Here is a 57,671-nt window from a genome sequence, read left to right on the forward strand (position 1 = left end):
GAAATCAACGGCTCCAAGAACGTTGCGAGTTTCTCATGCAAAGATTGCATGCCGCTATCTCATATGATCTGGGATGAAATTTGCCGGCGAGGTGGGCAGGATGAAGCTTACCTGAATGCTCTCGGGTTGGTTCTAATGCGCACGGTCGCGCGCAGCTTGTTAAATGAGCGCGCTTCAATCGACAATAAGGTCGGACTCAGCAAAGCAGCGCGTCATCAGATAGAAGCCTATCTCAACCAAAACTTTCACAAGCCTCTTTCGGTTCCAGATATGGCAGCATTGTTGGGAATTTCAGCTGGGCATTTTTCGACATGCTTTCGAAAGAGTTTTGGGCAGACGCCTCACCAGTACCTGATGGAACTGAGGCTTGACGAAGCTGAGCGGTGCCTCAGAAAAACATCGATGCCAATAAATGAGATCGCACACCATTTGAATTTTTCCAGCCAGAGCCATCTTACAACGGCTTTGCGAAAACACCGACAGACCACGCCAGGCGAATTACGCAAGTAGAACTATCGGGGCGCTCTTGGCAATGATGGCCCATTCTTGTGTCGTCCTCATAGAGCAATGGGGCTGGGCGATAGCAACATCAGGCACGCAATAGCTGAACAACTTTACGCGTCGGTCGGCCTTCGTTTCAGCCATTTGCGCCAGATGTGGATTTCACTTCTGCGGCGCAAGCGACGGACGCGATGAGAATCGTGAGAAAGCACGATAAGCCCAAGTGGAAGCATCCAGAAACCGAGAATCGGGAGAAACCCCAACGAGCCGCCGACGACGAGCGTGCCGCCAAGCATGCGCCGCATCATGACTGATTGCGGCATTGGGATTCGCCGACCAAGAATCACGATGGCTTTTTTCCGGGGTGTTTCGGCGTATTCGTCACTCACAGGCGCATCTCTTAGGCTGATATGTTACAATTCACAGGAGGAAAACGTCCCAGAGAATATAGGGTTTTTGTCCCATAATGCAAAAAGATGAAAAAAAATGGATTTAGCCCTTTGCAAACGCGAAATCCTTTTGCTATACGCCACCTCGCTGACACGACGAGCACCTGTTCCCCGGTAGCTCAGCGGTAGAGCAACCGGCTGTTAACCGGTTGGTCGCTGGTTCGAATCCGGCCCGGGGAGCCACTTCATCTCATGAAGTTGCTCAGTTTTTCATTGCATTCAAAACGAAGTTTCTGGCGCAGTGCACTTTGGTGCGTGACCGAACTACTTGGACACTCTATTGATTGCGGTGTAAGGGCACGCTAACGATTTAGCGAGTTTGTCGAGACGACGTAGCTAAGCGCTTGAGAGCGCAGGCATTGTACGGTCGGCCATACCTTCGCGAATGATCAAAATCCCTCCATGTGAGCTCGCCGGTATCATCTCAATTCAAAGCGGATAGATAGCAATGAAGCTATGATGCGTCCTTTAACGGGTGATGATATTCATTCTTGCTGAAGCATTTTGAACCAAATCGTTTTTCGTGCGTTGGTTAGCTGTCTGTTAACCATGATTGGAGAATGGCAATGCCTTGGTATTTTCGTCTCGAATCCGGATTCGCCGCAGTTTTTGTTATCGCGGTCTGCGCCCACATGCTTGTTCAGTTGATCCGATAACAATTCGGCGTGTTACAAACATTAGGTAACATTGATGGTCAAGGGTGGCAGATCAATTGGATTGCCATTGGCCCGTGCGGGGAGCGTTGGTTCGCGCTTCCTCCGAGCGATTATTGAAGGTTGGGGAGATATCAAGAAGGCTAACTTGATGTGATTCAAGTCTGGTGAAAATGTCTGACCGTGCCCCCCCAAAAAAATTTTATCCAGTTTTGAGTTCGCTCCAGCGGTTTTGGGTTGCTGTATTTGGGGCGGTAGCGGCGGGTTGCGGTGCGGAGCCATTTCGGCTGCGCAGTACCGCATCGCGTCGCGGGTCGATAGTCTGAGCGAACTTGGCAGGTGTCAGCCAGCCGAGAACAGAATGTGGTCGGTGGCCGTTGTAATCACTGCGCCAAATTGAAAGCGCTGAGCGAGCTTGGGGCAATGACGAGAAGAAGGTTTCATTCAGGAGTTAGTCTCGCAGCCGTCCATTGCAGGATCGCGTTGCTGGTGAATTCGCTGCCATTGTCACTGACGATCAGTCGGGGTTTGCCGCGTTCCTCAATGATCCGGTCAAGCTCGCAGGCAACGCGCAAACCGGAAAGCGATGTCTCGCCGACGAGTGCCAGGTACTCCCTCGTGCAATCATCGACGACAGTCAGGATCCGGAACCTGCGTCCATCGGTGAGTTGATCCGAAACGAAGTCTAGCGACCAACGATCATTGGCTGCCATCGGGATCAGCATCGGTGCACGTGTGCCTATCGCTCACTTCCGACCGCCACGCTTGCTTACTGTCAACTTCTCCTCCCGATAGAATCGGAAGAGCCTCATTCGCTCGCGAAGGTCATAGTCGTCAATACAGCTGCTTTCGTAACGAACCGTCATCCGGCAAACGCTGATGGCTTTACACGTCTGCCGTTCGCTCATCCGATGGTGGTTCATCAGATACGCGACAGCATTCCGTTGGGCTGCGGGCGTCACAAAAGGTCCTTCAAAGCTGCATTATAGAGCATCGCCTCCGCCAAGAGACACCTCAGCTTCGTGTTTTCGTCCCCAGCGTCTTCAGTCGCTTGGCCTCAGATACGTCCATCCCGCCGAACTTGGCCTTCCATTTATAGATGCTGGCATCGCTGACGCTGTGATTACGACAAAGCTCCGAGACCAGTGTGCCCGCCTCATGCTCCTTCAGAATACCAATAATTTGTTCGTCGGTGAAACGGTTGCGCTTCATTCCTTGGCTCTCTCAATGGGCCAGAGCTTACTTCAATATGGATTATGTCAACGGACAAGGTCAGTTAATCCTTGCCCCGAAAGTTCTAACCGGACGCTAGCTGGGTCGCTTATTACAGGTTGGTCCGGTTTTTAATGCCGGCGGAAGCGGTGGGTTGAAGTCGCTTTGAGCCTTATTGTGCCGGCGTATCATTTTCTTGCGGTTGAGAAGCTTCGGCAGGCGCGGGAGCAGGCTGTTGAGGTGCTGGTGCAGGTTCTTCTGCAAGGACCTCATTTGTCTTGGTTTTTATGTCTTCTGCTGTCTGTTGGCTGATCAGTCCTTGCGACGCGGCAAAGCCGACAACAACTGCGATGACTGCACCCACAAGGGCAGCTTTAAGCTTCGGTGACATAGCTGGCTCTCCTGCCAAGTATAGTTTACGTCCCGCCCGATGCATCAAATCAGTCATACAATACATGCGTCATTTTTTTCAATGGTTTCTCACTTTTTCTCGCGGTGTTTGGTGTTCTTACACATCGGTAAATAGCTGATCTCGTTCTAAACTAAAGTGACGGGTGACAAATTTTGACCGTATGATAAAAATATACAAAAATAGTGGGAGGGGATAATGCTTGATAAGAAAGGCATAGAAGCGCCTCGTATACGAGCGATTGAATGGATCGAGCAGCTTTCGATACCGAGGTTCTTGGTGCTTGTTGCGCTATGTAGTGCTGGTACGGGCGTTATTCTTAGTCAGCTGATATGAATAGTGGCCGCAAAGTCTTGTTCTTGCGCCGTTGGAGTTCAGAAGTGTTTGAAATATTTCTCATCTGGCAATAGCGGGATTGCGCTTGCCAATTTTTTCGAAATTACAAAGCGTCTAAATTACGTACTTATTGCGCGTTACACGAACACAAATACCACCAAACATGTCTGCAATTTCTTTAGACTCCGCCTGCCGAGTCTTTTGTTTTGTTCACGACAACAAACAGAGCCAAGTATGTTGCGTTCGATGCCACACGGGTTCGCTCAATTTTTGCGTCACCATTTGTAATTTATAGGAATTAACTTCCAACATGATGCAACAAGGGTCGCCATGTCGAAATTGACGCTAATCTCAATAGTCTATTGATTTTATATATGGAAATATTGGAGGCCTCGCCCGGAATCGAACCGGGGTGCAAGGATTTGCAGTCCTCTGCGTAACCACTCCGCCACGAGGCCTTCCGTAAGGCAGTTGCCAAATCAGTTGGTAGCGCCTTGGCCCGTTCCAATATTGATACAGATCGGTCTCGTCAAGCCGTTAGAGCCAAATGTAGAAGATTTCTACAAAGGTTTCTTCGCGCTTTGTAATTTCAATGCTGGTCGTCTCGATCTGGCGGCATTTGCGGGCGCGCCAGATTGCCCTTGGAGAAGGTATAGCCGGTTTCGACAACACTCAATCCAAATTTGTTTCGCAACTTGTCGATGGCATTTTCGGCGACGGCGCGTTTGGTCGCCTGAGTGTCTACAAGATCGGGCGGATCGGCGCGATCACTTGAAGAAAGCTCGCTAACCCCAATCCCTAGCAATCTAAATCGTGTTCCATCCAGTTCTTTTTCAAGAAGCTGCAATCCGTGGCGGAAGATTCTGTCCGCGAGCTGGGTGGGATCAGAAAGCTGCCGATTGCGCGTACGCGATTTGAAGTCGTGTGTTTTCAGCTTCAAAACGACAGTACGCCCGGCTATTTCACTTGCTTTCAGTCGCCGCGAGACCTTTTCGGCGAGCGCCCGAAGAACAGGAACGAGATCGTTGGCATCCGACAAGTCATTGTTGAAGGTTGTTTCTGCCGAAACGCTTTTCATATCATGGTCCGGCTCGACCTTGCGGCTGTCCTGTCCTCGTGACAAACGGTAAAGACGCTGCCCCATAGTGCCATACGCCTTCATAAGTGCTCCTTCCTCCATCGTCTGGAGTTGGCCGATCGACCTGATTCCGTCACTTTCCAGTTTGGCTGCGAAAGCCTTGCCTACTCCCCAGATCGTGCTGACGGATCGGTCTCGCAGAAACGTCAGGGCTTCTGCTTCACCGATAACGGAAAAACCGCGCGGCTTTTCGATATCTGACGCAACCTTGGCCAGAAACTTGCAATAGGATAGTCCGATCGAGGCGGAAATGCCTATCTCATCCTCTACGCGCTTGGCGAAGTGGGCGAGAACAATAGCAGGTGGCGCTTTATGCAGGCGTTCCGTGCCGCTCAGATCCAGAAAAGCTTCATCAATGGAAAGAGGTTCGACGAGGGGCGTCAGGTCACGCATCATTTGCCGCACTTCACGACCAACGCGAACATACTTTTCCATGTTTGGCTTAACGACGACGGCGTCGGGACAGGCTTCCAGTGCCTTGAACATGGGCATGGCAGATCGCACGCCATGAATGCGGGCGAGATAGCAGGCCGTCGATACCACGCCGCGTTTTCCGCCGCCGATAATGAGCGGTTTGTCCCGCAGTTCCGGATTGTCCCGCTTTTCAACTGATGCGTAAAAAGCGTCGCAATCAATGTGTGCCAAAGAGAGCTTATAAAGCTCCTTATGACGGAGAAGGCGTGGACTCCCACATGCATGGCATCGTCTGCCCGTGTTCGATTTTTGCAGTACAAGGCAGTCGCGGCATACACCTTTTTCCGAACTGCTGGGTGCAATGGTGTCAGCCATGAGGACGAACCGTCTGATGAACATAAAAGGAACATCCTTTTATAGCATCGAAAAGCTGAAGTGCCATGGGGATATATCATCCCGGTTGGTCTTACACTTGACATTGCCGGGAATATCACCAAGTTTAGCACTATGAACAACCGTTTTGCATCCATACTTCATCGGGTTTATCCGATCACGGGATAGCTACCCTCGAGTTCTGCCTAGCGCAGGGGAACTCCGGGGGACGGTACGCCGCTTGTCCAAAAGCGGATTTCAAATAAGCGCTTTCATTAAAATTAATCTGAACGGCTTCGTGCAGAAACAGCACGGAGACTTATTACCTTTCAACAGCAGTGAGCACTCGCCATGAGCGGAAAGAATCGCAAGAAGCCCAATATCGTTGTTAGCGAAATCGACTATGAGCGTCTGATGGGGCTGGCCACAAACGTTTCGGAACGTCTCGAGGAGATCGCCGAGGAGTTGATGGTTGAACTTGACCGTGCGAAAGTCGTTCCTGCGAAGCGTTTGCCGCAGAATGTTATTCACATGGGCTCTACTGTGGAGTTTCGCTCCAATGACGGGCAGGAGCGTCGGGTGACTCTGGTATATCCGGGCGAAGCGGATATCGCGCAGGGCAAAATTTCGATTCTCACGCCTATCGGTACTGCGCTGATCGGCCTTGCACCCGGCCAGTCGATTTCCTGGACTGCACGCGATGGCAAGCAGCACGAGTTGAACGTATTGTCGGTTTCGAACGAAGCCGAGGTTTCTGCGGCAAATCCCGCTGCTGAATAATTACCAAGAAGCCCGGCAATGCCGGGCTTTTAATTTGCGGATCGAAGTCTTTGCTAAAGGTGCTGGTTCAGCCCGCCGGGCAGATATGACAAGGCTTTCTCAATTGTTGCCGGATCACGGCCAGCCTCGTCGCAGTAGCGCAGCAGCGTCGGCTCATGTGTCAGAAAAAATTGTAATACACCCGCCAGAAAGCCAGGTTCACGTGCTGCCTGCCGGATCGACGCAGCTTCAATGCCTGTCAGGGCGAGGAAGCGAGGCAGCAGGTCCTTGTCCTGGGCCAACCACGCCAACGCTTCAATGGCGATCGCTTCCGCATCCGCCTGGCTCATCAGCGTTTTCATGTGGTTTCTCCGCTTTTTCTGTTGCTTTGCCGAATGTGTAACGGTCGCTCAGTCGAGGAACAATGGAATTATTTGCCTTTCATCAATGAAATGAGGTTAAACTACCCGCAGTCTAAGAAGTGGGGACTCTCTGGCGGATAAGAAAATCGAGCAAATGCCGGGTTGCTGCAGGGAATAAGACCAAGGAATTTTCGATGCCGAAAAGCGTGATGATTGTCGAAGACAACGAACTCAATATGAAGTTGTTTCGCGATCTTATCGAAGCCAGCGGATATGAGACCATCCGGACGAGAAACGGGCTTGAGGCGCTCGATCTTGCGCGCGAACATCGACCTGATCTGATTCTCATGGACATACAGCTTCCCGAGGTGTCGGGACTGGAAGTCACAAAATGGCTGAAAGACGATGACGAGTTGCGGCACATTCCGGTTATTGCCGTGACGGCTTTTGCAATGAAGGGCGACGAGGAGCGTATTCGGCAGGGCGGCTGTGAAGCCTATATATCCAAGCCGATATCGGTGCCGCGCTTCATAGAGACAATCAAATCCTATTTGGGCGACGCTTAGCGGAAATCAGGGCGAGGGGCATCATGACTGCACGAATTCTCGTCGTTGACGATGTGGATTCCAATGTAAAGCTCCTCGAGGCAAGGCTCCTCTCCGAATATTATGAGGTTATTACGGCTTATAGCGGTCCTGAAGCCATTGAGCTTTGTCTGGGCGGCCAGATTGACGTCGTTCTTCTAGATATATTGATGCCGGAGATGGACGGTTTTGAAGTATGTCGTCGATTGAAAGATGATCCACGTACGTCCAATATTCCTGTTGTGATGGTGACGTCGCTCGATGGTGTCGATGACAAGATTCGCGGCCTTGAAGCTGGCGCCGACGACTTTCTGTCAAAGCCCGTCAGCGATCTTCAGTTATTGTCGCGTGTGAAGAGTCTGGCGCGGCTGAAACTGGTCTCTGATGAGCTTTTCCAGCGAACGGGCACAGTTGCGGACGCGGAAGTGGAAACGCTGCTGGCAAGCAAAATGGGCGGGAATTATGCCGATAAGGATGAGGTCGCCCGCATTCTCATAGTTGATGAGGACGAACTGGCGGCTGCACGCCTTCGTCTCATTCTTGGAGAGACCTATCGTGTCGATGTGGCCAGCGATGCCAACACGGCTTTGATCCGGGCGATAGATACGGATTACGACAGTATCGTCGTTTCAGCCAACTTCACTTATTACGATCCGCTGCGCCTTTGTTCGCAGTTGCGAACCATCGAACGCACAAGGCTGGTGCCGATCATTCTCGTTGTTCGGGAAGATGAGGGCGCGCTCGTGGTGCGTGCGCTGGAGCTTGGCGTAAATGACTATCTGATGCGTCCGCTTGAGAAGCTGGAGCTGTTTGCGCGCTTGCGAACCCAGATCAAACGGAAGTGCTATAACGATTTACTACGGCAGAGCCTGAACCGTACGATCACCATGGCGGTGACGGATAGTCTCACAGGGCTGCACAACCGCCGCTATCTCGATACACATATGCCTGTCCTGCTGACCCGCGCCATGGGGCGCGAGCGGCCATTGTCAGTCATCATGCTCGACTTCGATCACTTCAAACGGATCAACGACCAATACGGGCATGATGCTGGTGACGATGTTCTTCGCGAATTTGCGACGCGCCTGCGCAAGAATATCCGTGGGATGGATCTCATGTGTCGCTATGGCGGGGAGGAGTTTGTCGTCGTTCTGCCGGATAGCGATGTGGAGGCTGCGAAGGCTGTTGCCGAGCGAATCCGGATTGCTGTGTCAGACACGCCCTTTGCGGTTGCCAACGGCAAACACAAGGTCAACTTGACCATCAGTATGGGTGTTGCAGGGCTGAGGCTGATAGGGGATAGCACTGACGCTCTTTTCTCGAGGGCAGATGCTGCGCTCTATCAGGCAAAGAAAGGTGGTCGCAATCGCATTGTCTCTTCGGCTGCCTGAAGAACCCACGAAGCTGGAAACAAAAAAGCCGTCTCGAAAGAGACGGCTTTTTATTTCAATCATCTTGTCGATGACGACCGAAAACGAATTACTTGATCTTCGTTTCCTTGAACTCGACGTGCTTGCGCGCAATCGGGTCGTACTTGGTCTTTGTCATCTTTTCCGTCATCGTGCGGCTGTTCTTCTTCGTTACGTAGAAGAAGCCGGTGTCAGCGGTCGACAAAAGCTTGATCTTGATCGTCGTAGCCTTGGCCATATCGAATTACCTGCTCTGTATCTTTGCCGGAGCATGATCTTGCCGAAAATCGGTTCCCAATTCTCGGGATCATGCTCAATGGATGGAAACCTCCAGCGATTCCGGTAATCTCATCCGGCAGCGGAAATTTGGCGCGACACTACGTATTGGCGGCGAAAAGTCAAGCCCGCTTCTTCCTCAAAAGCAGCCTTCCTGCTGCAAAGAGTGCATATGCGGCAAAAAACACACCGAGAGTCATGGGGAATCCTTTTGGTCCCAGCATGTCCATACCGACACCAACGGCTTGCGGTCCTGCAAGCATGCCGATGGCATAACAGAACACGAAAGCGGCATTGGCGGATGCCAGCTCACGCCCCGTCAGCTCGGAGCCGAGATGCGCGAGGCCGATCGTATAGAGGCCAGCCACTACACCGCCCCACAGGAACAGAATGGCTGCCATGAGATACCAGTGCTGCATGAGATAGGGCAGGGCGATCATACCGATCAGGCCCGTCGTGGCGCAGAAGAGGAGAAGTTTGCGGCGATCCGAAATGCGATCGCTGACAAGGCCTAATGGAATCTGCATCAACACATTGCCGAGGCCGATCATCGTAAGCAGAAGTGCTGCGTCTGCTTCCGGATAACCGATACGTGCTCCGAAGACTGGAAAGAGGGCAAAGCCGCCGGTTTCCACAGCGCCGAAAACAAAGACAGCCATGGTTGCAGTCGGAACGGCAAAGATGAAGGGTAGGAACGGTACGTGTTCGCCTTCTTCGAAATCGGGACTGTCGCGCCATGCGAATGCAACCGGTATGAGGGCGATCAGGATGATGACGAAGCCGACATAGAAAGGCAGTCCGCCCGTGCTCCCGATCTTCGAGAACAGCCACGGTCCGAGCGCGAAGCCCAGCGAAAGTGATGTCGAATAGATTCCAAGCACGAGCCCGCGCTTTTCAGGCGGCGCAGAGGCATTGATCCAGTACTCGGACAAAACGAAAAGCACGGTCAGCGCGAAATGCAGGACGATGCGCAGCGCAAACCACGCCCAGAGCGGTTGAAAGAAGTGGAAGCCGAGAAAGGCTCCGCTTCCGATGATGAGCATAAGGAAAATCGCCTTGACCACACCCAGTCGTGCGGCGATGGGGGCGGCAAGGGGAGCCGCAACGATGGATGCCAGTCCTGCCACGGCAGTGTTAGCGCCTATCAGACTGGCGGAATGACCGCGGCTTTCCAGAAGAACGCTCAACAGCGGAATGCCCAGCCCAATTGCTGCACCGACTGCACTGATCGTGGCAATGGCTGCTGCAAGCGAACGCCAGTGCATCTGGCCCTCTGCCGGCCCGCCGCCAGGTTCTTGCGGGACAAGATCGGCGGGTTGGATTTCTTTATTCATCGGGTTCAGATCACTTCGCGAATGAAGCGGCCATGCCGCTTCCAATATTGTACCACCGGCAAGGTGGCTGGCAGTTCAAATTCGGTATCCGTTAGAAGTACGCGCGCTTCTTTCAAGATCGCCTGAGTAATATGAGCGACGTCGAGTGAATCGATTTGATCAATGGAAACCCAATCGAGGTCTTCCAGTTCGCCACTGGGAACGAGTGGCTGCTGATCGAGTTTCGATATATGATCGCGAAATGCGATAAAAAAACGGGTGTCGAAACGGCGAACATAGTCCGGGGGCGTTACCGCACGAGCAAAATAACGCAGGCTGTTCAAAGCCGGCATCATGCCTTTATTGAGGAAGGCCGACCAGTCGCGATGTGTGGGCAAAGCAACCGGTGCTGAGGTCGCTTGCCCGATGCGAAGGCCAGTCTCTTCAAAGGTTTCGCGAATGGCACATAGGCCGAGTGCACGGGCGCGGCGCAGCGATGCACGAGCCCCCATGCCTGCGAGCAGCTTGGCAACATCATTACTATTCAGTTCAGCCGCGGCAGCGATAGCGCCGTCTACAGGATCGGCACGACCACCCGGAAAAACAAACTTTCCGGGCATAAAGGCGAGGCTGGCGTGGCGTCTGCCCATGAGAATTCGCGGCTTGCTGCCCGACCGGTCGACAAGCAAAAGGGATGCGGCGTCACGCGGTCGCAAAGCTTTCACGGCTTTAGTCGAAGTGGACGGGGGCTGAACCATGGCAGTCATGGTGACTTTCAGGTCACGTCGCCATATTCACCTTCGCCCTTACCTCCGAAACCATGCATGTAGAGCGCCCATTGCAGGCCGATAGTCGCGCCCTTCATAGGTTGAAGCAGCAGCAGCGACATGATCACAGTCAACGGTCCCCAGATCGCCATATGAGCCCAGAGTGGCAGATTGGTGGTTGCTTCCACACCCATGAAAGCGCCTACAACCACGTGTCCCACGATCAGAATGGTGAGGTATGCAGGAAGGTCGTCGGCACGTTGTTCCGTGTAGTCTTCGCCACACACGGAACACTGCGCCACTGGCTTCACAAACGACCGGAAAAGCTTTCCTTCACCACAATGCGGGCAACGTCCGCGAAAGCCGCGCCACATAGCTTCACCCAAAGGGCGTTTCGGGTGAGCGGCCTTGGGGCTTTCGCCACCGAAAACCTGAACATTTTGCGCGGAATTGGCCTCTAGCGTGCTCATCAGCGACCTCTTCTCTTCTGACGCGGAATACCCGCGGGTTTACCCCTTCGCCCACGCATCGTCCGGCTTGCCTTATGATGCGAGCGGGTCGCCATCGGCAGGGGATGCGGTTCCGAAACCATCTCAAAGCGAAGCGCGCCCGCAACGGGGAGCGCCTCTACAAGCCGAACCGTCACTGTATCACCAAGCCGGAAGCCTTTACCGCTCCGTTCACCGGCAATCGCATGGTTCGCTTCGTCATATAAATAGTATTCATGACCTAAAGTTGAAATGGGTACCAGCCCATCCGCGCCATATGTCGCAAGGTTCACGAAAAGGCCTGCCCGTGTAACGCCCGTAACGCGCCCTTCATATTCGTCGCCGAGATGTGCGGCGAGAAAATGCGCGATGAGGCGGTCTACGGTTTCACGCTCGGCCAGCATGGCGCGACGCTCGGTCGAGGAAATCAGTGCGGAGATTTCTTCGAGCTGTGTTTCTTCTTCTGTCGTTAGTCCGTCACTTCCCAGTTTCAGGGCCTTGATCAAAGCGCGGTGAACGATGAGGTCGGCATAGCGGCGGATCGGCGAGGTGAAATGCGCATAACGGCGCAGATGCAGGCCGAAATGCCCGATATTATCGGGGTTATATTCCGCTTGGCTTTGCGTGCGCAGCACGACTTGATTGACCAGTTCTTGATGATCCGAGCCTTCAACGGCCTCAAGAATCCGGTTGAACTGTGCTGGCTGCAGCTCCGCGCCCTTGGCAAGACTCAGATCAAGCGTACGTAGGAATTCACGCAGGGTTTCCTGTTTGGCAAGAGCCGGAGCATCGTGAATGCGGAAAATCAACGGCTGGCGGTGCGCTTCCAATGTTTCTGCGGCAGCGACGTTCGCCTGAATCATGAACTCTTCGATGAGCTTGTGTGCATCGAGCCGTTCAGGAACGATAACCTTGTCTACCTTTCCATCGGGCGTGAGCAGAATTTTCTTTTCTGGCAGGTCAAGTTCCAGCGGCTCGCGGGCCTCGCGCCCACGCTTCAGCACAGCATAGGCGTCCCACAGCGGTTTTAGTATGCCGTCGAGAATGGGCGTGGTCTTGTCATCCGGCGCGCCGTCAATGGCAGCCTGGGCTTGCGAGTAGGCAAGCTTAGCTGCCGATTTCATCATGATGCGATGGAATTTGTGTGACTTCTTGCGCCCGTCAGAAGCAAAAATCATACGGACGGCAAGAGCGGGGCGATCTTCAAGCTCACGAAGCGAACAAAGGTTGTTTGAAATCCGTTCGGGAAGCATCGGCACGACCCTGTCCGGGAAATAGACCGAGTTACCGCGCTTCTGTGCTTCACGATCAAGCGCGGAATCTGGACGGACATAGGCGGCGACGTCAGCAATCGCTACGATAACAATCTGGCCACCCGGATTTTCAGGGTCTTTATCCGGCTCGGCGTAAACGGCGTCGTCATGATCTTTGGCGTCAGCCGGATCAATGGTGAGAAGCGGAATGTCGCGCCAGTCTTCCCGACCGTCCATCGTCGCAGGCTGGGCGGCTTCTGCTTCGCTCAGCGCTTCAGCCGGGAAAACATGCGGAATTTCATGCTCATGGATGGCAATCATCGACAGGGCTTTTTCGCTGTCGATAGACCCAACCACCTGTCGAACTTTGCCGCGCGGCAATCCCTGACGACGCGAGGAAATCAGGTCCACTTCAACAAGATCGCCAGCTTCAGCGTTTTCCAGCTGTGCCGGATCGAGCTGCACCTCAGGCTGTTTTCGGTTTACAGGGTCCAGCCGCCATTCACCGTTGCCGAGCTTGCGAACAATACCCAGCACCGCGTTCGTGCGGTGCTCGAGACGCTTCATGACGCGGGCGGTATAATCTGGTCCGTCGCGATCTTCACTGCGGAATATTTTTGCCAGAACGCGGTCGCCGACGCCGACTGCCGGGCCGCCTTCTGAGGCTTTGTTGAGCCGGGTGCGGCGGATCAGGACAATAGGTGGTTTGCCGTAACCGGTCTCGTCCCATTCCGACGGACGTGCGAGCAAACCGCCATCTTCATCGCGCCCGGTAATATCCAGCACGGTGACAGCAGGCAGTGCACCGGGGCGAGACAGTTTGCGGGCGCGTTTTTCAACCAACCCCTCATCAGAAAGTTCGCGTAGAAGATCTTTCAGATAAACCCGCGCATCTCCCTTGATGTTGAATGCTTTTGCCAGTTCGCGCTTGCCTGCCCGGTCAGGATTCTCTTCAATATATTTGAGAACCTCTTCGCGGGTTGGCAGAAACGCATTGGGATCGCTCTTCCCATCGGCAGATTTTGCTTTGGCTGCACGCCGTTCGGTCCGTGCGGATCGACCGGTATCGGATTTGGAAAAACGGCGTGCCAATTGCTACTCCTCTACCGTTTCGGCCTTGGATTTGGCTTTCGGCTTGGCTGTCGACTTGGCTTTTGCTGGTGCCTTCTTGGCCGCGGGCTTTTTTGCAGCAGCTTTCTTTTCAGTGCTGGCTGAAGCCTTGCGGGCAGGGGCTTTCTTACTCTTGGAAGACCCGGCTTTTTCCGTAATCAGAGCCAACGCTTCTTCCAGCGTGACACTTGCCGGGTCTTTGCCCTTCGGCAGAGTGGCGTTGACTTTGCCCCAGTTGACATAAGGCCCATAGCGACCGTCGCGAACAGTGATTGAACCGCCTTCGGGATGGTCGCCGAGTGTCGCCAATGCAGCCGGTGTGGAACGGCCGCGACCGCCGCCCTTCGACTGTTTGTCGGCCAGAACCGACACAGCGCGATTGAGGCCGACGGAGAAGACCTCTTCGGCATTCTCCAGATTGGCGAACGTGCCGTCATGGCTGACGTAAGGTCCGTAGCGACCGATGCCAGCGGAGATCATCTTGCCGGTTTCCGGGTGCTGACCGATGTCGCGCGGCAGGGACAGAAGCGCAACGGCTTTCTCATGGTCGAGCGTATCTACGGTCCAGCCTTTCGGAAGGCTGGCGCGCTTTGCTTCCTTGCCCTCGCCACGTTGGACATAGGGGCCGAAACGACCGGACCGTGCAGTAATTTCCTCACCGGTGAACGGGTCCTTGCCAAGTGACTTCGGTTCGTCTGCAGCAGCAGATTCGCCGTTGGCGTCGCCGCCGAGCTGGCGAGTATACTTGCATTCCGGATAGTTGGAACAGCCGACGAATGCACCGTATTTTCCAAGCTTCAACGACAGCATTCCTGTGCCGCAGGTCGGGCACGAACGCGGATCGCTACCGTCTTCTCGTGCCGGAAACACCAGTGGTGCCAGTTCTTCGTTCAGTGCGTCGAGAACATTGGTGACGCGCAATTCCTTGATGTCATCGACATTACCCGAGAAGTCGCGCCAGAAATCGCGCAAAACGTCTTTCCAGGAAAGCTTGCCGTCCGAAATAAGATCGAGCTTTTCCTCAAGGTCTGCCGTGAAATCATATTCCACATAGCGCTCGAAGAAACTCTCGAGGAAGGCGGTGACCAGACGACCCTTGGGTTCCGGAATGAGCTTGCGCTTGTCGATGGTGATGTATTCGCGATCGCGCAGCGTGGCCAGAGTCGCGGCATAGGTCGAAGGACGACCGATACCGAGTTCTTCCATCTTCTTGATGAGCGAAGCTTCCGAATAGCGCGGCGGCGGTTCGGTCGAATGCTGGGTCGCATCGATCTTCTCGCGCGCCAGAGCTTCACCGGAACGAATTTCCGGCAGCTTTGCGCTATCCTCGTCGTCGTCCTCTTCTTCGCGATGATCCATATAGGCTGCGAGGAAGCCATCGAACTTAGTGACAGACCCATTGGCGCGCAGCATGGCCGAACGCGAGCTGTTGACCGCCTCAATGTCGACGGTTGTACGCTCAATGTCGGCAGCTTGCATCTGGCTGGCGATGGCGCGCTTCCAGATGAGCTCATAGAGCCGCGCCTGATCGTCATCGAGATAGCGACGCACATCCTTCGGGTGACGCGAGAAATCCGTTGGCCGGATGGCTTCGTGCGCTTCCTGTGCGTTCTTTGCCTTGCTGGAATAATAGCGCGGCTTTTCCGGTACATATTTTGCGCCGAAGCTTTTGCCGATGGCGTCGCGGGCCGCATTGATGGCTTCCGGAGCTATCTGCACGCCATCGGTACGCATATAGGTGATCAGGCCGGCAGTCTCGCCGCCAATATCGACACCTTCGTAAAGTCGCTGTGCCACTTGCATGGTGCGCGAGGCAGAAAATCCGAGCTGGCCGGATGCGGCCTGCTGCAAGGTTGACGTGGTGAATGGCGGTCCCGGATTGCGCTTGGTTGGCTTTGCCTCGACAGAAAGAGCCTTGAAGCTTGCGCCTTCCAGCATGGTGCGAATGGCCGTTGCCTGTTCACCATTCTTGATGTCGAGTTTGCCGAGCTTCTTGCCGTCAACAGCAGTGAGACGGGCGGTGAAACTGTCATTGCGCGGCGTTTTCAACAGCGCCGCGATATTCCAGTATTCCTCACGGATGAAGCGTTCGATCTCGGATTCACGATCTGCAACGAGACGCAGCGCCACTGACTGAACGCGGCCAGCCGAGCGCGCGCCCGGCAGTTTGCGCCACAGAACGGGCGAAAGCGTGAAGCCGACAAGATAATCCAGTGCACGGCGTGCAAGATATGCATCGACCAGAGGTTCATCGATGTCGCGCGGATTGGCGATGGCATCCAGAACAGCCTTCTTGGTGATGGCATTGAAAGCCACACGTTTGACTGTCTTGCCCTTGAGCGCCTTTTTCTGGTTGAGCACTTCAAGCACATGCCAGGAAATGGCTTCACCTTCGCGATCCGGATCGGTTGCGAGAATGATGCCATCGCTGTCTTTCAGCGCTTTGACAATATCGGCAAGGCGTTTGGAGGAATTGCTATCCACCTCCCACGACATTGCAAAGTCTTCGTCGGGACGAACCGAGCCATCCTTGGCTGGCAAGTCCCGCACATGACCGAACGAGGCCAGAACCTTATAGTTCGAGCCCAGATATTTATTGATGGTTTTAGCCTTGGCAGGCGATTCGACAACGACGACGTTCATTTAAAGCAGCCCAGATTCGCGCCCCATGGAGATAAAATACCTCCTCTCCGCGTGAAATTCGTTGCCTTCACATGAACAGCGGGCAGCGTTTGGTCAAGAGCAGGACAACAAAAATCACGAAATACAACTTAAGATTGCTGTTAAGTTGAATGAAACCAATAGTAGCATAGGGTATGAAGAAATCGAGTTTATCTCTCGAGGAGATAGGTATGGATGATACGGCGAGTTTTCCAGAGATGGAAGACGGTGAGGATATGGAAACCGCGACTCGCTCCGAGACGGTAGCATATATAGAGCAGATGCTTGAACAGCTCAGTTTGATGGCGAAAAGTACGAATTATGTGTTGCTGGCCTATATGATCGAAATAGCTCTCATTGAGGCTCGGGAAGCGCTTCACAATGAGGCCGAGTCGTAACAGTCGTCACTCCATCGGAACCAATGCCACCTGATTGCCGGCATATCGATGGAGCCGCCCTGCCAAGTCCAGTTCCAGCAGAATGAGCTGAACAGCTCCAGTATCCATACCCGTGTGACGAACGAGGGTGTCAATGTCGGTCGGTACAGGACCGAGCGCATCGATAACGATGTCTCTTTGCTCTTCCGTTGCGAACGGTTGGAGCGATTCCGGTTCTTCCAGCGCTGGGGATAAAAGATCTGGCTGTGCTGGTATATTCGCCTGATAGGCGTTTGGACCGGCCAGCGGCCGGAGTGCTTCAATGACATCGTTTGCTTCGGTAACCAGTGTCGCACCTTGTTTCAGAAGCAGGTTTGTGCCGCGCGCACGAGGATCAAGCGGAGAGCCAGGAACAGCGAACACGGTGCGTCCCATGTCCCCGGCCATACGCGCGCTGATAAGCGAGCCGGAACGCTCTGCTGCTTCGACGACGATCAAACCCAGCGACAAGCCTGCAATAATCCGATTGCGGCGTGGAAAATCACGCGAGCGTGGCTCTGCGCCCATTGGCATTTCGCTTATGAGCGCGCCACCTTGTTCTGGTATGGCGTGATAGAGTGGAAGGTTTTCCGGCGGATAGGGGCGGTCAAGTCCACCTGCAAGTACTGCTACGGTACCGGTTTTCATGCTTGCGCGGTGCGCAGCGGCATCAATGCCGCGGGCAAGTCCGGAAATCACAGCAAATCCTGCCTCGCCAAGATCATGTGCCAGACGCTCGGTAAAACGTGCGCCAATCACCGAAGCATTACGTGAACCGACAATAGCGATGGGTGGCTTGCTGAAAATGGCTGCATTCCCCTTGATCGTAACCAAAGGGGGCGGAGCCTCACAATTCTTGAGTTGCTGTGGATAATCCGGTTCGCCCATGCCGACAAGACGGGCACCGGCGCGTTCAATAGCTTCAAGCTCGCGCTCAGCGTCGTCCATGGACGCAACGCGGATCGGACGGGCACTGCCGCCTCTGATATTGAGATCAGGTAGCATTTCTATCGCGCTTGATGCTGAGCCACAAAACAGAATCAGATCGCGAAAGGTGACAGGGCCGATATTGTCGGTTCGGATGAGGCGTAGCCAGTTAAGCCGCTGGCGATCAGAGAGGCGAATTCCAGTTTTCGAATTCGCGCTTTCCTTCATCCCTTGGCTCCGATCTTGCTCTCGGTGCCGTTTAAGAGGCGCGTAATGTTGGCCTTATGTTTGAAGATAACGATGACCGTCATGATCGCAAAGAGCACTGCGATTGCTGGATACCCCCGCGAATAGAGCGCAATGGGAACAACGATGCTGGCGATAAGTGCCGCAAGGGAGGAATAGCGCGTCAAAAGTGCCGTCACGATCCAGACGGCAGCGAAGACCAATGCTCCGGGCCATGCAAGCCCGATGAGGACGCCCAGATAGGTGGCGACGCCTTTGCCACCCTTGAAGCCGATCCATACTGGAAAGAGATGCCCGATAAAGGCACCGAAGCCTGCACCAATAGCGGCGTCCGGGCCGTAGCGTGAAGCGACGAGAACGGCGACCGTACCTTTCAGCATGTCAAAAATCAGCGTCGCAGCGGCAAGCTTCTTGTTACCGGTGCGCAGCACGTTCGTCGCGCCGATATTGCCCGAGCCGATGGACCGGACGTCGCCCAATCCTGCAAGCCGGGTCAGGATCAAACCAAATGGAATGGAGCCAAGAAAATAGCCGAAGACGAGCGCCCCTATGAGCGTCAAGCTAAGGAATCCCGGTTCGGCCATGAATGTCCCCTTGTTTCTTGATTCCGCCTACCCGGAATTTTCGAATGATTGTTCCGGGTTATGCGGCGTTTTTCAAGCCGAGTAAACGGTCTTGCCAGCCACTAAGGTGTGGACGACGCGACCTTGAAAGCGAGCACTTTCAAAGCAACTGTTCTTGGATAGCGAGTGCAGATCTTCTTCACGTACGATCCAAGGCTCATCCAGATCGACAATGGCGAGATCTGCCTTGGCGTCTGGCTTTAGCGTACCAGCATCAAGGCCGAAAATACGCGCTGGAGCTGTTGATAGCACTTCAACCAGCCGCAGCAGCGGAATGCTGTCATTGTGATAGAGACGAAGTGCGGCCCCCAGCAATGTTTCAAGGCCGATGGCACCGGCTTCGGCATCAGCAAAGGGCAGGCGTTTGGTATCGACATCTTGCGGATCATGAGCCGAAACGACAATATCGATGGTGCCGTTCTTCACGGCTTCGACCATAGCAAGGCGATCCTGTTCTCCGCGCAAAGGTGGCGAAAGTCGGAAAAACGTGCGGAATTCACCAATGTCGTTTTCATTAAGCGACAAATGGTTGATCGATACGCCTGCCGTTACCTTCGCGCCGAGATCCTTGGCGCGGCGAACGGCTTCCGCCGACATTTCGCAGGAAAGCTGTGCCGCATGATAGTTGCTGTTGGTCAGGGCTGCTAGACGGAGATCGCGTTCCAGGGGAATCACCTCCGCTTCACGCGGACTCCCGGAAAGACCGAGCCAGCTTGCAAACAGACCCTCGTTCATCACGCCATTCGCACCAAGGAACGGATCGCGTGTTTCGCAGGCAATCACGGCATTGAAATCGCGAGCGTAGGTCAGAGCGCGCCGCATGAGCTGGGTATTGGCGATTGTCTGCCTGCCTTCCGTGAAGGCGACGGCACCGGCATCGCGCAGCAGGCCGATTTCGGTCATTTCTTCGCCGCGCAGACCTTTGGTGATCGCCGCAGCCGGGTGCACATTGACGACAGCCGTGTCACGCGCCGTGCGTTTGACAAATTCCACCAGAGCTACGTCATCGATCACCGGATCGGTGTCGGGCATCATGATGATTGAGGTTACACCGCCAGCAGCTGCCGCGCGGCTTGCCGACGCAATGGTTTCGCGATGTTCGGCACCGGGCTCACCGACGAAGACGCGCGCATCCACGAGGCCAGGCAATACTGCTTTGCCGTTCAGGTCGATGATTTCCGCACCTTCCGGTGCGCCCTGATTGCGGGCATCCGCTCCGGCGGCAACAATCTTGCCATCGCGGATCAGAACGCTGCCGGTTTCATCGAGACCCCGCGACGGATCGATGATGCGCGCGTTTTCAAACAGGATCGCGCTCATGCTGCTTCTCCGTTGCTGGGATTACGGCGCGGATCGAGCAGGGCTTCCATCACGGCCATACGCACGGCGACGCCCATTTCTACCTGTTGCTGGATCACGCTCTGCGGTCCGTCGGCAACGTCGGATGCGATCTCGACGCCGCGATTCATCGGACCGGGATGCATGACGAGCGCGTCTGGCTTGGCGACTTTGAGCTTCTCTTTATCGAGGCCGTAGAAGCGGAAATATTCGCGTACCGAAGGCACGAAGGAGCCGGCCATGCGCTCACGCTGAAGGCGCAGCATCATGACCACATCGGCATCTTTCAAGCCTTCTTCCATCGAATTGAAGACTTCGACGCTCATATCGGCCATGCCGGAAGGCAGAAGGGTGGATGGCGCGACGACGCGTACCCGTGCGCCAAGCGCGTTGAGGAGGAGAATGTTGGAGCGTGCGACGCGGGAATGCAGCACATCGCCGCAAATGGCGACGATCAGGTTTTCGATTCCGCCCTTGGCGCGACGAATGGTCAGCGCATCGAGAAGTGCCTGGGTGGGGTGTTCGTGCGCGCCGTCACCGGCGTTGACCACCGAACAGCCGACTTTCTGCGCGAGCAGGGCAGCCGCGCCCGCCGAAGCGTGACGGATAACCAATATATCTGGCTGCATGGCGTTCAGCGTCATCGCTGTATCGATGAGCGTTTCGCCTTTCTTGACCGACGAGTTGCCGACAGACATATTCATGACGTCGGCACCGAGCCGTTTTCCGGCTAGCTCGAACGACGATTGCGTTCGTGTCGATGCTTCGAAGAAGAGATTGATTTGCGTGCGACCGCGAAGCACGGACTTTTTCTTCTCTGGCTGTCTGGAGACAGCGATTTCCTGATCGGCGAGATCAAGAAGGCAGAGAATGTCCAGGGGCGAAAGCCCCTTGATGCCCAGCAGGTGGCGGTGAGGGAAAAGCGGAGGGACCGTTTGATTTGTCATGGCAAGTCACCCGTATAGGACCATGAGGCAGGTCCCGCAACCGTCCTTATAATGGCTTCAGGCGATTCACCAAGAAAAACCTGTGCTGTTCTGACGACAAATTGTGTTCGGGATGGCAAAATTTTAGCAAATGCAATGCAAGAAACCTAAATTAAATTGAATCGCACAATACGGAACGAGCTTTTGAAAACGCACGACGTTACCAACCAGACGCCACCCATGACTGGCAACAATGCCTATCTGGGCGATCCGCTCTTGATGCAGATTGCGGCAGGATTCCCGAAGGAACTGCATGCCGATCTGGAACAGACGGGACGTTTTGTGTCGTCGGCTGAAGCGCAGGACCTTGCGCGTCTCGCCAATACCGAACTGCCAAAATTGCGCACGCATGACAGGCAGGGCAACCGTATCGACCTTGTCGAATATCATCCTGCCTATCATGCGCTGATGCGCCGTTCCATCGCGGCAGGACTGCATTGCTCGATCTGGGAAGGCAATCCGCTCGAAAGCGGCCGCCGTCATCAGGCGCGTGCATCGCGCTTTTTCCTGACCGCACAGCTCGAGGCGGGACACCTCTGCCCGCTTACCATGACCAGCGCGTCGCTCGCAGCACTTATGGCATCGCCGGAAATCTATAAGGAATGGTCGGCGGTCATCCTGTCGCGCAAATACGATTTTTCGCAGAAACCCGCTTTTGCCAAGCAGGGCATTACGCTTGGCATGGGCATGACTGAAAAGCAGGGCGGGACCGATGTGCGCGCCAATACGACCCGCGCGACACGCAATGAAGATGGCACCTATGCCATAACCGGCCACAAGTGGTTCATGTCCGCACCAATGTCGGATGCTTTGCTGACGCTCGCGCAGGCAGAAGAAGGCCTTTCCTGTTTTCTGCTCCCGCGCCTCACTTCAGAGGGAAGCGGGAACGGGTTCTTTTTCCAGCGCCTGAAAGACAAGCTCGGCAATAAGTCCAACGCTTCGTCGGAGGTTGAATTCGATGGTGCCATCGGTCATCTGATCGGTAATCCCGGTGAAGGCGTCAAAACGATCATGGATATGGTCACGCTGACACGGCTCGATTGCGCTGTCGCGTCGGCCGGACTGATGCGTTCAGGCCTTGCCGAAGCCGTGCACCATAGCCGTTATCGTCAGGTATTCGGCAAGGCTCTTGTCGAGCAGCCATTGATGCAGCGCGTTCTTGCCGACATGGCGCTCGATGTTGCCGGTGCGACTGCACTTTCCATACGGCTGGCACGCGCTTTCGATATGGCTGCCAGTGATCGTGCCGAGGCGGCTTTTGCCCGTTGCATGACGCCGGTGGTGAAATACTGGGTTTGCAAGATCGCACCTGCATTACTCTATGAAGCAATGGAGTGCCTCGGCGGCAACGGTTACATCGAAGAAGGCAATCTCGCACGCGCCTATCGCGAAGCGCCGGTCAATGCGATCTGGGAGGGTTCCGGCAATGTCATGGCACTGGACGTGGCACGTGTGCTGTCGCGCGCACCGGGGCTTTTCGATGAAGTGCTGGAGTGGATCGGCGGGCAGCTTGGTCCGCGTGGGCAAGGGACACTTGATGTGCTGCGTGCTGCATTGCAGCTGACCGAAACCGATCCGGGTGTCGCACGCCTTCTAACCGAGCAACTGGCCTATGCTGCTGCAGCAGCAGAATTGCGTCAGATTGGGGCCGACGATGTGGCTGATGCGTTCATCGAGACCCGTCTTGGCGGCCAGTGGCGTTCGACCTATGGCATGCTGGATGCGCGCCACAATGCGGAACGGATTCTGGATCAGCTTTATCCGGCGTCGTAATCGTCGGATGCCGACCGCCTGATACTGTGCAGGCGGTCGAGTGCGCCTTGAAGAATGAAGGATGCCGCAGCCGAATCGATCCGTTCGGCCCGCTTGCCGCGTGAGACGTCCATACCGATCAGTGCCCGTTCGGCAGCGACGGTCGATAAGCGTTCATCCCAGAAAACGAAGGGCAGGTCGGTCAACGGCTGCATGGTGCGCACAAATGCCCGTGTGGCCTGAACGCGGGGACCGGATGTTCCGTCCATATTCATAGGCAAACCGATGACGATAACGCCGACCTTGTCGGCGTCGAGTGCCTTCAAAAGCACCTGTGCGTCGATGGAAAACTTCACCCGTTTGATAACGGGGCGCGGATGCGCGAAGGAAAGACCGAGATCAGACACCGCAAGGCCGATGGTCTTGGTTCCCAGATCCAGTCCGGCAATGGTCTGCCCGGACTGAAGCAGCGCCGGAATTTCCTCGATTTCAACGACAGCCATTGGTCCTCATAGGATTTTGAAGTGGTTTCATATTGCCTTCAACTTTATCGGCGTCATATCTGTTCGCAAACCGGAAATCGAGCCGGAAACAGAGATTGAGGAGAGACTTTATGAAACTAACATGGCTTGGCCACGCCGCTTTCCGCATTGAAACGGCAAAGGCTGTTATTCTCATCGATCCGTTTCTGAACGGAAATCCCGGTGCAAAGGGGATCGACTTCAAGGAGGCGACCAAGGGCGTAACCCATATAGCGCTGACCCATGGTCATGGCGACCATGTGGGCGATACGGTTGCCATCGCCAGGGAGCATGGCGCGATTGTGATTGCCAATGCCGATCTTGCATCCTGGCTTGGCAGCCAGGGCGTGGAAAAGCTCGATCCTGGCAATACGGGTGGCACGGTGGCGCATGACGGGTTCACCGTTACTTTCGTCAATGCACTCCACTCTTCGGCAATGCTGACGCAAAACGGTGTTTCGCAGGCGCTGGGGAATCCTAATGGTCTGGTATTCCATTTCGAAGATGCACCGACGCTCTATCATATGGGCGACACGGACATCTTCTCGGATATGGGGCTTATCAATGAGCTCCATCAGCCAGAAATCGGCATCGTTCCCATTGGTGACCGTTTCACGATGGGTGGCGCGGTCGCGGCTCTCGCCTGCCAGCGCTATTTCAACTTCAAAACCGTGCTGCCATGCCATTACGCCTCATTTCCGATCATCGACCAGACGGCGGATAAGTTCTTGGCCGGAATGGCAGATCATCGGGAAACGAAGGTTATTGCTGATCCAGCTGGCACCGTTCATTCGTTCTGACTTTGGATTTGAAGCGCAAGAAATGTTGCGCTTCAACAATCGCGCCGTTATAGCCGGTAGGAAAACTTTTCAGGGTGGCGGTTCGCCGCCCAATCTAGCATTTGCGGAGAACAGGATGTCCGTCGATATTTCTACCGTCAAGCGCGTCGCGCATCTGGCGCGCATTGCCGTCAATGACGACGATGCCGAACGCATGACTGGCGAACTCAATGCTATTCTGGGCTTTGTCGAGCAACTGAACGAAGTCAATGTCGATGGTATCGAGCCTATGACTTCTGTTACGCCGATGGACATGCGCATGCGCCAAGACAAGGTAACGGATGGCGGTATTGCTGCTGCGGTGGTGGCCAACGCACCGGTTACGGAAGACAATTTCTTCGTCGTACCAAAGGTCGTGGAGTAGGTTATGGCCATACGGGTTTCAGTCGAGACCCCCTTGCAGGATGATGTGCGCGCACTGGTCGAGGGCCTGAATGCGCATCTTCTGCCGCTGTCACCGCTGGAATTCCAGTTCAAGATGACAGTTGAGCAGATGGCGGGGCCAGATACGACGGTTTTTGTGGCGCGCGATGAAGACGGCAAGGCAGTCGGCTGCGGTGCCTTGAAGATGCACGAAGATGGCGTCGGTGAGGTGAAGCGTATGTTCACACTTCCGGAAGTGCGCGGAAAGCGTGTTGGTTCAGTTCTGGTGGATGCGATTGTCGATCAGGCGAGGGCCAAGGGCATTTCCCGTCTTGTACTCGAAACGGGCACGGGCCCCGGTTTTGCAGGTGCATGGCGGCTTTATGAGAATTCAGGTTTTACGCGCTGCGGTGTGGTTCTGGACTATCCGGATTCCGAATACAGCGCCTTTTTTGAAAAGCGTCTCGTTGAGGCGCACTGACAGGATTTGACGATGAGCGAACTGACCGCACTGACCATTGCCGAGGCGCGCGACAAGCTGAAGGCCAAAGCCATCACCGCGACCGAACTCACCGACGCCTATCTTTCCGCTATCGATTCCGCGAATGAAACCATCAACGCCTATGTGAAAGTAACTCACGATCAGGCGCGTTCGATGGCCAAAGCTTCGGATGAGCGTATTGCCAAGGGTGAAGCGGGCGCACTGGAAGGCATTCCGCTCGGCGTGAAGGACCTGTTTGCCACCAAGGGCGTGCATACGCAGGCCTGCTCTCACATTCTCGACGGTTTCAAGCCGGAATATGAGTCAGCCGTAACAGCCAATCTGTGGGCTGATGGTGCGGTTATGCTCGGCAAGCTCAACATGGATGAGTTTGCAATGGGTTCGTCCAACGAAACCTCCTATTACGGTTCGGTCAAAAATCCATGGCGCGCCAACGGCTCCAACGCCGATCTGGTGCCGGGCGGTTCGTCGGGCGGTTCGGCTGCCGCTGTCGCCGCACAGCTTTGCGCTGGCGCTACCGCAACCGATACAGGCGGCTCGATCCGCCAGCCCGCAGCCTTCACCGGCACAGTTGGCATCAAGCCGACCTATGGCCGCGTTTCACGCTGGGGCACGGTTGCCTTCGCTTCGTCGCTCGATCAGGCTGGTCCGATCGCTCGCGACGTGCGTGATGCCGCTATTCTGTTGAAATCCATGGCTTCGCTTGATCTCAAGGATACGACATCGGTCGATCTGCCTATTCCGGATTATGAGGCTGCTATCGGCAAGTCACTCAAGGGCATGAAGATTGGTATTCCGAAGGAATATCGCGTTGACGGCATGCCGGACGAGATTGAGGAACTTTGGCAGAAGGGTATCCAGTATCTGAAGGATGCCGGTGCTGAGATCATCGATATTTCGCTGCCACACACGAAATATGCGCTGCCCGCTTATTACATCGTGGCACCGGCGGAAGCCTCTTCGAACCTCGCCCGTTATGACGGCGTGCGTTACGGTTTGCGTGTACCCGGCAAGGACATTGCCGATATGTACGAACAGACCCGCGCGGCTGGCTTCGGCAAGGAAGTAAAGCGCCGCATCATGATCGGCACCTATGTTCTGTCGGCTGGCTATTACGACGCCTATTATCTGCGTGCGCAGAAGGTGCGTACGTTGATCAAGAAGGATTTTGAAAATGTATTCGCCAAGGGCGTACATGCGATCCTGACGCCAGCGACGCCATCGGCTGCCTTTGGTCTTGCCGATGAGGATCTCGCCAATGATCCGGTCAAGATGTATCTCAATGACATCTTCACGGTAACAGTCAACATGGCCGGTCTGCCGGGCATTGCCGTGCCGGCCGGTATCAATGACAAAGGCTTGCCGCTTGGCCTTCAGCTGATCGGGCGTCCGTTCGAGGAAGAGACTTTGTTCCAGGCAGCGCATGCCATTGAGCAGGCTGCCGGACGGTTTACTCCGGCAAAGTGGTGGTAAAAACCGAACTTCTTATTCGCCGGGGTTTCCCCGGCGAATTTGTTTCTATGGCTGCATTAGCGGTCAGGGCCTGGCGGATAGCCGCGCGCGATATTGAACTGACCACTGAGCGGCAGGAAGTGCTGGAAGCCAGGTTCCAGCGCGATCTCCAAGAAATTGCGGACGGTGTTCTGGCTGCCGAAAAGGCAGGAATACTAGCAGGCTGGGGTGCCAGGGTGCCCCAAAGCAATTACATTTCCGATTTATGGGTCGATCCACCGCATCACGGGCAGGGGATTGGCAGACAGATTCTTGATGCCCTGATGGCGCAAATTCTGCTTGATGGTTTTGATGAAGCACTGATCGGCACCCATGCGGATAATCTTCCCGCGATCAATCTTTACAAAAAGGCTGGTTTCCGGATCGACCGGCAAGGAGATGAGTGGTCGGAAAGTTTCGAAAGAACCGTCGAGAAAGTCAGGATGCGCGCTGATCTTTGAAGGCCAGCTTACCGCAACCGTTGCCGAATGGTCTATCGCGCCTATCCTTCCTTGGAGTGGATAACATCAAGAGGAGGGCAAGCGATGTGGATCATGTTGACGGAAGTGAACGGCGAAAAGCTCGCCGTGAATTTTAATCACGTTCTCTCTTATAACGCTTATGGAACCGGCACACGTATTGTTACGCTGAGTACGGATCAGACGTTCTTCGTCAAAGAGTCGATTGAGGAGATTGAAGCCAAGCTAGGCATTGATGTGAAAGCCTGAAGCTTCTTTTTCTCAACGGCTTAAATAGTTTTATTGAAAAAGAAAATGAACGGCACCGTGCTCGCGCATTGCCGTTCATCCTGTTTGCATTCTCGGGCACGTTTCGTGGTCCACTGAAATGCTGTATTTTTTACGCGCATCTCGTTCCGAAAACCAGTTCCCACTTTTCGGGATGCGCTCTAGATATCCAACTCTTCCACAAAAGCCGCACGGTCCTGAATGAAACGGAAACGGGCCTCTGGCTTGGTGCCCATCAGTTCATCGACGGTGTTGCGGGTTTCATCGACATAATCTTCGTCCACCTGAACACGCAGAAGCGTGCGCTTCTTTGGGTCCATGGTGGTTTCCTTGAGCTGTTCGGCGCGCATTTCGCCAAGGCCTTTGAAGCGACCGATTTCCACTTTACCACGCCCGGTAAACATGGTGCGTAGAAGCTCATCCTTATGTGCTTCATCACGCGCATAAGCTACCTTTCCACCCTGGCTTAGGCGGAAAAGCGGAGGCACAGCCAGATAGAGATGACCATTGCGGATCAGGTCCGGCATTTCCTGATAAAAGAAGGTGATGAGCAGCGATGCGATATGTGCACCATCGACGTCAGCGTCGGTCATGACGATGACGCGATCATAGCGCAAGTCGTCTTCCCGATAATTCTTGCGCGTACCACTGCCGAGTGCCTGCACAAGATCACTTATCTGCTGGTTTGCCGTCAGTTTTTCGCGCCCGGCGCTGGCAACATTCAAAATCTTGCCGCGCAATGGCAGGATAGCCTGATTGGCGCGATTGCGCGCCTGCTTGGCTGAACCACCTGCCGAGTCACCCTCGACGATGAACAGTTCTGCACCGGCTGCGGCATTCTGCGTGCAATCGGCAAGTTTGCCGGGCAGGCGCAGCTTGCGCGTTGCGCTTTTGCGAACTGTTTCTTTTTCCTGACGGCGACGCAAGCGCTCGTCGGCGCGGTCGATCACCCATTCCAGCAGGCGAGATGCTTCCTGCGGAGAGGCCGTGAGCCAATGATCGAATGGATCACGGATCGCATTCTCCACGATGCGCTGTGCCTCGACCGTGGCAAGCTTGTCCTTGGTCTGACCGACAAATTCCGGCTCGCGAATGAAAACCGACAGCATCCCTGCAGCCGATACCATCACGTCATCGGTGGTTATGATCGAAGCGCGCTTGTTGTTGGTCAGTTCCGCATAGGCTTTCAGCCCTCGCGTCAAGGCAATACGCAAACCTGCTTCATGGGTGCCACCATCGCCGGTCGGGATAGTGTTACAATAGGAGTGAACGAAACCGTCCCCACCAAACCACGAAACGGCCCATTCAACGGCGCCGTGGCCACCCTGCTTTTCGGTCTTTCCTGCGAAAACCTCACGCGTGACCTGATGTTCCTTGCCAAGCGATGCCTCAAGATAGTCCTTCAGGCCACCAGGGAAGTGGAATACGGCCTTTTCAGGTGTTTCCTTCTTTGGGTCGAGCAGGGAAGGATCGCAGTTCCAGCGGATTTCAACCCCGCCAAACAGATAAGCTTTCGACCGCGCCATGCGATAAAGACGATGCGGATCGAACTGCGCTGTCTTGCCGAAAATATCAGGGTCTGGATGGAAACGGACGCGGGTGCCGCGACGATTATGCACTTCGCCGAGTTCTTCCAGCCCGCCTTGCGGAATACCCCGCGAGAAACGCTGGCGATAAAGACGGCGATTGCGCGCGACTTCCACTTCCAGCATATCGGAAAGGGCATTCACCACAGAAACACCGACGCCGTGCAGACCGCCTGACGTCTCATAGGCCTTGCCGTCGAACTTGCCGCCCGCGTGCAGTTTGGTCATGATGACTTCGAGCGTGGACTTCCCGGGAACCTGGGGATGTTCATCCACAGGAATGCCGCGTCCGTTGTCCGATACCGTTACAAACCCGTCGGCATCGAAGCTCACTTCGATGAAATTGGCATGTCCCGCGACAGCTTCATCCATTGAGTTGTCGATGACTTCGGCAAAGAGATGATGGAGCGCCTTTTCGTCCGTGCCGCCAATATACATGCCGGGACGCAGGCGCACCGGCTCCAGCCCTTCCAGAACGCGGATGGATGATGCGTTATAGTCGTCGCCTGCCGATGAAGCAGGCGGCGCCTTGGCCGTTACCGGCTTTGGAACAGAGAGCGAGGGCGCTGCCACTAGCTGCGTAACAGGCTGTGGTGCCACAGGTTTTTCCCCCTGGCGCCCCTGTTCTTGTTCCCGTTCTCGGGCCCGGGCATTGTTGACCACTCTCGAGAAGAGATCGTTGCTATCGTCCATCTGTTCCGAAAAGCTCTCTATCTGAATTTCAGGAGGTCTTTGCCGAGCCTGCTCGCCATCGACCGGAAAATACTGTTCGCGAATCACCTAAATGATGCCATGCGCGTTCGCGAAAGGCGACTAAAGTTCGCCTTACGTTCCGTTTTTACACGGCTTTTTCAAAGGGTCTTGTTCAGAACGGAACTGATTTGCACCAGAAAGAAGGCGAAAGTCAAACAAGCAGGACATTTCCGATCAAATTGGATGGAAACGCTGCAGTAGTTGGCATAGAGCGATAGCGGGGAATATTCAGAATACCGAGAGTTTGAAATGCAAAACAGCGCGACAAGCGGCATGGAAGCGCACGTTAAGGGCATGGCGATCATGGTGCTCTCGGTGCTTTTGCTGCCGCTGATGGATGCCATCGGCAAATGGCTCGCCATGGTGGATAATATGCCTCCTGCCACTGTCACCTTCATGCGTTTTTTCATTCAATGCTGGCTGATGTTCTTTATCCTGCTCATCGTTGGTGGTTTCGCTGCGCTGCGAACACAGTATCTGGCCGGTAATCTCATCCGCGGAGCCTTGATGGGGTTTGGTGGGCTCTGCTTCTTCACGGCGGTCAAATATATGCCGCTGGCTGATGCTATGGCCGTCTTCTTCGCCGAGCCGCTTATTCTGACGCTCTTTTCGGCAATTTTCCTGAAAGAAAAAGTGGGCTGGAGAAGGTTCAGCGCGGTCGGCATCGGTCTCATCGGCACGATGATCGTGATCCAGCCGAGTTTCGAGATATTTGGTGCTGTCTCGCTTCTGCCGTTGGCGACAGCCGTAACCTTTGCCATCTACCTGATCCTGAACCGAAAATATGGTGCGAAGGAAAGCCCGCTGGTCATGCAGTTCTATGCGGGTGTGGGCGGGTGGGTACTCGCTGGCGTTGCCATGATTTTCGGAACTGCGGCGGGGCTTGGTGATCTGAGTTTCGGTCTGCCGCAAGGCATTCAGCCTTGGCTGCTTTTGCTGCTTTTGGGGACGATCGGAACCGTCAGCCATTTGATGGTTGTGCAGGCGTTCAAGCTGGCACCGGCATCCATGCTGGCACCGTTCCAATATCTGGAAATCGTCAATGCGGTTCTGGTCGGCCTGATCGTGTTCGGCGATTTCCCGACACCGTCGAAATGGTGCGGCATCGCGATCATCGTCGGATCGGGCTTCTATGTGTTCATGCGCGAGCGCCGTGTGAAAGTCGACGCCGTGGCCTGAGGCAGAGCTAGAGCGGTTCTAGTTAAAACGGAATCGTGGGACCGCTCTATCTTTTTATTTTACGCATTACCCAACGCAAAACCGCTTCGCACTTTTGCTGGAAATGCTCTATTTCAGCTGACGGGCTCCGAAGACCGTCTCGAACGCTCTTCCCAAAGCGACGTCCATGTCGCCCATTGTTACCGGCAATCCGAGGTCTACAAGGCTGGTAACGCCATGTTCCGAGATTCCGCAAGGAACGATGCCGGAATAATGGCTGAGATCGGGTTCGACATTGATGGCTATGCCGTGAAAGCTCACCCAGCGACGGAGGCGGATGCCGATAGCAGCAATCTTGTCTTCACACATGCCGCCATTGGCAAGGCGCGGCTTTTCAGGCCGTGTAACCCATACGCCGACACGATCCTCACGACGCTCGCCTTTGACGTTGAACTCGGCAAGGCTCTCGATGATCCACTGCTCAAGAGCTGTCACGAAGGCGCGCACGTCCTCGCGGCGGCGTTTCAGGTCGAGCATCACATAGGCAACGCGCTGGCCAGGTCCGTGATAGGTATATTCTCCGCCGCGTCCCGTGTTGAAGACAGGGAGACTGTTCGGGGTCAGGAGATCGTCTGCATTGGCGCTCGTCCCCGCCGTGTAAAGCGAGGGATGCTCGACCAGCCACACGAGTTCATTGGCAGTGCCGTCCCGGATGGCCTGGACACGTGCTTCCATGAAAGCGAGTGCTTCTTCATAATCCGTCAGCGCTTCGGCAACGACCCAATCGACCGGAACCGCATCAGCGGCGACAGGCCGGAAATGTGCCTCCAGCGCATCGCGTTCACGCGGCTTTTGTGAAGCTGTCTCGAAAATGGGGAAGGCGGAATTATTCGTCATGATGGCACCATATGGCGGTTTTGCAGCGCGACCGCCAGATGGCAAAATGCCTCCCCGATCAATGAATCGCGAGCGGTACTTCCTTTTCACAGCGGTTGCGTCCTGCCTGCTTGGCCCGATAAAGCGCGCGGTCAGCGGCATTGACGAGATGGCTATAATCGGGATGACCGTTGAATGCTGCAACCCCGATGGACAGCGTTACAGACTGGCGTGCGCCATCGGGAAGGTTCAACGGTTGTTGTGCTATCTGTCTGCGAAGCTCTTCGGCGATTGTAAAAGCTTTGTTCTCGTCGGCTTCTACGAGAGCGACAAGAAACTCTTCGCCACCATAGCGGAACACGAAGTCGCTCGGGCGGCAAAGCGACAGGATCGCTTCGGCCACCTGCTGAAGGACTGCATCGCCACTGCTGTGTCCGTATGTGTCGTTAATGTTCTTGAAGTGATCGATATCGATCATCAAAACGCTCAGATCCATGGCCTTTTGCGAGGCCATGCGCACTTCACGGGTCAGGATCGAAGGCATGAAACGCCGGTTTAGAGCACGTGTCAGTGGGTCACGACCTGTTTCCATCGCGGCGGCCGCCTGAAATAATTCGGATAGCAGGAATTTCACTTCACCGATCTTGGTTTGAAACTGTGCCAACGAAGCCGCAAGGCCGGCGGGGTTGTCCTTGCGTGCGCTGTTGATGGCAGGCAGGAGAACATTGTCGATATGTTCTACATTCCGGCGGATGTTTTCCAACGTGCCGGAGTTGGAGAACATCAGATCAGCCTTGTGTTGCAACCACAATCCGAAATCCGAGCTTGCGAGCGAGTGAAGCGGACTATCGGCATTACCGTAGAGGTTGAAGAGAAGCGACTGGCTCCATTCCATAAGCGCTGCACGTTGCGATTCGCGTTCAAGCGGAAAATCGTGACTTAGCGTGAAAGCCCGGTAGGCTTCGTCGGTCTGGGCACTTTCGCGCGCGTCCTTGACGAAGGCTTGGCTCATGATTTCGATAGCGATGTCGATGGCATTGCTGACATGCACGATCAGGCGCGCCAGAACCTCTCTTGAGGCAACTTCCAGTTTCAGTTGACGGACGATTTCGTTTTTCAGCAGGCGCGCGCCTTGCATGACGACGTGGATCGGCACATCGATGCGGGCGTGAACCTCGCCAACCTTGCGCTGTTCACGAATGAATGCCTCAACATCGTCGGCTGTTCTCTGGAACATTTTCAACAGCCAGTCGCTCAGTGAATTGTGCAAACGTTCCTGCACCATTTTCTGGGACAGGAATGTCGCTGCATCACGATTGTTCATAAGGCGATTATAAAAAACACCGACAAACTGCTCGCGGTGACGGCCAATCAGATCACGGAGAAAGAGAGCATGTTCTTCGGGCAGGCCGCTGACCAGCTCGACCCATTCGGTCTGGGTTGCGCCCAGTCCAGTTTTCGATCCCCATGTCATGTCGATTTCAGAGGTCGAATAGTCCATGTTCCTGCTCCTTGCGATGACCGCAAAGCTCCGCCCGCTACCGGTGCTGGACCGGTGCCGGATCGGCCTCGCGGATTGGAGATTCTGCGGCTTTCCCTTTGCTTGGAAAGGGCTGCGTGCGAATTCAACAGGCACCTAATATCCCGACTTTCTTAAAAAGTCTCTCCGCAAAATGGCGGGTTAGTAATTGGGTTTAATTGGCAGCGCTTTTTGTAGAGTGCGGTCGAGATTGATAGAGCGTCGTAAGATTAAGTGACTTTACCAAATGGTTGTTTGGCCTACCTATCTGCGGGCAAGATTCCAATTCTGGCCATCTCTGGAAAGGACTCCGGAATGAGATTTACGTTAATTTCTGCGGCTCTCGCGCTCTTTGCGGTTACCGCTGTCGCTGAAGCAGGCACACCGGTTGCTCCGGCTCCGATTCCGGCTGTAGCCGCCAATAGCACTGGTTCGGCCATTCAGGTCGACTATCGCTGCCGTCGCGGCATGGTTCGCACGCCGAGCGGTCGCTGTGTTACGGATCGCCGCTGGCGGGATGATCGTCGCGGATGGGATCGTCACTCACCACGTTATTATCGCGAACGGGATCGTGATCGCCGCTGGCGCCATGATCGTGATCGTCATCGCGACAGAATCTATATCGAGCCACGTCGTCGCGGCCCGCACAACTAACAAAGAAAAAGAGCAGCGATTTCGCTGCTCTTTTTATACCGGCTCGGCTTGTGTGTCGGAAAGACTGTCAAGTTGCGGAAATACATCCGCTGTCATAGGGGCCAGGACGTCAATCACCAGTCCATCTGGCGCGAAGTTGATGTCGCATTTGGCCCTGAGTTCGCCCGTGAGAACGGAATAGAGCAGCCGCTGGCCGAAGCCACGACGGGTAGGGCGTTCGACTGCAGGTCCTCCGTCTTCAACCCAGCGCATATGAAATTTTCGCTCGCCCTGCCTTTCGAGCACATCCCAGCTGAATTGGACCGTGCCGTTTTCATTGGAGAGCGCGCCGTATTTCACGGCATTGGTCGCGAGTTCGTACAAACCAAGCGAAAGCGAAACCGTTACTCGGTCGCTTACCACGAGTTCTGGACCACTGGTTCGGATTCGATGACCGAACGTGCTGTTGAAAGGGGCGAGGGCAGTTTCGCAGATCTGGCTGATCGTTGTGCCCGTCCAGTCCTCCCGAAGCAGCATGTCATGAGCCTGACTAAGCGCTCGCAGCCGCTCGCTGAATAGTTCGTTCGCGGTTTGCGGATCGGTGGCATTGCGCAAGGTCTGGTTGGCGATCGATTGCACCATTGCCATTGAGTTCTTGAAACGGTGCGAAATTTCGCGGGTCACAAGTGCCTTGTCAGCCTCGGTTTTTTTGCGTTCGGTGACGTCGATGACGATGCCCAGAAGCGCAGGTGATTTGCCGAGGAGAGCTTTGGCTCGTGTTTCCACCCAGCGCACCTGTCCCAGCCTGTTGGTAATGCGATATTCGACCCGGAAAGATTTGCCTGTGGCAAAAGATTCCTGCGAACGCTGGATAAGCGTTATCCGGTCTTCAAGCATCACCATGTCGATGATCTTGTCGTAGTTGACTGGTTCGTCCGGCGTCAGTCCGAAAATGCGACGATATTCGGCCGAGCAGCTAATCTCCCCGGTCGTGTAATCCCGCGTCCAGAAACCGACATTCGCCACTTCAACGATATACTGGAGTTGATCGCTGCTACGCTGCTTTTCAATTGAGAGCGTTTCGCGTTCTTTTTCGAGCTCAACCAGTTTGCCGAGTTCCAGCGTCACATCAAGCTGCGACGAAACGAAGTGATGAAGTTCGCCATTCTCGGTTTTGACCGGGGAGATATGAAGTCGATTCCAGAACGGCTCGCCAGATTTCTTATAATTGAGAATATCGATCTCAACGGACTGTTCGGCTTCCAATGCCGAATGGATGATCTCGACATGTTTCGGGTCTGTGCCAGGGCCTTGAAGAAAGCGGCAGTTCTTCCCGATGATTTCGTCGGCCTCGTAACCAGTGAGGTTCTGGAAGGCCTCGTTTGCAAAGATGATCGGATTGTCCGGCAGACGCGGATTTGTGATGAGCATTGGCATGGGCGTCAGTTCAACCGCTGCCGTGAAGGGATTCGCTTCCTGGGAGAAAGATGCTCCCAAAACTTTCACGGACGGCTGTACTCTTGTTGCCAATGCAAACCCCACTCGCTGAAAACGCTTACAAGCTGTCCTAATTCACGCAAGTTATCTCATTGTCGCTTAATTTGCGAACAAAAATAATGGAGTAGCTCGAACGAAAATATTGGCTCTTTCGTTAAATCATTGATGGAATGGCCATACATTGCGACGTGAAAATAAGGCATGCACATAATTTACCGACAATATTCAGCGTGCATTCATAAACGGAAAGCAATGATGGCATCATTGAAATGGAGAAGCACAGGATGAACACCTTCAAAAAGATGATGGTTGGCCTCGTCGGTGCAAGCTTTCTGATCGGCGCAATGGTGCCGGTCTCGGCTGCACCTGTGATGCCAACTGCGCCTGCGGCAAGTAATGAGAATGTTCAGCAGGTCCGCGATGACCGCTGGCGCCGCGGGCCAGGACATGGAAACTGGGGTGGACACCGACCTGGGTATCGTCCGGGCTGGCATGGTCGTCCTCATCGTCCGGGACCTGGCTATTGGAATGGACACCGCGGTTATCGGCACTACCGTCATGGCTATCGTCGCAGCAATGATGGGTGGTGGTATCCGCTCGCAGCTTTCGGCGCTGGCGCAATCATCGGTGGTGCAATTGCAGCTCCGCCGCCCCCACCGGTCTATCGCGCGCCTGCTTATGGTTACCGCAACTCGCATGTCCAGTGGTGTTATAATCGTTATCGGTCCTATCGGGCTTCCGACAACACTTTCCAGCCGTATAACGGTCCCCGTCAGCAGTGTTATTCGCCATACTGACAGTGGAAATTTGTTAAACTCAATGAAGCCGCCCTTCATGGGCGGCTTTGTTTTTGTGGACTAAGTCTATCAACTGTATCCATGAGTAATTGTCATCCATATCAGTGCATTCTAAAAGGCGGCGGGATAAGATTCCGGGGTGCATTTGTTGAATCGCTTTCGGTCTCCCCATTTCATAACGAAGCGCTAAAGGAGACGGGATGCGCCAGATTTTACCCAAGGCTTTGGCCGGTATAGTTATACTCGGCATACTGAGCGTAGTACTTGGTTCCTGGTACACGATTGACGAAGGTGAGCGCGGCGTTGTTTTGCGCTATGGGGCGGTTTCCGGCGTTGCACAACCGGGGCTGGGCTTCAAAATTCCGGTGATCGATTCGATTGTGCGAATATCGGTGCAATCCAAGGCTGCGATCTATAACAGCATGGAAGCCTATAGCCGCGATCAGCAACCAGCTACGATGAACCTGTCGGTCAATTATCGCATTCCGCCAGACCGTGTGGAGGAAGTCTACGCGACCTACGGCGGTGAAGACGGCCTCTTGTCCCGCCTTGTCGAGCGACGCGTTTTTGAGGAAAGCAAGACTGTTTTCGGCAAATTCAATGCTGTGGAAGCCATTCAGGAGCGTAGCCGTCTCAATCAGGAAATTGCGGAGGCAATTCAGAGCAGTGTACGCGGTCCGGTTATTATCGACACGGTGCAGATCGAGAATATCGATTTTTCGGACTCCTATGAGCAGTCCATCGAACAGCGTATGTTGGCCGAAGTTGAAGTGCAGCGTCTCCGCCAGAATGCAGAGCGCGAAAAGGTACAGGCTGAAATCACAGTGACGCAGGCAAAGGCGCAGGCAGACGCACGCCGTGCCGAAGCCCAGGCTCAGGCCGATGCGGTTCGTCTGCAGGCGGAAGCCGACGCAGAAGCGATAAGGATAAAGGGTGAGGCAGAAGCAACTGCCATCAAGGCGCGTGGCGATGCGCTTCGTGACAATCCGGGTCTTGTCGCACTGACGCAAGCAGAACGATGGGACGGTCAGCTGCCAAGCACGATGCTACCGAATGGAGCAATACCCATGCTGAACCTGAGCAATTCCCAGACGCAGCAGAAATCACCTGACTATTGATATAGTTGCAGAAAGACCAGCTGGGTCGTGACTGTCACGTTTGACGCACATCCCGAAAAGCGTTTCACCCTTTTCGGGATGTGTTCTACCCGCCGCGCTGGTCATAACCTTCGACGTTTTCTCCATCCATTTTCTGGCGCAGGTGCTGCTTTAGCTTCATGATCTTGTCTGCGTCCCATCCGGTCACGTCGGTGACTTCCAGCCACGCATTGACATAGTGTTCCGGAGCATAGACATGCCCGTGTCCTATCGGTGTGGCGGTCCCAAAAGCCATATCTAGTGCCAATTGCAGCATGGTCACGACAGGATACCACCGCAGTTCCGGTGAAACATCCGGTCCGCGCGGTGCTTGCATCCAGTCAGGTTGACGATAGAACGATAGACTGTCGAAGAATGTCACCGGATCGCTGGCATATTGCAGATACACCACCCGCAATGGCCCCCAGCGGGTTCCATTTCCCGGCGCTTCACCATTCTGATTCATGAAACGTGCAAAGGAGCCGTCTCGGAACACTGGTAGCCATTCTGGAGTTCCAGGGTTTCTTCGTCTGGTCATGGCTTTCCAGTCCCTGCTCGGGAAAGGTGGCCCGCTCCACAAGGCACCGTTGATTGGATCGTCAAGCATTTCGAAAAGTTCGGCTGAGACTTCCGAATTCATCGCCCCAAGGCTCAAGCCATAGAGATACAGACGTGGGCGCTGATCGTGCGGAAGTTCTTTCCAGTAATTATAGACGGTTATGAACAGAGCTCGGGACGCTTCTGCTCCGTATTCGGGTTGGAACAACAACGACAAGGGACTGGAAAGATAGGAATATTGCATGGCAACGCTGGCCACATCGCCATTGTGCAGAAACTCCAGTCCGTCCATGGCTGCTGGATCTACCCACCCTGTACCGGTTGGAGTGATGACGACCAGCACAGAACGTTCAAAACCGTTCTGACGCTTCAGTTCCTCAAGTGCCAGTTCGGCTCTTTGTTCAGGCGTATCGGCTACTTGCAGACCTGCATAGACCCGTATCGGGTCTATAGCCTTTTCGCCAGTCAAGGCAGCAATATCGGCAGCTCCGGGACCCGAGGAAACGAACTCACGTCCAGCTCGCCCAAGCTCGTTCCAATGCAAAAGCGAAGCGGCGCTGCCAGTCTCGTTCGGTGATGTCGGTTGTGGGCGATCCGGTTCGATCAGAGCGTCAAACTCGCGAAACGAACGATCCAGAACCTTGAAAGTGGACTGGATGAGCAGGCCGTTGGCGATGGTCCAGATGAGCACAACAGTGATCGTAATGCCCAGGACATTGGCTAACCGGCGAGGCATAACGAGTTGTACTTTGGCGGAGACGAATTTCCCAAGTAGAATGAGAAGGCGAACCAGAATTAGCAGAACCAGAAATGTCAGCACAGCTAACGCGGAGACACTCATTGGATAGGCGCTGGGCACCGGCTCCATATCCATGACTGCACGAACTGAGTTCTGCCAGCCCGCGGCAAAATAGAGTGCTACGACGGCCACGGCGAGACAGACCAAGCCAACTACAAGATTGGCGCGACTGCGCAGCCGATTCCGGGGTTCAGGCAATTCCAGATAATGCCATAGCCAGCGCCACAATACGCCGATGCCATAACCGGCTCCGAAGGCGACACCTCCGAGAATTCCCTGCATGACGTAGGTTCGCGGGATAAGGCTGGGGGTGAGGGCTGCGGCGAAAAACAGTGTTCCGAGCGCGATACCCACGCCGGACAAGGAACGTCGGAAATGAGAAAATGCCTTGGTGGCCAGAGACATGAAGCACCACGCAGATTAAGTCATTGGAATGAAACTAACTGTAGCAAGAGCGGGCGGCAAGGCCCGGCACGGAGAAGCAGGAGCTGAATAGTCCTGGTTAGGCACCTAGCGATTCAGAATCGCCCTTCTGCTCAGGGTGTTAAGTATCCAAATGAGCATGAAAAGCGCCTGTTTACCGGCATATGGAAGAGGCGGTCTGGCATGGAGTATCCCAGACCTGTGATTTTTTTGAATTTATGTTGAAGAAACCTGATTTTATGGTGTTGACCAATCCGTAAGCCGCCCTTATGTTCCGCCGCACTTCCGGGGGCGATTTGCTCCTACAGGGAGCGCGTAGCTCAGCCGGTAGAGCAACTGACTTTTAATCAGTAGGTCCAGGGTTCGAATCCCTGCGCGCTCACCACTTTCTCTTCAAATTGGTTCATTTCACCTTTGTCGCAGTGACTTTGCATTGCAAGAGTGCCATGAGCGATCATGACCTTGCGTAGAAGAATTGTTGGCGATCGGTCGGATACCGCCCTTTGGATTGTATCGCTGACGCTTGTTATTCTTCTGCAAGGGCTGGTAACGGCATACGCGCAGGCTTCCATGGCGGCGTGGAGCGCTGGTCCCTCGTCTGTGATCTGTTCAGTCCACACGACGCAGGCAGATGCAAACGCTCCCCTGAAAGATCTCGCCAGACATTGCTGCTCGACCCTATGTCAGGCCGCGTGTGCCATTGGGACAGGATTGCCAGAACAGCCGGTCACCGTGTCTTTCGATTCGATTGTTGCGAAAGACGCGGTCGCTTTTCCTCTCGCGGTTCGCGCACCTCCTGGTCAGTTTGTTACGGCTGCTCAAGCCAGAGGGCCTCCCGCTTTGCACGATCTTTGAAAACGACGCCGCCGCCCCGCGACGGCAATTTCATATCGTTTGGAGATATCGATGCAAAATCATGATTTTATCGCGGCAGCCAAGGCTGGCTGCCCACGCACTGTGCTGTGCTTCTACTGCTTTTCAAGGAGGGTTCCGTGACGGATACGCTTCTTGAAGAAAAAGCTGGGGTACAAGCACGGCCGAATACCACTAGTTATGCGAACTCCGGCTTCCAGGCCTTCATCACACGGCTTCATTTCTATGTCGGCTTGTTTGTTGGTCCTTTTATCTTGATCGCAGCTGTGACGGGCACGCTTTATGTGCTGACGCCTCAGCTTGAAAACTACATCTACCGCGACCAGTTGCGTACCGCATCACTTGGAACCTTGCAGCCATTGGCGGACCAGGTGAAGGCGGCCGAAACCTTTATAGGCGAGGGCCCAAAACTTTTTGCCGTGAGGCCTTCAATTGCTCCCGGCTGGAATACACGGGTCATGTTCACCCAGCCTGGATTGGGAGAATCTGAAAGCCGGGCAATCTTCATCGATCCCGTCACGCTGGCCGTAAAGGGCGACCTTGTTGCCTATGGCACAAGTGGGACCTTGCCGTTTCGCGCGGCGATCGACTACCTACACCGCAATCTGATGCTCGGGGATTTTGGGCGTTACTACAGTGAACTCGCTGCATCCTGGCTGTGGATCGCGGCTCTAGGCGGCACTCTGCTTTGGTGGTGGAATCGGAATATCCGGCGAAAACAAAAACAAACGAAAAATCTCCACCTGAGGACCCGTCGCTTTCACAGTCAGGTCGGTATCTGGATAGCTGTCGGTCTTTTGTTCCTTTCGGCAACCGGCATGACCTGGTCGCAATTGGCGGGGGAAAGGATTGATCAGTTCAGAGCGGCGGTTGGCTGGATTACGCCGTCAGTCTCGACAGTTCTGAATAAGGCGACAGAATCTAGCGAAGAGAGTGCGCATCAGGACCATGGCGGCATGCCGATGCCGTCCGGAACAGGGGATGCGCAGGATCTTGTCGGACAGCTGGATAGTGTTTATCTGGCTGCACAACAGGCAGGACTCGATTCCCCGATGCTTGAAATCCGACTGCCCCGTTCATCGGATCAAGGCTGGCTGGTGCGTGAATATGACCGTTCCTGGCCGACACAAGTGGATACGATTGCTCTCGATCCCCAAAATATGGAGGTTATCAGCCGTGCTGACTTCGAGAGTTTTCCGCTTATCGCAAAATTGATCCGCTGGGGTATCGATCTCCATATGGGTGTCCTGTTCGGGGTCACTAATCAGATCGTGATGGCTGCGCTCGGCCTCTCGCTGATTGTGATGATTGTCTATGGCTATCGCATCTGGTGGCAGCGTCGCCCGCCTGCCGGATCAATGCCCAGAACGTTGATCGCAAGCTGGAGACGTCTCACTGCTGCGCAACAGATTGGGATCGCAATCGCTGCTGTATTTGTAGGTTGGACGCTGCCATTGGTCGGTATCAGTCTGATTGCATTCTTGCTGGTTGATTCCGTGCGCTGGTGGTTTGGCGGTCAAAAACCAGTCGTGCGCTAAATCAACAGGCTGGCGCCCGTCTTCCGGGCGCCAGCTCTGGCTTAATTATCAACTGGCCGGTCGTGGCGGCAATCCGGCACGGACGCGCATCTTTTCCAGAAGACTGGCGGCAATTGGCTCATAATTTTCATCGAAATGATGACCTCCGGCCAGTTTCATGACTTCCATCCCTTTGAGCTCGGCAGCTGTGCAGGCGGTATCATCTTCTTCTTCGCCATAGACGCAAACAACCCGATCAAGCGGGATTGTCGAGATAGCAGGAACGACATCCTTGTCGCCATCCATTCCGAGCCAGCCTTCAATCGAAACCTGGAAGGTCGTCGTCGTCTCGACACCGAGAAGCCCGATCATTTTCGTCCGGTCCTGTATGGAAGGGTCGAGATATTTCCAAGCAAAGGGGAATGTATCGGCACCGAATGAGTAGCCCAGAACTGCAACCGGCAATTTGTTCGTCGGGTCGGCCTTCTTGATCATGGCCGTCGTGTCATTGGCTATTTCTTCCGGCGTTCGTTCCGACCAGAAATAGCGAAGCGAATCCACACCGATCACGTGAACGCCATGAGCCTGCAGCCATTCACCAATGGATTTGTCGAGATCTCGCCAGCCACCATCACCCGAATAGAAAACGGCAACCATATCGGCTTTGCCGCCTTTGGCGGGAAGATCGACGATAGGCAGGGCTTCGTTTTTGGCATCCTGATCCGCCATGGCGACGACATTGTCGACAGCCATTTTCAGGCGAGCAGGAAATTCCGGAGCGGATTGAAGCACGGCGACATTTTCGTGGCGGGCTGTAACCGGATTGTTGACCGGCGATCCGCTGGGACCGACCACAAGGGCAGGGGCGGGAATTGCCGCGTTGAAGCCATAGGTGAAGCCGCCATCGGGTGCCTTGGTCGCTTCGGCTTTCTCGGTGCAGGAAGGCAGACGGGTCTTGGCCGGGACCGGATCAAGCGATACCGCACCTGCAATCGTCGCATCCGGAGAATCCGAGGCTGCGGCATATGCGATGGTAGCGCCTTGTCCAACGCCTGTCAGAACGGGATGAAAATAGACGCCCAAATCAAGTCCACGCAGAGCCTCCTTGGCGATGGCTTCGAAATCCGAGTCCAGATAGTTGCAATCGCCATCTTCCTTATCGAGGGCGGCGCGCCACGGGCCGAGCTCGACCGGCAGAACGATCATGTTCCGGGCAAGCATGGCGTCCATGAAGCTCTTCTCCCGGTCGCTCATACCTCCTTCGTCACTCAGTAAAATCGCAAGGCCGACGGGATCATTCTTCGGCATGTAGACCGGAATATTGGACAGTCTTTCAGCACTGGCGTGGATGACCGGTTCATCGGAATCGGTGATTTTCGTCCAGAGCCGGGCGATCTTGCCTGTATGCATTGCGCCATACGCGCCCACCGCAGCCACCAACGCCAGTCCAAGAAAAATGAAGAGAACGCGTCTTTTCGTCATTTGCGGATGAACTCCAAAGGACTGCCATTGATGAGGGTTGTGGCATCGAGAAGCGCGCGCGGCGTTTCCAGGCCGCCCGGGCAAACCATGTAATGCGGGGTCCAGACCGGATCGAACTTTTCCTTGAAAGCTTTCAGTCCGTCAAAATGATAGAGATCGGCTCCACGCTTGTAGATGAAGGAGCCGAAACGGTTCCAGCGGGACGCCAGCCTGCTACCGCTCAGGCCGGAAAGCGGGGCAGCACCAAGATTGAACCACTTGTAACCTTCTTCCTTGCTGGCCATCAGCAGTTTTGCAAACAGTGCGTCCATCAGAAGCTTGTGTACATTGGGCATGTAGCGCATGAGGTCGACGGTGATTTCATACTTGTCCGCACCACGCCACATATTGGCGAAAGCCACGATTTCTCCGTCACTTTTCAGCACTGCGACGTCGAAGCGTTTCATGTATTCGTCATCGAAGTACCCCAGCGAGAAGCCTTTCTCGCTGCCCGACTTGAAATCGAGCCACGCATCGGAAATCTCGCGCAGGCGTGGAATGAGTGGCGGTACGTCGGCCGCCGGAATGATTTCAAACGTCAGGCCGTCCTTGTCGATCTTGCGGTCGGCATAGCGGAATGGCTGGCGACGCGGACCATCGAGCGAGAAATTGGTGAGGTCAACGCGGGCGACTTCGCCGAGCTTCAGGGCAATCAATCCCATATCCAGAAACAGGGGCAGGCTTTGCGGGCCGACACCGTAGAATACGGTTCGCAGGGCAAGCTCGTCGGCCAGTGCGTGAAATGACCATGCAAGCTCCTTAGCCGTCTGTTCCTGGCCTATCGGTTCTCCGAGCGCAATCAGGCTGCCCCCTGATTGCGCATACATGATGAAGGCGCTCTTGTCTGGCGCGAGGAGGAATTGCTTGTCACCAAGCATTGCCAAAGCGGCATCCGTATGTGGCCATTGGGCAACGAGATCCGGCACGGCATCGGGTATGGAATAATCCACCTTGCGTTTGCGGTGACCAGCCCGGTTGATAATCGAGTAAAGGCCCACTGCAGCGACCACTGCGAAGACAAGGACAGTCGCACGCAAGAACCGGGGCGCATTGCCGTTCCATGCGAAATCCCACCAGAGGTCATTGGAATATTCCACGTGACGATAGACGAAGAAGCCGAGCCATGTGGAGACAAGCACCGTCGTGCCGACGGTCGCGATCCAGTTCCAGCTTAAATCGAACGGTCCGGAAATCGGGCGGCGATAGAACGAATCCCGGAAGCCCCAAAGTGTGAATGCAGAAATGCACAGGATGGTCGCCTCTTCCCAGTCAAGGCCTTTGGCGAGGGAAAAGACAGCGCCGCTGAGGAGGAGGATTAGTGCTGCGACCCACGCACGTGCAAGCCGTTTCGACAGACCGCGCGCAACGATCAGTAGCGCGACTCCGACGAGGCTGGCGGCAAGATGCGACATTTCCATGAAAGATTCAGGAACTATGTCGGAGAGCAATTTTACGCGGTAGCGAAGGTCTGGTGTCGCACCGGACACCAAAAGAATGATGCCGCCGAGAAAGATGATGCTGGCAGAAAGGCTCGGGATGAGTGGCTCGACCAGACGTTTGGCGAAGCGCGCCTGCTTGCCGAGCATATGGCGCCGCCGCATGATCTCCCATATGAGAATGCCTGCGGTCGCTACAACGAGCGGCATAACCGTATAGATAAGACGGTAGGCGAGAAGCCCCGCAATTGCATCCGGCTTCCCGCCTAGGCCGAGTCCAGCAATGATTGTCGCTTCAAATGCGCCTAGACCGCCCGGAGCATGACTGGCAATGCCCAGCACGATGGCGATGACATAGACCAGCGCGAAAACCGCAAAGCTTGGCACGGCGTCTGCAGGCATGAGCACATAGAGCGTAGCGGCAGCTGCGCCCACATCCACAAGCCCGGCAAAGATCTGGGTCAGAGCGCCTTTTGAGTTCGGCAGGCGCAGACTGAACGAACCCACCGTAAAACTACGCTGTCCATGCGACAGCCAGTAGATCAGCCAGCCGATGCCACCCAGAATGGCGATACCGGCGACGATATCGATTCGGGAATCGATGGCGGAAAGCCAGGGAACATCCTGCGGGTCGATAAGAAGCGCTGCACCGACCATGATGATCAGTGCGAACCAGATCGCGAACCATGATGTCCCGACAATCTTGCCGATATCGGCAAGGCTAACACCCTCCGCAGCATAGATGCGATAACGCAATGCGCCGCCGGTCAGCAGGGAAAACCCAAGCGCGTTGGAGATTGCGTAGCCGGCAGCACCTGCTACGGCAGCGATGCGGCGCGGTATCTGGTTGGGCGCAATCGTATCGACAGCCACCACATCGTAGAGTGCGACGGCTGCATAGCTCAGAACTGTGAAGAACACAGCTAAACCAAGTGTCGTCCACGAAATGTCGTGGAAGGCAGCGAGTGTTTCCGTGCGAGATGTATTCTGGAGCAGATTCTCCAGCACATAGATCGCCAGCAGCGCAATGGCGATGCCCGCTATTGGAAACAGAAAATGTTGGTATCGCTTGAGCCAGCCAGAATGTCTTGTCGACGTTGCAGGTGGTGTTGAAGGCACTTCATCATCAATAAGGCTCATAGGAACGTCGTCCGGTTGGAGCAATATATTATAAATCGCGCAATGATCTCGATTTAGGGCGAACTTGTGTTCGAGCGAGATGCCGCATTGAAAATATTCTAAGTAGAGCAGAATCTAGTCTATATAAGCCTGTGGTTTGGCCAGACCGCAAGCGATTTGATGAACTGAAAGAGGTATTGGTGCTCGATATTTCATATATGACCGCAGCCGGAGCCGGTGCACTGTCGTTCCTGTCGCCCTGTGTTCTCCCGCTCGTGCCGCCCTATCTGTGTTATATGGCGGGCGTGAGCGTAGAAGATTTTCGCGCAGATAAGGCGACGGCCGTTGCCGCCGCGCCTTCAGCGCGCCGCTCGTTGGCATTTGCGGCAATCTGTTTTGTTCTCGGTTTCACAACTGTTTTTGTGGCGCTCGGCGCTGGAGCTTCGTCCATCGGCGCCTTCCTGCGCGCATGGCAGCAGGAGATCGCAATCGTTGCGGGCGTCGTCATCATATTGATGGGACTGAACTTTCTTGGCATCTTGCGTTTCTCGTTCCTGTCCCGCGAAGCTCGTTTTCAGGCACGCAACGCTCCGGCATCGCCACTTGGAGCCTATGTCATGGGACTGGCATTCGCCTTCGGCTGGACGCCGTGCATCGGGCCTGTTCTTGGGCCGATTCTGACGCTTGCAGGCGGCAGCAGCACGGTTGGTGAGGGCGCGTTATTGCTGGCGACCTATTCGCTTGGCCTTGGCATTCCGTTCTTGATTGCCGCCCTTTTTTCCGGCGCATTCATGCGGTTTCTTTCACGTTTCCGCGTGCATCTCGGCAAGGTGGAGAAAGCAATGGGCGCGCTTCTGGTCGCTGCAGGTGTCCTGTTCCTGACCGGAGGCATGCAATCCTTCTCGTTCTGGCTGCTTGAGAATTTCCCCGCGCTGGGGCGGTTGGGTTAAAGGTTTGGCAGCAGCCCGTAAGTTTTCATAGACGCTTTGATGTTAAGAGCGAAAATCATCTCAATTTTCTGGACGATACCATGACAGACCGTACCTGCCTTTCCATCGTACTTGCTGCTGGCGAAGGCACACGCATGAAATCCAACTTGCCCAAAGTACTGCATCAGGTGGCAGGCTTGCCGCTGGTCTCTCACGTGGTCACGGCGGTTCAGGGGACCGGCAAAAGCGATGTTGCGCTGGTGGTGGGGCGTGGCGCCGACGATGTGCGGGCGGCAGTAGAAAAGAATGCAGGCCCGGTGTCGGCCTTCGAACAGAAGGAACGTCTCGGCACGGCGCATGCCGTCCTGGCAGCGCGCGAAGCGATCGAACGCGGCTATGACGATTTGCTCATCGTTTTTGGCGACACGCCACTGATCGAGGCGCAATCTCTGCAGAAAGCTCGCGAACGACTGGCCGAGGGTGCAGACGTTGTCGTTATCGGTTTTCGCCCAGACAATCCACATGGCTACGGTCGCCTCATCGAGAAAGGCGACAAACTTGTCGCCATCATTGAGGAAAAGGAAGCAACCGAAGAGCAGAAGCAGATCGGATTCTGCAATGGCGGGCTGATGGCGGTTCGCGGTCAACACGCCCTGGCGCTTCTGGATGCGGTGGGCAATGACAACGCCAAGGGCGAATATTACCTGACCGATATCGTCGCCATCGCCCATGGCAAGGGCATGAACGTGACGGCCATCGAAGTGCCGGTCGATAATGTCATCGGCATCAACAATCGTGTTGAACTGGCAGAAGCCGAAGCCATCTGGCAGGATCGCAAGCGCCGCGAGATGATGCTTGCAGGTGTAACGCTTATTGCACCTGAAACTGTTTTCTTTTCGCATGATACGCTGATCGAAGCCGACGTCATTGTTGAACCGAACGTGTTTTTTGGTCCTCGCGTGCATGTCGCGACGGGAGCTCTGATCCATTCCTTCTCGCATATGGAAGGTGCTGACGTTGGGCCGAAGGCCGAAATCGGGCCGTTTGCGCGGCTGCGCCCGGGTGCAAATCTCGGTGAGAAAACCAAGGTCGGCAATTTTTGCGAAGTGAAAAATGCCACCGTGCACAAAGGCGCGAAGATCAATCACCTAACCTATATCGGCGATGCGACTGTGGGAGCCTCCAGCAATATCGGCGCTGGCACGATCACCTGCAATTACGACGGCTACAACAAATACAAGACGGTGATCGGCGAAAACGCGTTTATCGGGTCGAACAGCTCACTGGTCGCGCCGGTGGAAATCGGCGACAATGCTTATATTGCCTCAGGCAGCACGATTACCGACAATGTCCCTGCCGATGCGCTGGCTTTCGGTCGTGCCCGGCAGGAAACAAAAGAGGGGCGGGCGAAGATCCTGCGAGAGAAGTACGCTGCCATCAAAGCGGCTAAAACTGCGACCAAATAAGTCGTCCAATTGTTTAACCGAACGGCAATCCTCTGGGTTGCCGTTCTGCGTTAGAATCTTTAAACCGCAAAGCAACACGCTTGAACGTCGGATTTGGAGCAGCCTATGTGTGGAATTATCGGCATCATCGGAAATAACGAAGTCGCTCCGCTTCTTGTGGATGCACTGAAGCGGCTTGAATATCGCGGCTATGATTCTGCCGGTATTGCCACACTACAGAACGGCAAGCTCGACCGTCGCCGTGCCGAAGGCAAGCTGGTGAATTTGGAAAAGCGCCTGGCCGGAGAGCCGCTTCCCGGCGTTATTGGTATCGGCCATACCCGTTGGGCTACGCACGGCAAGCCAGTGGAGCGCAACGCGCATCCGCACATTACTGAGCGCCTCGCGGTCGTCCATAACGGGATCATCGAGAACTTCGCCGAGCTTCGCACCATGCTTGAGGCCGAAGGCTACAAGTTCCAGACGGAAACCGATACCGAAGCTGTTGCCCATCTGGTCACCCGTGAACTGGCAAAAGGCAAGTCTCCGGTTGAAGCTGTGCGCGACAGCCTGCCGATGCTGCATGGTGCCTTCGCACTCGCTTTCCTGTTTGAGGGTGACGAAGAACTCTTGATCGGAGCGCGCCAGGGGCCGCCACTCGCCGTTGGTTACGGTGAGGGCGAAATGTTCCTCGGTTCCGACGCTATCGCACTTTCGCCTTTCACGGATACCATCGCCTATCTCGAAGATGGCGACTGGGCCGTGCTGACGCGCAAGGGTGTGACCGTTTACGACGAAAACAACAACGAAGTTGAGCGTCCGATTCAGAAGACTCAGACGGCGAATATGCTCGTCTCCAAGGGTAATCATCGTCACTTCATGCAGAAAGAGATGTTCGAGCAGCCGGAAGTCATTTCCCATACGCTCGCCAATTATCTCGACTTCACGACGGGCAAGGTTCGTCAGGAAGCCATTGATATCGATTTCAGCAAGATCGATCGCCTGACGATTTCGGCCTGCGGTACGGCCTACTATGCGGCTTCTGTTGGCAAATACTGGTTCGAGCAGATCGCGCGACTGCCGGTCGACAGCGATATCGCTTCCGAATTCCGCTATCGCGAAATGCCTCTCTCGAAGGATTCGCTGGCGATGTTCGTGTCGCAGTCGGGCGAAACAGCTGATACGCTGGCGTCGCTACGCTACTGCAAGTCGCAAGGATTGAAGATCGCAGCTGTCGTGAATGTCACCGGCTCGACCATTGCGCGTGAATCTGATGCCGTTTTCCCGACGCTTGCGGGCCCAGAAATTGGCGTTGCTTCTACCAAGGCCTTTACCTGCCAGCTTTCGGCCATGGCATCGCTGGTAATTGCGGCTGCAAAATCGCGTGGCGCAATCGATGACAAGCGGGAACAGGAACTGGTACGCCAGCTTTCCGAGGCGCCGCGTTTCATCAACCAGGTTCTGAAGCTTGAAGACCAGATCGCTGCGGTCTGCCATGAACTGGCCAAGGTCAATCATGTGCTTTATCTCGGTCGTGGCACGTCTTTCCCGCTGGCCATGGAAGGCGCGCTGAAGCTCAAGGAAATTTCTTATATCCACGCTGAAGGCTATGCCGCCGGCGAGTTGAAGCACGGCCCGATTGCGCTGATCGATGAAACCATGCCGGTTATCGTCATCGCGCCGTCTGATCGGCTCTATGAGAAGACCGTTTCCAACATGCAGGAAGTTGCAGCACGTGGCGGTCGCATCATTCTCATCACCGACAAGAAGGGTGCCGAGGCAGCAAGCATCGACACGATGGCAACCATCATTCTGCCGGATGTGCCGGAATTCATCACGCCGCTCGTCTATGCGCTGCCGATCCAGATGCTGGCTTATCATACAGCCGTTCTGATGGGGACGGATGTCGATCAGCCACGCAATCTAGCAAAGTCGGTGACTGTCGAGTAAATTCAGCTTGTTATAGCAAAATCTTGATAAGTTCATAGAAATGGTGGTGGATTGCCGCCATTTCTATCCTGCCCGCAGAAGCCTGATCGCTTCGTCGCGTCCGAAAAGATATAGCAACACGCGCAGTGCTTGTCCGCGTTCGGATTCCAGATCTGGATCGCTTGTCAGAATATAGCGCGCATCCTTGCGGGCTATTTCCAGAAGATCACCATGCGCTTCGATGGAGGCCAAGCGGAAGCCTGGGGTGCCGGATTGCCGCGTGCCGAGCAATTCGCCTTCGCCACGCAGTTTCAAATCTTCTTCCGCGATACGAAAACCGTCTTCGGTCTCGCGCATGACCTTCAGTCGGGCTTGTGCGATTTCGCCCAGCGGGCCTTTGTAAAGCAGCAAGCACGTTGACGGTTTGTCGCCGCGCCCCACGCGACCGCGCAACTGGTGCAGTTGCGACAGGCCGAAACGTTCGGCATGTTCGATAACAATGATCGTCGCATCGGGGACATCTACGCCGACTTCGATCACAGTGGTCGCGACCAGTACCCGCGTTTCGCTCTGCTTGAATGCCCGCATGGCTTCGTCTTTTTCAGCCCCGTTCATGCGGCCATGGATGAGACCGATGCGTTCCCCAAAGACGGGTTTGAGGCTTTCGAAACGTTCCTCCGCCGAAGTCAGTTCAACGACTTCGGATTCCTCAACGAGCGGGCAAATCCAGTAGATTTTCTGTCCTTCTCCCACGGCCTTTCGGATGCGCTCGACAAGTTCCCCCATACGTTCCATCGGCACGATGGCGGTCGTGATGGGCTGGCGTCCGGCAGGCTTCTCGGTCAGTTTCGACACGTCCATATCGCCAAAGGCGGTGAGGACGAGGGTGCGCGGAATAGGTGTAGCCGTCATGACCAGCATATCCGGTGCAGAACCCTTTGCGGTCAGCATCAGGCGTTGGTGCACGCCAAAACGATGCTGTTCATCGATGATGACCAGAACGAGGTCGTGATACTCGACCTTTTCCTGAAACAGCGCGTGTGTACCGATGACGATATCGATTTCACCAGTTTTCAATCCTTCGAGAACTGCATTCCTGTCACGGCCCTTTTCGCGACCGGTCAGAAGGGCGGCTTTCAGTCCCGCTTTCTCCGCAAGCGGCGCGATGGTTGCAAAATGCTGACGGGCGAGAACTTCCGTCGGCGCCATGAGTGCTGACTGTCCACCAGATTCTGCGGCGTGGGCCATGGAAAGCAATCCAACGACCGTCTTGCCGGAGCCGACATCGCCCTGCAAAAGCCGCAACATGCGCTCCGGCGACTTAAGATCTGTGATGATTTCGCGAGCAGCCTGATCCTGCCCCTTGGTCAAGCGATAGGGCAGGTGGCGCATGATTTCGGCGACGATGCGCCCTGTACCTTCCAGAGGACGACCGGAAAGCCGCCGTGTTTTCGCGCGAACAAGGGCGAGTGCCAATTGTCCGGCCAGAAACTCGTCATATGCAAGCCTGCGCCGCGAAATGCTTTCAAGCGCGATATCCGACGGGTCTTCAGGCAGGTGAAGCGTGTTCAGCGATTGCTGGAAACTGGTGAAGCGCTCCCGCGCCAGCAACGGGCCGTCGATCCATTCCGGCAGCGGAGGCACGCGGGTCAGTGCTTCCTTGACGGCGCGCGCCAATGTCTTTGGCGACAGACCCGCGGTCAGCGGATAGACCGGTTCGACCATCGGCAGATTGGCTGCATCTTCCAGGCTCGCAATATAGTCCGGGTGGACCATGGAGGCGCGACCGTTGAACCATTCCACCTTGCCCGAGACGATGACAGTCTCACCTTCAGGCAGCATTTTTTGCAGCCAAGGCAATTGCGCATGGAAGAAGGTCAGCGCGATTTCGCCGGTGTCGTCATGAGCGAAGACGCGATGCGGAACATTGCCACGCCCGGGTGGTGCAGGCTGATGCTGGTCTACGATGACTTCCAGCGTCACGATTGCACCTTCCTGAGCAAGCGCGATACCAGGCCGATTGCGTCGGTCGATCACGCTGTGCGGTGCCAGAAACAGGAGCTGACCGACCTTGGGCTCCGCGCCCGGTATGTCGGTGCCAAGCAGTTTGCCAAGCAGGGCGGCAACCTTCGGGCCAATGCCGGAAAGCGAACGAACGGAAGCAAAAAATGGATCGAGCATGGATGGGCGCATGGGCTTGAGCATTAACTGCTTCGTCCTGCGGTGCAAGGGCGGTGCGCAATCTTTCTGTGCTCTTTTTGTTCTTGTTGGATAAACGGGTTCCCGTTTGCGGCGCAGATGCTATATACCAGCAGCAATTTGAATGATTGGAGCTTACCGAGGATGACTGGCAGCACATTGGCGACGGAAAATCTGGATGTACGGCGCCGCAAGCTTCTGTTTCGGGCGTGGCATCGCGGTATGCGCGAGATGGATTTGATCCTCGGGCAATATGCGGATGAATATATTATCGGCTTCACCGATCCGCAGCTCGAGGAGTTCGAGCATATTCTTGAAGTGCTTGACCGCGATCTTCTGAAATGGGTGACGGGTGAAAGCCCGATCCCGATCGATTACGACACGCCTCTGTTCCGCGATATTGTCGCGTTTCGCGACCGCATAGAATTCTGAGTTCAAGGTTCCCATGCCCGTTTTCAGCAAACTAGGTCTCAAGTCCTCCAGCGCGCTCGGGGCAAATCGTCATATCGTGATCGACGGCGTTGCCGACGGTTACGAGGCGTTCTGTCTTATTCGTCTGGCGGAAGAGATCGGCGAACGCGGGCCGATTATGTATATCGTGCGCGACGGGCAGCGCATTGCCGATCTGGAGCAGGTCTTGAGTTTCGTGGCGCCGGATATGCCGGTTCTGCATCTGCCTGCATGGGATTGTTTGCCTTATGACCGCGTATCGCCCGGTGCAGACGCATCGGCACGTCGGCTCGCCGCACTCAGTGCGCTGTCCCAGCTTAAAAAGGCACCGCATCCTGCCATCATTCTCACCACAGCCAATGCCGTTCTGCAAAAGCTGCCGCCGGAAGCGGCGATAGCCGAACAGGTGATTTCGGCGCGTCCCGGCAACCAGCTGGATATGAACGATCTGGCATCCCGGCTGGAGCGCAACGGTTTCGAACGTGTTTCCACCGTGCGCGACATCGGCGAATTTGCAGTTCGTGGTGGTATTCTCGATCTTTATGCACCCGGCGCGGAAGAGCCGTTGCGGCTTGATTTCTTTGGCGACACACTGGAATCGATCCGCGCTTTCGATCCGGCTTCGCAGCGTACCACGGGCACACGCAAGGAGTTCGTGCTCCAGCCGATGAGCGAAATCACGCTTTCGCCGGACATGATAAGCCGTTTCCGCAAGAATTACGTCGCGATGTTCGGTGCGCCGCAGCGCGATGACGCGCTTTATCAGGCGATCAGTGAAGGTCGTCGCTTTGCGGGCATGGAACATTGGCTGCCGCTTTTCTACGACAAGCTTGATACCGTCTTCGACCATGCGGGCAATATGCCGGTGGTTTTCGATCATCTGGTGCATGAAGCGCTGACCGAGCGCCACACAATGGTTGTCGATCACTACGAAGCGCGGCTGAGACAGGCGGAGGGCAAGGAGCCGGGCAGTGATGCCGTGCCTTACAAGCCGGTCAAGCCGGAAGCGCTTTATTTAACCCCGTCAGAGGTCGAGAAGCACGCTGAGGCCGGAGGTATGCGCATCGACCTGACGCCATTCGGTGCGCCGGAGGTTACGGGGCGGACGATTATTCATGCCGATGTGCACAAGGGCCGCAGCTTTGCCGAGGAGCGCGCGGCCACCGACGTGAACCTGTTCGAAGCGGTGGTGAAGCATATTGCCGAACTGCGTGCAGCGGGCAAGAAAGTGCTGGTTGCTGCCTGGACTGAAGGTTCTCTCGACCGTCTTTTGCAGGTCCTGGATGAACATGGGCTGGAAAAGATCGAGTCGGTTGACCGGCTTTCTACCGTCAAGGCGCTGTCACGCGACAAGGTGACGGCGGCGGTGCTGGCCGTCGAGAGCGGATTCGACGCGGGCGATCTCGTCATCGTGGCTGAGCAGGATATTCTGGGCGACCGTCTTATCCGCCGTTCCAAGCGCCGCAAGCGCGATCAGGATTTCATCTCGGAAGTTGCCTCGCTAAACGCTGGCGATATCGTCGTCCATGTCGATCACGGTATCGGTCGCTTCATTGGCCTCAAGACCATTACCGCCGCTGGCGCTCCGCATGACTGTCTTGAAATCCATTATGCGGGTGATGACCGGCTGTTTCTGCCGGTCGAAAATATCGAGCTTCTGTCGCGCTACGGTTCGGAAAGCTCCGATGCGGTTCTCGACAAGCTTGGCGGTGGCGCATGGCAGATGCGTAAGGCCAAGCTCAAGAAACGCCTGCTTGAGATTGCCGGGCATCTGATCCAGATCGCCGCCGAACGGCAGATGCGCGGTGCGCCGGTGATGACGCCGCCAGATGGTCTCTATGCCGAATTTTCTGCTCGCTTCCCCTATGATGAAACCGACGACCAGCTGACGGCAATCGAGTCCGTGGCGGACGATCTGGCTGCTGGCAAGCCGATGGATCGCCTGATCTGTGGTGATGTCGGCTTCGGCAAGACGGAAGTAGCCCTGCGTGCTGCCTTCATTGCGGCGATGAGTGGCGTTCAAGTGGCGATAGTCGTGCCGACAACGCTCCTGTCGCGCCAGCATTTCAAGACCTTCTCGAAGCGCTTCCATGGCCTGCCGATCAATCTTGCCCATGCCTCGCGTCTTGTCGGCACGAAGGAGCTTGCTGCTGCCAAGAAAGGGCTGGAAGAAGGAACTGTCGATATTGTCGTCGGCACGCATGCGCTGCTCGGCAACTCGATCAAGTTCAAGAATCTCGGCCTGCTCATCATCGATGAAGAGCAGCATTTCGGCGTCAAGCACAAGGAGCGGCTGAAGGAACTGAAGTCGGACGTGCATGTGCTGACATTGTCCGCCACGCCGATCCCGCGCACTTTGCAGCTTGCGCTAACCGGTGTGCGCGAACTGTCGCTCATCACCACGCCACCCGTCGATCGTATGGCGGTGCGCACCTTCGTCTCACCGTTCGATCCGCTCGTCATTCGCGAGACGCTTTTGCGCGAACGCTATCGTGGCGGCCAGAGTTTCTACGTCTGCCCGCGCATTTCCGATCTTGGCGAGATAGAGGAGTTCCTGAAAACGCACGTGCCCGAACTGAAAGTGGCCGTGGCCCATGGTCAGATGGCGCCGGGCGTGCTCGATGACATCATGAACGCCTTCTATGACGGCCAGTATGATGTGCTTCTATCCACGACCATTGTGGAATCCGGTCTCGATATTCCGACGGCCAACACGATGATCGTGCACCGCGCCGATATGTTCGGTCTGGCACAGCTCTACCAGCTGCGCGGTCGTGTTGGTCGCTCGAAGCAGCGCGCTTTCGCGCTGTTCACACTTCCGGCAGGTAAGATGCTGACGCAGATGGCGGAACGTCGCCTTAAGGTTCTACAGTCGCTCGACACGCTGGGCGCAGGCTTCCAGCTTGCCAGCCACGATATGGATATTCGCGGGGCAGGCAATCTGCTCGGCGAGGAACAGTCGGGCCATATCAAGGAAGTTGGCTTCGAGCTTTACCAGCAAATGCTGGAAGAGGCGGTGGCGACGCTCAAGGGTACGGGCGAAGTTGAAGACAGCCAGTGGTCGCCGCAGATCGCGATCGGCACGGCTGTGATGATCCCCGAAGCCTATGTGCCTGACTTGCAACTGCGTCTTGGCCTTTATCGCCGTCTGGCCGATCTGGAAGAGCCGCAGGATATAGATGCTTTCGGTGCGGAACTCATTGACCGTTTTGGTCCGATGCCGGATGAAGTGCAGCATCTGCTCAAGATCGTTTACATCAAGGCGCTCTGCCGCCGCGCGAATGTCGAGAAACTCGATGCCGGTCCGAAGGGCGTGGTCATCCAGTTCCGTCATGCGACGTTCGCAAATCCGGTCGGGCTGGTGAAAATGATTGGTGAACAGGGCTCCATGGCCAAGATCAGGCCGGATCAGAGCATCGTCTTCATCCGCGACTGGCCGACACCGGAAAAGCGCCTCAACGGTTCTGCCGTCATCATGACCCAACTGGCGAAGATCGCGGCGGGTTAACCCGCCGCTTCGCGTCTTTTAGCGATCTTCAGAAATCCCCGGCTCAAAGCCTTCAGCCGTCTGGCGAATAGCGTCGGCAAGGACATCTGCCGTCTGAGCGCCCATGACGGCATATTTCTGATCGATGATGAAGCATGGTACGCCGCGCACGCCGATGCGGCTGGCGGTATCGATCTCCTCACGAATCGTTGCCTTGTCTGCCTCACTTTGCAGGAGCCGGGCGACCACTTCGGCATCCATGCCGACGCTTGCCGCAGCATCAACCAGCACTTCGTGGTCGCCGATATCCTGTCCCTGCTCGAAATAGAGCGAGAACAACATGCCGACCATCCGGTCCTGCGTATCGGGTGCAGCCTGTGCTGCCCAATGGATGACGCGATGTGCGTCCAGAGTATTTGGCGCTCGGGCGATGGCATCGAAATCGAAGACAATGCCGTTTTCCTCACCAAGCTGGGTCAGCTGCTTGTGGATGTCATCAATCTTTCCGCCGGTGCCGAATTTCTCGCGCATGTAGGTCTGGCGATCCTTTCCCTGCGGAGGCAGGGTAGGGTCGAGCTGAAAGGGACGCCAGCGCACTTCGGCCTCCACATCCGGCACCATGGCAAGTGCCGCCTCAAGGCGCTTGCGCCCCAGAAAGCACCAAGGGCAGACGACGTCGGACACGACATCGATAGTTATCTTTCTGGTGGCCATGGCAATGTCTCCATACGAGAACCAGAGGCGTGGCCTCCGGTTGAATACTCATCATATATTGGGTGCATGTAGGGCGAATTACATCAACGTTAAAGCCCGATCATGGCTTTGCGCGCCACCAAGTCGGTAGTTGATAGCCATAGAGCGAAGTCTTCTTCGGATGCTCGATGCGATCCCAGCGCGCTACCCACTGATAGGGCAGGTGGTAAAGCGGAATGTAGTAATCTCCGGAGATAAGCACACGATCAAGGGCACGGACCGCACTCACGAAATCGGCGCGGCTTCTGGCTGCCAGCAGTGCTTCAATCATCGCATCTACTGCCGGATCGGCAACGCCCGGATAGTTGAAACTTCCCTGAACGTCACGCGAGGCTGCTCCCCAGCGCATCCATTGTTCGTTGCCGGGCGAAAGCGATCCGGTCAGCGCTCCGAGAATCATGTCGTAGTCGAATGTCTGGAGGCGTTGCTGATACTGGGCGTCGTCCACGGTGCGTATTTCGATTGTGATGCCCAGTCGCGCGAGATTGCGCTTGTAAGCCAACGCGACTTTTTCCTCGTCGGGCGAGCGCGTCATGATCTCAAATTTAAGCGGCTTGCCAGAGGGATCAACGGCGAGGCCGTGTTCAAACTGAAAACCCGCGTCAGTCAGGAGATCGTAGGCTTTCTTTGCAGGCGTCCGGTCATGACCGCTGCCGTCCGTTACCGGCGGATGCCATGTACCATTCATGACATCGTCGCGAACGGCTTCGGGGAACGGTTTCAGCAACTGCTTCTCGCGCTCATCGGCAGGCTTGCCGACGGAGGAAAGCTCCGATCCTTCCCAAAAACTCTGCGTGCGGCGGTACTGATCGGCGAAAAGGTTGCGGTTAGCCCATTCGAAGTCGAAGAGCAGCCCCAGAGCCTGCCGGACACGACGGTCGGCGAAAATCGGACGGCGCGTGTTGAACACGAAGCCGAACATGTTGGCTGGCGTGCCTTTCTCAAAGCTGTCCTTGATGACACGGCCCTGTTTTACAGCCGGGAAATCATAAAGCTTCTCCCATCGAGTCGGGTTTGCCTCGATGAAAACATCCAGCAGCCCCTTCTTGAAAGACTCAAACA

The 57,671-nt window shown here is 55.4% G+C and carries 47 protein-coding genes, 3 tRNA genes and 1 pseudogene (1 of these 51 running past the window's edge); 24 read left to right on the plus strand and 27 right to left on the minus strand.

Going from position 1 to position 57,671, the window contains the following annotated elements; genetic code table 11:
- A partial coding sequence (locus ABDF71_RS14205) for a helix-turn-helix transcriptional regulator (RefSeq protein ID WP_500061674.1) occupies positions 1-510 on the plus strand: 510 nt, incomplete at its 5' end.
- A gap of 104 nt (positions 511-614) precedes the next feature.
- On the opposite strand, the gene ABDF71_RS14210 is transcribed toward ABDF71_RS14205, so the two are convergent.
- Positions 615-824 carry a hypothetical protein gene (locus ABDF71_RS14210; RefSeq protein WP_010658883.1) on the minus strand — a complete coding sequence of 70 codons (210 nt, stop codon included), beginning with the start codon at positions 822-824 and terminating at the stop codon, positions 615-617.
- A 234-nt stretch (positions 825-1,058) separates the two neighbouring features.
- On the opposite strand from ABDF71_RS14210, the gene ABDF71_RS14215 reads away from it, so the two are divergent.
- Positions 1,059-1,133 (plus strand) — tRNA-Asn (locus ABDF71_RS14215).
- A gap of 672 nt (positions 1,134-1,805) precedes the next feature.
- On the opposite strand, the pseudogene ABDF71_RS14220 reads toward ABDF71_RS14215, so the two are convergent.
- The 4 genes and pseudogenes from ABDF71_RS14220 to ABDF71_RS14235 form a co-directional block, all read right to left on the minus strand.
- Positions 1,806-2,815, minus strand: a pseudogene (locus ABDF71_RS14220) (transposase).
- A 172-nt stretch (positions 2,816-2,987) separates the two neighbouring features.
- A complete protein-coding gene (locus ABDF71_RS14225; RefSeq protein ID WP_010658880.1) occupies positions 2,988-3,206 on the minus strand; it encodes a hypothetical protein in 219 nt (72 codons plus the stop codon).
- 738 nt (positions 3,207-3,944) lie between these two features.
- Positions 3,945-4,018: transfer RNA gene (locus ABDF71_RS14230), tRNA-Cys, on the minus strand.
- A 131-nt stretch (positions 4,019-4,149) separates the two neighbouring features.
- On the minus strand, positions 4,150-5,487 hold the full coding sequence (locus ABDF71_RS14235; RefSeq protein ID WP_029927291.1) for a DNA polymerase IV: 1,338 nt from the start codon (positions 5,485-5,487) through the stop codon (positions 4,150-4,152).
- Positions 5,488-5,835: 348 nt separating this feature from the next.
- Between ABDF71_RS14235 and rnk the strand changes: the two genes are divergently transcribed.
- Entirely contained in the window at positions 5,836-6,264 is a 429-nt protein-coding gene (gene rnk, locus ABDF71_RS14240) for a nucleoside diphosphate kinase regulator (protein WP_010658878.1), read from the plus strand.
- 53 nt (positions 6,265-6,317) lie between these two features.
- Here the strand turns inward: rnk and ABDF71_RS14245 are convergent, their stop codons facing one another.
- Positions 6,318-6,605, minus strand: a complete 288-nt coding sequence (locus ABDF71_RS14245) for a DUF3572 domain-containing protein (RefSeq protein ID WP_036586212.1) — start codon at positions 6,603-6,605, stop codon at positions 6,318-6,320.
- Positions 6,606-6,799: 194 nt separating this feature from the next.
- On the opposite strand from ABDF71_RS14245, the gene ABDF71_RS14250 reads away from it, so the two are divergent.
- Together ABDF71_RS14250 and ABDF71_RS14255 are read left to right on the plus strand one after the other, a co-directional pair.
- Positions 6,800-7,171 (plus strand): response regulator, encoded by a 372-nt coding sequence (locus ABDF71_RS14250; protein WP_010658876.1) that lies wholly within the window; start codon positions 6,800-6,802, stop codon positions 7,169-7,171.
- 23 nt (positions 7,172-7,194) lie between these two features.
- Positions 7,195-8,580 (plus strand): PleD family two-component system response regulator, encoded by a 1,386-nt coding sequence (locus ABDF71_RS14255; RefSeq protein ID WP_029927298.1) that lies wholly within the window; start codon positions 7,195-7,197, stop codon positions 8,578-8,580.
- Positions 8,581-8,668: 88 nt separating this feature from the next.
- Here the strand turns inward: ABDF71_RS14255 and rpmG are convergent, their stop codons facing one another.
- The 6 genes from rpmG to topA all read right to left on the minus strand — a co-directional run bounded on the left by rpmG (position 8,669) and on the right by topA (position 16,448).
- Entirely contained in the window at positions 8,669-8,836 is a 168-nt protein-coding gene (rpmG, locus tag ABDF71_RS14260) for a 50S ribosomal protein L33 (protein ID WP_002966024.1), read from the minus strand.
- Positions 8,837-8,996: 160 nt separating this feature from the next.
- The gene (locus tag ABDF71_RS14265; RefSeq protein ID WP_010658874.1) at positions 8,997-10,139 is read right to left on the minus strand and encodes an MFS transporter; all 1,143 of its coding nucleotides are present in this window, start codon (positions 10,137-10,139) and stop codon (positions 8,997-8,999) included.
- Positions 10,140-10,213: 74 nt separating this feature from the next.
- On the minus strand, positions 10,214-10,954 hold the full coding sequence (locus tag ABDF71_RS14270; protein ID WP_036563468.1) for an NUDIX hydrolase: 741 nt from the start codon (positions 10,952-10,954) through the stop codon (positions 10,214-10,216).
- Positions 10,955-10,962: 8 nt separating this feature from the next.
- Entirely contained in the window at positions 10,963-11,424 is a 462-nt protein-coding gene (locus ABDF71_RS14275; protein ID WP_010658872.1) for a DUF983 domain-containing protein, read from the minus strand.
- The gene (gene rnr, locus ABDF71_RS14280) at positions 11,424-13,787 is read right to left on the minus strand and encodes a ribonuclease R (protein WP_258124311.1); all 2,364 of its coding nucleotides are present in this window, start codon (positions 13,785-13,787) and stop codon (positions 11,424-11,426) included. The genes ABDF71_RS14275 and rnr overlap by 1 nt, the downstream gene beginning before the upstream one ends.
- A gap of 3 nt (positions 13,788-13,790) precedes the next feature.
- Positions 13,791-16,448: a type I DNA topoisomerase gene (topA, locus tag ABDF71_RS14285; protein WP_258124313.1), complete on the minus strand. Its 2,658-nt coding sequence runs from the start codon at positions 16,446-16,448 to the stop codon at positions 13,791-13,793.
- 209 nt (positions 16,449-16,657) lie between these two features.
- On the opposite strand from topA, the gene ABDF71_RS14290 reads away from it, so the two are divergent.
- Positions 16,658-16,864, plus strand: coding sequence for a hypothetical protein (locus ABDF71_RS14290; RefSeq protein ID WP_010658869.1), 207 nt, complete (start codon positions 16,658-16,660; stop codon positions 16,862-16,864).
- Positions 16,865-16,870: 6 nt separating this feature from the next.
- Here the strand turns inward: ABDF71_RS14290 and dprA are convergent, their stop codons facing one another.
- The 4 genes from dprA to ABDF71_RS14310 all read right to left on the minus strand — a co-directional run bounded on the left by dprA (position 16,871) and on the right by ABDF71_RS14310 (position 20,963).
- Entirely contained in the window at positions 16,871-18,037 is a 1,167-nt protein-coding gene (dprA, locus tag ABDF71_RS14295; protein WP_010658868.1) for a DNA-processing protein DprA, read from the minus strand.
- Entirely contained in the window at positions 18,034-18,639 is a 606-nt protein-coding gene (plsY, locus tag ABDF71_RS14300; protein WP_010658867.1) for a glycerol-3-phosphate 1-O-acyltransferase PlsY, read from the minus strand. Before plsY ends, dprA begins: the two co-directional genes overlap by 4 nt.
- Before the next feature lie 72 nt (positions 18,640-18,711).
- The gene (locus ABDF71_RS14305; RefSeq protein ID WP_258124317.1) at positions 18,712-19,998 is read right to left on the minus strand and encodes a dihydroorotase; all 1,287 of its coding nucleotides are present in this window, start codon (positions 19,996-19,998) and stop codon (positions 18,712-18,714) included.
- Positions 19,995-20,963, minus strand: a complete 969-nt coding sequence (locus ABDF71_RS14310) for an aspartate carbamoyltransferase catalytic subunit (RefSeq protein ID WP_012093049.1) — start codon at positions 20,961-20,963, stop codon at positions 19,995-19,997. The genes ABDF71_RS14305 and ABDF71_RS14310 overlap by 4 nt, the downstream gene beginning before the upstream one ends.
- Before the next feature lie 183 nt (positions 20,964-21,146).
- Between ABDF71_RS14310 and ABDF71_RS14315 the strand changes: the two genes are divergently transcribed.
- Complete coding sequence (locus ABDF71_RS14315) at positions 21,147-22,775, plus strand: acyl-CoA dehydrogenase family protein (RefSeq protein ID WP_029927309.1); 1,629 nt, start codon at positions 21,147-21,149, stop codon at positions 22,773-22,775.
- Here ABDF71_RS14315 and ruvX read toward each other — a convergent pair.
- Positions 22,760-23,257 (minus strand): Holliday junction resolvase RuvX, encoded by a 498-nt coding sequence (gene ruvX, locus ABDF71_RS14320; RefSeq protein WP_029927310.1) that lies wholly within the window; start codon positions 23,255-23,257, stop codon positions 22,760-22,762. The genes ABDF71_RS14315 and ruvX overlap by 16 nt on opposite strands.
- A 110-nt stretch (positions 23,258-23,367) precedes the next feature.
- On the opposite strand from ruvX, the gene ABDF71_RS14325 reads away from it, so the two are divergent.
- From ABDF71_RS14325 to ABDF71_RS14350, 6 genes are all read left to right on the plus strand, one after another.
- Entirely contained in the window at positions 23,368-24,075 is a 708-nt protein-coding gene (locus tag ABDF71_RS14325; protein ID WP_258124323.1) for a metal-dependent hydrolase, read from the plus strand.
- Positions 24,076-24,190: 115 nt separating this feature from the next.
- On the plus strand, positions 24,191-24,478 hold the full coding sequence (gene gatC / locus ABDF71_RS14330; protein WP_010658861.1) for an Asp-tRNA(Asn)/Glu-tRNA(Gln) amidotransferase subunit GatC: 288 nt from the start codon (positions 24,191-24,193) through the stop codon (positions 24,476-24,478).
- A 3-nt stretch (positions 24,479-24,481) separates the two neighbouring features.
- A complete protein-coding gene (locus ABDF71_RS14335; RefSeq protein WP_010658860.1) occupies positions 24,482-24,958 on the plus strand; it encodes a GNAT family N-acetyltransferase in 477 nt (158 codons plus the stop codon).
- A gap of 12 nt (positions 24,959-24,970) precedes the next feature.
- A complete protein-coding gene (gatA, locus tag ABDF71_RS14340) occupies positions 24,971-26,452 on the plus strand; it encodes an Asp-tRNA(Asn)/Glu-tRNA(Gln) amidotransferase subunit GatA (protein WP_258124326.1) in 1,482 nt (493 codons plus the stop codon).
- A 47-nt stretch (positions 26,453-26,499) separates the two neighbouring features.
- Entirely contained in the window at positions 26,500-26,931 is a 432-nt protein-coding gene (locus tag ABDF71_RS14345) for a GNAT family N-acetyltransferase (RefSeq protein WP_192799905.1), read from the plus strand.
- Between the two features lie 84 nt (positions 26,932-27,015).
- Positions 27,016-27,198, plus strand: a complete 183-nt coding sequence (locus ABDF71_RS14350) for a flagellar FlbD family protein (RefSeq protein ID WP_010658857.1) — start codon at positions 27,016-27,018, stop codon at positions 27,196-27,198.
- 179 nt (positions 27,199-27,377) lie between these two features.
- Here ABDF71_RS14350 and parE read toward each other — a convergent pair whose 3' ends face one another.
- The gene (gene parE, locus ABDF71_RS14355) at positions 27,378-29,495 is read right to left on the minus strand and encodes a DNA topoisomerase IV subunit B (protein ID WP_258124350.1); all 2,118 of its coding nucleotides are present in this window, start codon (positions 29,493-29,495) and stop codon (positions 27,378-27,380) included.
- 309 nt (positions 29,496-29,804) lie between these two features.
- On the opposite strand from parE, the gene ABDF71_RS14360 reads away from it, so the two are divergent.
- Positions 29,805-30,734: a DMT family transporter gene (locus ABDF71_RS14360; RefSeq protein WP_029927321.1), complete on the plus strand. Its 930-nt coding sequence runs from the start codon at positions 29,805-29,807 to the stop codon at positions 30,732-30,734.
- Positions 30,735-30,842: 108 nt separating this feature from the next.
- On the opposite strand, the gene lipB is transcribed toward ABDF71_RS14360, so the two are convergent.
- Together lipB and ABDF71_RS14370 are read right to left on the minus strand one after the other, a co-directional pair.
- Positions 30,843-31,610, minus strand: coding sequence for a lipoyl(octanoyl) transferase LipB (lipB, locus tag ABDF71_RS14365; protein ID WP_258124334.1), 768 nt, complete (start codon positions 31,608-31,610; stop codon positions 30,843-30,845).
- A 58-nt stretch (positions 31,611-31,668) separates the two neighbouring features.
- Positions 31,669-33,090 carry a GGDEF domain-containing protein gene (locus ABDF71_RS14370; RefSeq protein WP_036586236.1) on the minus strand — a complete coding sequence of 474 codons (1,422 nt, stop codon included), beginning with the start codon at positions 33,088-33,090 and terminating at the stop codon, positions 31,669-31,671.
- Positions 33,091-33,423: 333 nt separating this feature from the next.
- Between ABDF71_RS14370 and ABDF71_RS14375 the strand changes: the two genes are divergently transcribed.
- Positions 33,424-33,762 carry a hypothetical protein gene (locus tag ABDF71_RS14375; RefSeq protein ID WP_010658852.1) on the plus strand — a complete coding sequence of 113 codons (339 nt, stop codon included), beginning with the start codon at positions 33,424-33,426 and terminating at the stop codon, positions 33,760-33,762.
- 33 nt (positions 33,763-33,795) lie between these two features.
- On the opposite strand, the gene ABDF71_RS14380 is transcribed toward ABDF71_RS14375, so the two are convergent.
- Entirely contained in the window at positions 33,796-35,238 is a 1,443-nt protein-coding gene (locus tag ABDF71_RS14380) for an HWE histidine kinase domain-containing protein (RefSeq protein ID WP_255354128.1), read from the minus strand.
- A gap of 284 nt (positions 35,239-35,522) precedes the next feature.
- On the opposite strand from ABDF71_RS14380, the gene ABDF71_RS14385 reads away from it, so the two are divergent.
- Positions 35,523-36,035: a BA14K family protein gene (locus ABDF71_RS14385; RefSeq protein ID WP_151664303.1), complete on the plus strand. Its 513-nt coding sequence runs from the start codon at positions 35,523-35,525 to the stop codon at positions 36,033-36,035.
- 200 nt (positions 36,036-36,235) lie between these two features.
- Entirely contained in the window at positions 36,236-37,153 is a 918-nt protein-coding gene (locus ABDF71_RS14390) for a prohibitin family protein (protein ID WP_010658848.1), read from the plus strand.
- Positions 37,154-37,238: 85 nt separating this feature from the next.
- On the opposite strand, the gene ABDF71_RS14395 is transcribed toward ABDF71_RS14390, so the two are convergent.
- Positions 37,239-38,933, minus strand: coding sequence for an alpha/beta hydrolase (locus ABDF71_RS14395; RefSeq protein ID WP_151615112.1), 1,695 nt, complete (start codon positions 38,931-38,933; stop codon positions 37,239-37,241).
- A gap of 327 nt (positions 38,934-39,260) precedes the next feature.
- Between ABDF71_RS14395 and ABDF71_RS14400 the strand changes: the two genes are divergently transcribed.
- Both ABDF71_RS14400 and ABDF71_RS14405 read left to right on the plus strand, forming a co-directional pair.
- Positions 39,261-39,336: transfer RNA gene (locus ABDF71_RS14400), tRNA-Lys, on the plus strand.
- Between the two features lie 607 nt (positions 39,337-39,943).
- On the plus strand, positions 39,944-41,362 hold the full coding sequence (locus tag ABDF71_RS14405; RefSeq protein ID WP_258124335.1) for a PepSY-associated TM helix domain-containing protein: 1,419 nt from the start codon (positions 39,944-39,946) through the stop codon (positions 41,360-41,362).
- Positions 41,363-41,410: 48 nt separating this feature from the next.
- Here the strand turns inward: ABDF71_RS14405 and ABDF71_RS14410 are convergent, their stop codons facing one another.
- Both ABDF71_RS14410 and mprF read right to left on the minus strand, forming a co-directional pair.
- A complete protein-coding gene (locus ABDF71_RS14410) occupies positions 41,411-42,823 on the minus strand; it encodes a virulence factor family protein (RefSeq protein ID WP_192800282.1) in 1,413 nt (470 codons plus the stop codon).
- Positions 42,820-45,438, minus strand: a complete 2,619-nt coding sequence (gene mprF / locus ABDF71_RS14415; RefSeq protein WP_192799902.1) for a bifunctional lysylphosphatidylglycerol flippase/synthetase MprF — start codon at positions 45,436-45,438, stop codon at positions 42,820-42,822. Before mprF ends, ABDF71_RS14410 begins: the two co-directional genes overlap by 4 nt.
- 179 nt (positions 45,439-45,617) lie before the next feature.
- Here mprF and ABDF71_RS14420 point away from each other — a divergent pair, with 179 nt between their 5' ends.
- The 3 genes from ABDF71_RS14420 to glmS all read left to right on the plus strand — a co-directional run bounded on the left by ABDF71_RS14420 (position 45,618) and on the right by glmS (position 49,741).
- Positions 45,618-46,367 (plus strand): cytochrome c biogenesis CcdA family protein, encoded by a 750-nt coding sequence (locus ABDF71_RS14420; RefSeq protein ID WP_012093029.1) that lies wholly within the window; start codon positions 45,618-45,620, stop codon positions 46,365-46,367.
- Positions 46,368-46,447: 80 nt separating this feature from the next.
- Entirely contained in the window at positions 46,448-47,812 is a 1,365-nt protein-coding gene (glmU, locus tag ABDF71_RS14425) for a bifunctional UDP-N-acetylglucosamine diphosphorylase/glucosamine-1-phosphate N-acetyltransferase GlmU (protein WP_151664301.1), read from the plus strand.
- A 105-nt stretch (positions 47,813-47,917) separates the two neighbouring features.
- Positions 47,918-49,741, plus strand: coding sequence for a glutamine--fructose-6-phosphate transaminase (isomerizing) (gene glmS / locus ABDF71_RS14430; protein WP_010658841.1), 1,824 nt, complete (start codon positions 47,918-47,920; stop codon positions 49,739-49,741).
- Between the two features lie 63 nt (positions 49,742-49,804).
- Here the strand turns inward: glmS and recG are convergent, their stop codons facing one another.
- Positions 49,805-51,925, minus strand: coding sequence for an ATP-dependent DNA helicase RecG (gene recG / locus ABDF71_RS14435; protein WP_191192479.1), 2,121 nt, complete (start codon positions 51,923-51,925; stop codon positions 49,805-49,807).
- Between the two features lie 138 nt (positions 51,926-52,063).
- Between recG and ABDF71_RS14440 the strand changes: the two genes are divergently transcribed.
- Together ABDF71_RS14440 and mfd are read left to right on the plus strand one after the other, a co-directional pair.
- The gene (locus tag ABDF71_RS14440; RefSeq protein WP_010658839.1) at positions 52,064-52,351 is read left to right on the plus strand and encodes an FAD assembly factor SdhE; all 288 of its coding nucleotides are present in this window, start codon (positions 52,064-52,066) and stop codon (positions 52,349-52,351) included.
- Positions 52,352-52,364: 13 nt separating this feature from the next.
- Complete coding sequence (mfd, locus tag ABDF71_RS14445; RefSeq protein WP_151664300.1) at positions 52,365-55,877, plus strand: transcription-repair coupling factor; 3,513 nt, start codon at positions 52,365-52,367, stop codon at positions 55,875-55,877.
- Between the two features lie 18 nt (positions 55,878-55,895).
- Here the strand turns inward: mfd and ABDF71_RS14450 are convergent, their stop codons facing one another.
- Complete coding sequence (locus ABDF71_RS14450) at positions 55,896-56,570, minus strand: DsbA family oxidoreductase (protein WP_029927370.1); 675 nt, start codon at positions 56,568-56,570, stop codon at positions 55,896-55,898.
- A gap of 100 nt (positions 56,571-56,670) precedes the next feature.
- Positions 56,671-57,671: the 3' portion of an extracellular solute-binding protein gene (locus ABDF71_RS14455; RefSeq protein ID WP_373418743.1), read on the minus strand. 850 nt of this gene lie beyond the right edge of the window; 1,001 of the gene's 1,851 nt are visible here — the last part of the coding sequence; the start codon falls outside the window, past its right edge; the stop codon is at positions 56,671-56,673.

Source organism: Ochrobactrum sp. WV_118_8 (assembly GCF_039631535.1).
In the GTDB taxonomy this organism is placed as follows: domain Bacteria; phylum Pseudomonadota; class Alphaproteobacteria; order Rhizobiales; family Rhizobiaceae; genus Brucella; species Brucella anthropi.

Bases quoted from the DNA above. Each gene is read 5' to 3' on its own strand.
- ruvX (WP_029927310.1), bottom strand. From the start codon at position 23,257: ATGGCTGTCGTTGAAATCGAGGAAATTCCGGCGCTGCTTCAGTCCGGG.
- ABDF71_RS14450 (WP_029927370.1), bottom strand. From the start codon at position 56,570: ATGGCCACCAGAAAGATAACTATCGATGTCGTGTCCGACGTCGTCTGC.
- ABDF71_RS14290 (WP_010658869.1), top strand. From the start codon at position 16,658: ATGGATGATACGGCGAGTTTTCCAGAGATGGAAGACGGTGAGGATATG.
- glmU (WP_151664301.1), top strand. From the start codon at position 46,448: ATGACAGACCGTACCTGCCTTTCCATCGTACTTGCTGCTGGCGAAGGC.
- rnk (WP_010658878.1), top strand. From the start codon at position 5,836: ATGAGCGGAAAGAATCGCAAGAAGCCCAATATCGTTGTTAGCGAAATC.
- ABDF71_RS14310 (WP_012093049.1), bottom strand. From the start codon at position 20,963: ATGACAAATCAAACGGTCCCTCCGCTTTTCCCTCACCGCCACCTGCTG.
- ABDF71_RS14210 (WP_010658883.1), bottom strand. From the start codon at position 824: ATGCCGCAATCAGTCATGATGCGGCGCATGCTTGGCGGCACGCTCGTC.
- ABDF71_RS14360 (WP_029927321.1), top strand. From the start codon at position 29,805: ATGCAAAACAGCGCGACAAGCGGCATGGAAGCGCACGTTAAGGGCATG.
- gatA (WP_258124326.1), top strand. From the start codon at position 24,971: ATGAGCGAACTGACCGCACTGACCATTGCCGAGGCGCGCGACAAGCTG.
- ABDF71_RS14410 (WP_192800282.1), bottom strand. From the start codon at position 42,823: ATGACGAAAAGACGCGTTCTCTTCATTTTTCTTGGACTGGCGTTGGTG.
- dprA (WP_010658868.1), bottom strand. From the start codon at position 18,037: ATGAAGGAAAGCGCGAATTCGAAAACTGGAATTCGCCTCTCTGATCGC.
- mfd (WP_151664300.1), top strand. From the start codon at position 52,365: ATGCCCGTTTTCAGCAAACTAGGTCTCAAGTCCTCCAGCGCGCTCGGG.
- gatC (WP_010658861.1), top strand. From the start codon at position 24,191: ATGTCCGTCGATATTTCTACCGTCAAGCGCGTCGCGCATCTGGCGCGC.
- glmS (WP_010658841.1), top strand. From the start codon at position 47,918: ATGTGTGGAATTATCGGCATCATCGGAAATAACGAAGTCGCTCCGCTT.
- ABDF71_RS14255 (WP_029927298.1), top strand. From the start codon at position 7,195: ATGACTGCACGAATTCTCGTCGTTGACGATGTGGATTCCAATGTAAAG.
- ABDF71_RS14395 (WP_151615112.1), bottom strand. From the start codon at position 38,933: ATGTCTCTGGCCACCAAGGCATTTTCTCATTTCCGACGTTCCTTGTCC.
- ABDF71_RS14390 (WP_010658848.1), top strand. From the start codon at position 36,236: ATGCGCCAGATTTTACCCAAGGCTTTGGCCGGTATAGTTATACTCGGC.
- recG (WP_191192479.1), bottom strand. From the start codon at position 51,925: ATGCTCAAGCCCATGCGCCCATCCATGCTCGATCCATTTTTTGCTTCC.
- ABDF71_RS14325 (WP_258124323.1), top strand. From the start codon at position 23,368: ATGAAACTAACATGGCTTGGCCACGCCGCTTTCCGCATTGAAACGGCA.
- ABDF71_RS14375 (WP_010658852.1), top strand. From the start codon at position 33,424: ATGAGATTTACGTTAATTTCTGCGGCTCTCGCGCTCTTTGCGGTTACC.
- ABDF71_RS14270 (WP_036563468.1), bottom strand. From the start codon at position 10,954: ATGACTGCCATGGTTCAGCCCCCGTCCACTTCGACTAAAGCCGTGAAA.
- ABDF71_RS14245 (WP_036586212.1), bottom strand. From the start codon at position 6,605: ATGAAAACGCTGATGAGCCAGGCGGATGCGGAAGCGATCGCCATTGAA.
- ABDF71_RS14235 (WP_029927291.1), bottom strand. From the start codon at position 5,487: ATGGCTGACACCATTGCACCCAGCAGTTCGGAAAAAGGTGTATGCCGC.
- plsY (WP_010658867.1), bottom strand. From the start codon at position 18,639: ATGGCCGAACCGGGATTCCTTAGCTTGACGCTCATAGGGGCGCTCGTC.
- parE (WP_258124350.1), bottom strand. From the start codon at position 29,495: ATGGACGATAGCAACGATCTCTTCTCGAGAGTGGTCAACAATGCCCGG.
- ABDF71_RS14250 (WP_010658876.1), top strand. From the start codon at position 6,800: ATGCCGAAAAGCGTGATGATTGTCGAAGACAACGAACTCAATATGAAG.
- ABDF71_RS14345 (WP_192799905.1), top strand. From the start codon at position 26,500: ATGGCTGCATTAGCGGTCAGGGCCTGGCGGATAGCCGCGCGCGATATT.
- ABDF71_RS14275 (WP_010658872.1), bottom strand. From the start codon at position 11,424: ATGAGCACGCTAGAGGCCAATTCCGCGCAAAATGTTCAGGTTTTCGGT.
- ABDF71_RS14335 (WP_010658860.1), top strand. From the start codon at position 24,482: ATGGCCATACGGGTTTCAGTCGAGACCCCCTTGCAGGATGATGTGCGC.
- ABDF71_RS14370 (WP_036586236.1), bottom strand. From the start codon at position 33,090: ATGGACTATTCGACCTCTGAAATCGACATGACATGGGGATCGAAAACT.
- ABDF71_RS14350 (WP_010658857.1), top strand. From the start codon at position 27,016: ATGTGGATCATGTTGACGGAAGTGAACGGCGAAAAGCTCGCCGTGAAT.
- ABDF71_RS14305 (WP_258124317.1), bottom strand. From the start codon at position 19,998: ATGAGCGCGATCCTGTTTGAAAACGCGCGCATCATCGATCCGTCGCGG.
- ABDF71_RS14265 (WP_010658874.1), bottom strand. From the start codon at position 10,139: ATGCACTGGCGTTCGCTTGCAGCAGCCATTGCCACGATCAGTGCAGTC.
- ABDF71_RS14225 (WP_010658880.1), bottom strand. From the start codon at position 3,206: ATGTCACCGAAGCTTAAAGCTGCCCTTGTGGGTGCAGTCATCGCAGTT.
- topA (WP_258124313.1), bottom strand. From the start codon at position 16,448: ATGAACGTCGTCGTTGTCGAATCGCCTGCCAAGGCTAAAACCATCAAT.
- ABDF71_RS14440 (WP_010658839.1), top strand. From the start codon at position 52,064: ATGACTGGCAGCACATTGGCGACGGAAAATCTGGATGTACGGCGCCGC.
- lipB (WP_258124334.1), bottom strand. From the start codon at position 31,610: ATGACGAATAATTCCGCCTTCCCCATTTTCGAGACAGCTTCACAAAAG.
- rpmG (WP_002966024.1), bottom strand. From the start codon at position 8,836: ATGGCCAAGGCTACGACGATCAAGATCAAGCTTTTGTCGACCGCTGAC.
- mprF (WP_192799902.1), bottom strand. From the start codon at position 45,438: ATGAGCCTTATTGATGATGAAGTGCCTTCAACACCACCTGCAACGTCG.
- ABDF71_RS14385 (WP_151664303.1), top strand. From the start codon at position 35,523: ATGAACACCTTCAAAAAGATGATGGTTGGCCTCGTCGGTGCAAGCTTT.